Consider the following 57,671-nt stretch of genomic DNA (forward strand, 5'->3'; position numbering starts at 1 on the left):
CAATTCACCTATTTCCAACAAGTCGGCGGCATCGACTGCTCACCCGTACTCGGCGAAATCACCTACGGCATCGAACGCTTGGCCATGTATTTGCAGGGTGTAGAAAACGTATACGACCTCGTATGGTCGAAAACCCCCGACGGCCAAACCGTTACCTACGGCGATGTATACCATCAAAACGAAGTCGAACAATCCACCTACAATTTCGAATACAGCGATGCCGATTGGCTGCTGCAACAATTCAACGACTACGAAGCCCAAGCCAAACGCCTGCTTGCCGTTGAAGACACCAGCCTAGCACTACCCGCCTACGAATTGGTGCTCAAAGCCGGCCACACTTTCAACCTATTGGACGCACGCGGTGCCATTTCCGTGACCGAACGGGCAACCTATATCGGCCGTATCCGCACCTTAAGCCGCATCGTGGCACAAAAATTCGTTGAAAGCCGTGAGAAACTAGGCTTCCCATTGATTAAAAATCAAGCTGCTTAAATTGATTTTCAGACGGCCTATTCAATAAAACAGGCCGTCTGAAAACACATAAATGTATACAGAAAGTCTTAACAATGACCTCAACCCTATTAATCGAACTCCGCACCGAAGAGTTGCCGCCCAAAGCACTCAACACACTGGGCAACCACCTAGCCGCTTCCGTTGCCGAAGGCTTGGCCAAAGCGCAATTAATCGACGGTGAAACCGAATATACCGCTTATGCCTCACCGCGCCGTTTGGCCGTACAAGTGAAAAATGTTAAAGCGGTTCAGGCCGACCAACATATTGTGAAAAAAGGCCCTGCCGTTGCCAATGCCATGAAAGACGGTGCGCCGACCAAAGCCCTTGAAGGCTTCGCCCGCTCTTGCGGCGCCGATATTGCCGACCTAAAAATCATTCACGACGGTAAACAAGATGTTTATGCGCATGAGTTTACCCAACAAGGTAAAGCGCTGGCCGAATTATTGGCCGACATCTTAAACCAAGCCATTAAAAAACTGCCTATTCCTAAAGTGATGCGCTGGGGCAGCAGCACCCATACTTTTGTGCGCCCTGTTCACGGTTTAGTAGTGATGCATGGCGCCGACACGGTTCCGGCCGAAGTATTGGGTTTAACCAGCGGCAACACCACCCTCGGCCACCGTTTCCTTTCAGACGGCCTCATCACCTTAACCAATGCCGATAACTATGCCAAACAAATGCGCGATGCAGGCAAAGTGATTGCTTCGTTTGCCGAACGCAAAGCCGCGATTCAGACGGCCTTAACCGAACAAGCAGGCCGTCTGAATGCCCAAGTAGCCGCCGATGAAGCCTTATTAGACGAAGTAACCGCTTTGGTTGAATGGCCGGTTGTACTTGAAGCCGGGTTTGAAGGCCACTTCTTAGCCGTGCCGCAAGAGTGCCTGATTCTCACCATGCAGCAAAACCAAAAATACTTCCCGCTGCTGGATCAAAACGGCAAACTGATTAACCGCTTCTTATTGGTTTCCAACTTAGAAGCCGATGATCCTTCGCATATTATCCAAGGCAATGAGCGTGTATTGCGCGCCCGTTTGGCCGATGCGGAATTTTTCTACAAGCAAGACCAAAAAGCCACCTTAGAAAGCCGCCTGCCCAAACTGGCCAATGTGGTTTATCACAATAAAATCGGTTCGCAAGCCGAGCGTATCGAACGCCTACAAAGCATTGCCGCCTATATTGCCAAAGGCTTGGGAGCGGATGCCGCCGTAGCCGAGCGTGCCGCCCGCTTGGCCAAGGCCGATTTGGTCACCGAAATGGTTGGCGAGTTCCCCGAACTGCAAGGCACGATGGGCAAATATTATGCCCGCTTAGATGGCGAAACCGATGAAATCGCCGATGCTATCGAACAGCACTACCAACCGCGCTTTGCCGGCGATGCTTTGCCCGCAAGCCCTACCGCTACCGCCGTGGCATTGGCCGACAAATTGGAAACACTAATCGGCATTTGGGGCATTGGCCTGATTCCTACCGGCGATAAAGACCCCTACGCCCTACGCCGTGCCGCATTGGGTGTATTGCGTATGCTGATGGACAACAATCTGGATATCAACGAACTATTAGAAGTGGTATATCAAAGCTTCCCGCAAGGCAAACTTTCGGAAAACACCACCGCAGAAGTGGCAGACTTTATGCAGGCACGTTTGGCCGTATTGCTGCAAAACGATTATCCGCACGATATTGTAGCGGCCATCTTAGCGAAAAAGCCAAGCCGTTTAAACGACTTAACCGCCAAATTGCAAGCCGTTGCCGCTTTCAAACAGCTACCCGAAGCCGCCGCTCTGGCTGCCGCCAATAAACGCGTGCAAAACTTATTGAAAAAAGCCGACGGCGCACTGGGCGCGGTCAATGCCGATCTGTTGGCGCAAGACGAAGAAAAAGCCTTGTTTACCGCCGCAACCGCTTTACAGCCGAAGATTGAAGCGGCATTAGGTAATCAAGACTTTCAGACGGCCTTAACCGAGCTGGCCGCCATCAAGCCGCAGGTGGATGCATTTTTCGATAATGTTATGGTGATGGCAGACGATGCGGCAGTGAAACAAAACCGTCTCAATCTGCTCAACCAACTGGCGCAGCTGATGAACGCAGTGGCCGATATTGCATTATTAAGCGAATAGTTAATTTCATCTCTTTGATTTAAAAAAATTAATGCAAACCCAATCTATAGAAATCGGTGCAGAATCCATCTGCTCCGATTTTTTATTTTATTATTTTTTTCTTATAACCACCCTATTCCTTTGGAAATGAAATTTTTTCATTTTTAGTAAACCACACTCCCCCATCTCTATATGCAGCCCACCTACCCCTATATGCTCAGAAACAGATAACATTCATATTTGAATGAAAATAAATTGTTTTAAAATAAGTATCGAAAATATATTTTTATTTTAAAAAATAAATTAAATTTCATAAATAAATGATTATATAAAATATTATTATAATCATGCCGTCTGAATTGGCATATTAAAACCCAAGCTGTTTCATAGTTTTTGACACTCAAAAACACGGAAATGAATTGAAAAACTCAATGTTTATACTTGAATAATCACTCGAAATTCTGTAATCTTATAGAATAAACAACCAACTAGAATTTTGAAATGTCTGAACAATCTACCCAAGCCAAGCTTACGGTTAAAAATCTTTATAAGATTTTCGGCCCGAACCCCAAAGCAGCACTCAAACTGCATAGCAAAGGATTGGAAAAAGAAGAAATCTTTGCCGAAACCGGCAGTACCGTCGCCGTTGCCGATGTCAACCTTGAAATTTACGAAGGTGAAATTTTTGTCATTATGGGCTTATCCGGCTCAGGAAAATCCACATTAGTCAGACTATTTAACCGTTTGATTGAGCCTAGCCAAGGGCAGGTATTGATTGACGGTGAAGATGTCGTTGCCATGAGCGATGCACGGTTAAGGCAAGTGCGCCGTGAAAAAATCAGTATGGTTTTTCAATCTTTCGCACTCATGCCGCATTTAACCAACCGCCAAAATGTTGCCTTTGGCCTTGAACTTGCCGGCGTGCCGGAAGCCGAACGAAACGAGCGCGCCCAAGTTGCCTTGGATCAGGTCGGCTTGGGGGCATACGGGGAAAGTTATCCGGACGAATTATCCGGCGGTATGCGCCAACGTGTCGGCTTGGCACGCGCCTTAGCCAATGATCCCGCTATTTTATTAATGGATGAAGCTTTTTCCGCACTAGACCCGCTGATTCGTACCGAAATGCAAGACGAGCTGATTCACTTGCAAGCTCGCGACAAACGCACCATCATTTTTATTTCACATGATTTAGACGAAGCCATGCGCATCGGCAACCGTATTGCCATTATGCAAAACGGCTCTGTCGTACAAGTCGGCACCCCCGATGAAATTCTCAGACAACCGGCCAATGATTATGTCCGTTCGTTTTTCAAAGAAGTCAATGTTTCCCAAGTTTATACCGCCGGTGATTTGGCACGCCGTACCCAACTGACTTTCCCGCACCGTGCCGGCCAAGCCAATATGCGCAGTTTTTTAAAACGCATGAGCGAAAACGACCGCGACTACGGCTTCCTGCTGGATGAAGACAAACATTTTATGGGCGTTATTTCCGTTGAATCGCTTAAAGAAGCCATCACCAAAGAAAAACCGATTCAATCGGCCGTTTTGCCGGATTTGGAAGCAGTGCCTGCTGATACACCGATACGCGATATGTTTAACACTGCCGCCCGTTTCCCCTGCCCCGTTCCGATTGTCGATGCCGATGGACGGCATGTCGGCTCCATCAGCAAAGCGGTACTACTCGAAACATTAAGCCCACCTGAAGAACCGGAAACCGAAGAAGCCAAAGCAACCGAAGCATAAAAAACTTTTTCAGACGGCCTCTTTTTCAGACGGCCCGCCGATAATCCGCATAACAGATATTCAATACTTTCTGTCCGCCACAATATTAAGAAAGGACAAACAATAATGGCCAGTAATCCTTGGGGAAGTGCTTCCCCCGCCGACGCAGACAATGCCGCTTCAGCAGTAAGCACCGCATCACAGGCAACCGATACCTCTTCCATACTTTCCGCCGGCGATGCCGTCGAACAACCGTTTTCTTTACTACACCCTTTCGACCACGCACAAATCCCGTTAGACAAATGGGTAGAGCAAATTGTCGGCTGGATCGTACAAAATTTCCGCGGCTTTTTTTCGGCCATCAAAACCCCTGTCGATTGGACGCTATCCTCTATCGAAAGTGCTTTACAATCCCTGCCTGCATTGGCGCTGGTTGCCATTATGGTGCTTCTGGCTTGGCAGTTATCCGGCAAAAAACTGGCTTTAGGCACACTCATCGGCATGCTGTTTATCGGCTTTATCGGCGCATGGTCGGAAATGGTCACCACCTTATCGCTGGTGATTACCACCGTGCTTTTCTGTATGTTAATCGGCATTCCCACCGGCATTGCCATGGCCAGCAGTGAAAAACTGGCCAAAGTCTTACGCCCTATTTTAGATGCCATGCAGACCACACCCGCTTTCGTTTATTTGGTGCCGATTGTGATGTTGTTCGGTATCGGTAATGTACCCGGTGTGGTGGTCACCATTATTTTTGCCGTTCCGCCCGTTATCCGCCTAACCAACTTAGGTATCCGCCAAGTGCCGGAAGACTTAATCGAAGCCGCCCATTCATTCGGCGCAGACAATAAACAAATGCTGTTTAAAGTCCAACTGCCATTGGCCATGCCAACCATAATGGCCGGCGTAAACCAAACCCTGATGCTCAGCCTTTCTATGGTGGTAATTGCTTCCATGATTTCAGTAGGCGGCTTGGGCTTAATGGTATTGCGCGGTATCGGCCGCTTGGATATCGGCTTGGCTTCTATCGGCGGCTTGAGTATTGTGATTATGGCCATCGTGCTCGACCGCATGACCCAATCACTCGGCCAAAGCAACCGCAGCCGTGTAAACCGCTGGTATCACACCGGCCCCGTCGGCTTGCTGACACGCCCGTTTAGAAGCAAAAGCACCAACTAATTTTAAACAACACTATTTCTCATTAAATACATTCAATAAACCTACAAAGGAGTAAGAATATGAATAAAACTTTATCATTAACCCTAATGGCTACCGCCTTTGCTTTCGGTTTATCCGCCTGTGGAAACCAACCGCAAGAGGCCGCCCAGTCTTCCAACGACACGGCCACCGAACAAAGCCAACCCGGTAAAGGTGTGAGCGTACAGGCATTGCACAGCCCGATTTCCGAAGAAAGTTTCCAAACACTGGTGATTAACAACCTGCTGAAAGAGTTGGGCTATGATGTTCAGCCGGTTAAAGAAGTAGATTACAGCGCCGCCTATACCGCCATTGCCAATGGCGATGCCACTTATCACACTGTTAACTGGGATCCGCTGCACAACGAAATGTATAAAAATGCCGGTGGTGATGACAAATTCTACCGCGAAGGCAACTATATCAGCGGTGCTGCACAAGGCTACCTCATCGATAAAAAAACTGCCGACCAATACAATATTACTAATATCGAACAATTTAAAGATCCTGCAATCGCCAAATTATTCGACACCGACGGCGATGGCAAGGCCGATTTAACCGGCTGCCAAGCAGGCTGGGGATGTGAGGCCGTTATCGAATATCAGCTTGACGCTTTTAAACTGCGCGACAATATTACCCACAAACAAGGCCAATATGCTGCGATTATTTCCGATACCATCACCCGCTATAACGACGGCCAACCGGTGTTTTACTATACTTGGACACCCTATTGGGTATCCGGCAAATTAGTACCGGGTAAAGATGTCGTATGGCTGCAAGTGCCTTCAAGCGCCAACCCCAGAAATGAAGACACCACCGCACCCGATGGCAAAAACTATGGCTTTGCCGTGAATAGCGAGCGCATCGTTGCCAATAAAGCCTTTGCAGCCGAAAACCCGGCGGCAGCCAAATTATTTGCCATTGCCGAGCTTCCCCTTGAAGACGTAAATGCTGAAAATACCCTGATTGCCGATGGCGAAAGCAGCCCCGAGCAAATTCAGCAACATGCCGACAACTGGATTAAAGCCCACCGTGATACCGTAGATAAATGGTTGGCAGAAGCACGCGCGGCAACGAAATAATCTCTGCTTGAGAAAAAAGCATTGCAAATTTTAAGCCCGACTGAAAAAATTTTTCAGTCGGGCTTTTGCTATTGGCAACAATGTTATAATCACCCCTACAAAATGTCTGAAAGCCGTGTGCCATGTATGACCATATTTCTTTTCATACCGAAGAAAACTACCCTGCCGACCTACCTGAAACCAATGCCGCCCACCATATCGGCTATTACTACGCTTGGGCCGTATCGCAAGACCTACACAGCCCCGAAGCCGAAAGCCTGCCGCAATTCGAAGCACTGCAACGCGGCGCTATTTCAGGTGCCGAATTCGTACTCAACCAATTAAAAGGCGGCATAGATGAAACCTGCTTCAACGACTTAGGCAACCGCTTCACACAATACTATTACAACGACGATGAAGAAGGCTACGGCAGCTTTTTAACCGACTACTTCCTCACACTCGGCATCGAAGATGAAAACGGCTTTTACCATACTGCAAACACACCTGCCATCCAACAACGTCTGAATCCGGTGTTTCAGACGGCCTTCGAGCAATGGCTGCATAGCTTGAGGCCATAAACAACCCCAATAATTATATTTAAAACAATCCAACCAATAACAATACCCATACCTCACATAAAATTAATCAATGGGAACCGGCCTACGTTATTTTGAAAAACCGTTTCAAGCACTAATATTCATTCCAAAAATTTATATGGCGACAAAAACAATTTTACTAGGCATGCCCGAAGTATCCGAACTTTACAAGCTCATTGAAGCAAACCTACGGTTTAAAGGTTTCCATGTTATCAATATAATAGAAGACAGCTTATCTTTCCGTTATCCGTCTTTTCATAGTCACTTATATGTCAAATACCGCAAACTGATATGCAAAGACACCTACGCAAAAAAACAACTTCAATGGCAAGTTCTTCAGAAAAATATTGCCCGAAAAATCGAACAAGCAGGCGGGTTGGATTATGCCCTATTTATCAGCGGCGATATTTACAGTAAAACATTTTTAGAATTTATACGCGGCCAGAGCCGCAACGGCATTGTGAATTACCAATTCGACGGGTTACACCGTTGCCCCGCCATATACCCTTTAATCGATGCCTTTGATCGGTTTTATGTGTTCGACCCCGATGATTTGGCCAAAAATAAACACCTCTTTTTACCGGCCACCAATTTCTATTTCGACCATAAACTAACCGAACCCCTGCCCCAAACCGAAAATGATTTCTATTTTATCGGCGTTCATGTACCTTCCCGCCAAGCATTTATCAACCGCTTCGCCCAAATAGCCGAACAACACAATTGGAAAATAGATTTTAATATTGCGTGGAAAAGAAACCCCAAAAAGGGCAGACAACTTTATCCGCAACACAATATCAATCTAATCAAACAACCGCTAAGTTTTGCCGCCAATCAACAACGCGCCTTACAAAGCAAAGTACTGGTAGACTTTGTGGTTAGCGAACACAAAGGGCTTTCGTTTCGGGTATTTGAAGCCTTAGGTTTCAATAAAAAACTGATTACCACCAACGCCGACGTTGCACACTATGATTTTTACCACCCCGACAATATATTGATATTAAATAATCAAAACTGGCATGAAATCCATCACTTCCTCAACACGCCCATGCACCCCGTACCGGAAGAAATCCGCACTAAATACAGCTTTTCCAATTGGATAAACTATATTTTAGATATCGAACCCCATTCCAAAATAAGCCTGCCGCTATGAGCAAAACAATTATTCTCGCCATGCCTCCCGTGATGGGAATCGAACAAGCCATTATCAGAAACCTTAAATTTCATGGCTTTGAAGTGATTGAGATTATTTATCAAGAGCCGAAATACCGCTATCCGTCGCTTTGGGCTATGCTGAAGAAGTTTTTTCATTACACATTATTGAAAAATAAAAATTACCGCAAAGAATTACGGTTTAGCGTTGTCAAACCTGAATTTGAAGACAAATTAAACCGAATCGACAAAAAAGCCGACTATTGCTTATGCCTTTGGCCCGCACACTTTCCCAACTCCCTTATGCAAATGATGAGGGATAAAGCGGAAGTGATGGTTCACTACAATTGGGAAAGCTTGGATTTTTTTAAAGAAGATTTCGACAAACTGCCCTACTTTGACCATTTCTACTTTTTTGATCCGAAAGATATGGGCCGCTATCCCGAATACGGTTTCAAACCCATCACCAGCTTTTATTTTGATGACGATACCGAAACCGAATCAAATAACAGCTTATTTTTCCTCGGTTCATACTCGCCCAACAGGGTTGAAGATATACGCAGCTTTCATGCTGCCGCAGAAAAAACAGGCTTACCGATAGATTTCCAATTAGCATGCCCGAATCCCGAAACAGTGCAGCAAGAGTTGAATCTCACCGGCGTTCACTGCTTTTCCTCGCACCATGCCGTTCCCTATCCTAAGTATTTGGAAATGGCCAAACAGGCCGGCGTTTTAATAGACTTTCTAAATACCAAGCATTACGGCTTATCGCTTAGAACTTTTGAGGCCATTGGTTTTCGGAAAAAGCTGATTACAACCAACCCTACGGTGGTACATTATGATTTTTACCATCCCGATAATATCTTGGTATGGACGGGTAATAACCATCAACAATTAATTGATTTTTTAAATACCCCTTATGTAGAATTACCAGAACATATCCGTAAAAAATACGGTTTTAAGAATTGGTTGGATTTTGTTTTTGACCGGCCGCCTTATCAAGCTATTCATTTACCGTCTATTAATACTTAAAATCTTTTAAGGTTTTTATGAAAATAAAATTATTGTCCTTGCAAAGCCATGGAGACGAAAGAGGCTCGCTTATTGCTTTAGAGCAAGATAAAAATATTCCTTTTATAATCAAAAGGGTTTATTACCTTTATGGAACAAAACCGGGTATTTCCCGTGGCTTTCATGCTCATAAGCATTTATCGCAAGTAGCCATAGCAGTGAGGGGCTCTTGCCGTTTTGTATTAGATGACGGTAAAGAAAAAATCAATGTGGTTTTAGATAACCCTGCCCAAGGCTTATTAATAGAGTCTAATATTTGGCGGGAAATGCATGATTTCTCGGAAGATTGCGTTTTAATGGTACTGGCTAGCGAACTATACGACGAATCAGATTATATTAGAAATTATGATGATTTTTTAAATGCGGTTAATAAAACGGAAGTCTGACCATGATTCATCCTTTAAGTGATGTACACACTCAATCTATAGGTGAAAATACAAAAATATGGCAATTCTCGGTAGTGTTAAAAGGCGCCCGAATTGGCGATAATTGCAATATTTGCGCACATACATTTATAGAAAACGATGTTACTATCGGCAATAATGTTACCTTAAAATCAGGTGTCTATTTATGGGACGGCACGATTATCCATGATAATGTTTTTATCGGACCCAATGCGACTTTTACCAATGACAAACATCCGCGCTCAAAACAATATCCGGACAACTTTCCTGTTATCACTATTGAAGAAGGCGCCTCTATCGGCGCCAATGCAACCATTCTTCCCGGCATTACTATCGGGCGTTTTGCTATGGTGGGCGCGGGCGCGGTGGTAACTAAGAATGTACCGGAGTTTAGTATTGTTGTCGGAAATCCGGCCAAAGTGATTGGGAAAGTGGAAGAATATGATCAAATTTCTTGATTTAAAAAAGATTAATGAACAATATCAACAAGAATTAAAAGAAGCCTGTTCCCGTGTGATTGATTCCGGCTGGTATCTTTTAGGCCGAGAGTTAGAAAATTTTGAAGCCGAATTCGCCCGATTTTGCGGTACCCAATATGCGGTTGGCGTAGCTAATGGTTTAGATGCGCTTACCTTAGTACTTCAAGCGTGGAAAGAGCTCGGTTATATCGAAGACAGCGATGAAGTTATTGTGCCTGCCAATACCTATATTGCCAGCATTTTAGCTATTACAGCAAACAACTTAACCCCTGTTTTGGTAGAACCGGATATTCATACTTACAATATTGACCCTCAAAAAATCCCCGAAGCCATTACGCCCAAAACCAAAGCGATATTACCTGTTCATTTATACGGGCAATTGGCAGATATGCCTGCTATTATGCAAATCGCCCAAGAATATAACTTATTGGTTTTAGAGGATTGCGCCCAATCTCATGGCGCACACATCTACAATAAAAAAGCCGGCAGTTGGGGGCATGCCGGTGCTTTTAGTTTTTATCCCGGAAAAAATCTGGGGGCTTTAGGTGATAGCGGTGCAATTACAACAGATAATAAAGAACTTGATGAAGTATTGAGAGCCTTAAGAAACTATGGTTCTCACGAGAAATATAAAAATATTTATCGCGGCACCAACAGCAGATTGGACGAAATTCAGGCCGCCATGCTGCTTGTGAAATTAAAATATTTGCAAAACGAAATTCAACTCAGACAATCCGTGGCCGATAAATATATCCAAGGCATCCGCAATCCCCATATTGTTTTGCCTCATATATTTGAAAAAACCGCCCATGTGTGGCATTTATTTGTGATTAGAAGCGCTAAACGCGATGCATTGCAGCAATACCTGAATCAACATGGCATACAAACCATTATTCATTATCCCATTCCGCCGCACAAACAAGTATGTTATGAATATTTGGACACATTAAGTTTACCGATTACCGAATCCATTCATAAGGAAGTTATTTCCCTACCCATCAGCCCGGTTATAACAGAGGAAGAAATCAATCGGGTTATCGGGATTTGCAACCAATTTAATCATTAATGAAAAAGCATTATTATAATGAATAGCCCCCTATTATCTATTTGCTGCTTAGGCTACAACCACGCACATTTTCTTAAAGAAAATTTAGCGTCTATTGCTAAAATTGATTACCCCAATATTGAAGTAATCGCCATTGATGACGGTTCATCGGATAACAGCTCGGAATTATTGCATGAACTGAGTAAAACCACCCCGTTCCCTTTAACCGTTATCGCCCAAGAAAACACAGGGAATATCGGTAAAAATTTTAATAGGGCTTTAGCTAAAGCTTCCGGTGATTTGGTAACTTTTATTGCTTTAGACGATGTTTTTAACCCTAAAGTCGTGTTATCAGAAATCCATCAAATGATTCAAAGTGAAAACTTGGCATTTATTGCATCCACTGATGCTTATCCGATTAATGATGATGGTTTTTTAATAAATACATCTATTCACCTACCTCTAAAAAATAAAACCGATGTTTCCATCCAAGATCTTTTAAATATTGAATATTCCCATTTTGGCGGTTTTTATATTCAAGGCAGTATTTTTAGAGCTAACCTAGTTCATGAAATCGGTGGTTTTGATGAAGATATGACAGGTGACGATATTGTTTTACGCACCAAATTATTTAAATATTTACTCAATCATAAAGGCTGGTCTTTTAAACTTATTCAAGAGCCAAGTGTTTTTTACAGACTACATGACAATAACGTACATAAAAATACAGTTCGACAAATTAAAATCGTAACTGAATATTTAAATAAATATTGGCCTGACAGTGCATCTCCTCCAATTTTATTAAACTGGGTTGAATCTGTTATAAAAGATAAACCCCTAAATGAATCTATACCAATATTTTCTATGAATCGTCGCGCCGGCCTTCTATCAAAGGAACCGCGCATTATTTCAGCTATCGAAAAGAAAGTTTTAAAAGATAATAATAAATTTAGAAAAATAAAAAAATTCTTTTATAAAAAAGAAAAAATCAGTGAATCGATAAGGAAAATTACTTTGTTAAACCATTTCAGTTTTCAGTACGATAATAAAAAATCAAATAGCGCGACAAAACATTATTCAGAATATTTTTAACGACCGAACAAACATGAAAATTTTAATAACAGGCGGTGCCGGCTTTATCGGTTCGGCAGTAATCCGCCATATTATCAACCACACCCAAGACAGTGTGGTCAATCTTGATAAGCTCACTTACGCCGGTAATTTGGCATCGTTAGCCACAATTGCCGACAGCCCTCGTTATGTATTCGAGCAAGCGGATATTGGCGACCGTGCTGTACTCGACCGTATTTTCAAACAATACCAACCGGATGCCGTGATGCATCTGGCGGCGGAAAGCCACGTTGACCGCTCCATCGACGGCCCGGCAGCTTTTATCGAAACCAATATTGTCGGCACTTATACTTTATTGGAAGCGGCTAGGGCTTACTGGCAGCAGATGCCGTCTGAAAAACAATCGACATTCCGCTTTCATCATATTTCCACCGATGAAGTTTATGGTGATTTGCACGGCTCGGATGCGTTGTTTACCGAAACCACACCCTATGCCCCCAGCAGCCCTTATTCCGCATCGAAAGCCTCCAGCGATCATCTGGTTCGGGCTTGGCAACGTACTTACGGGCTGCCTACCATTATCACCAATTGCTCCAATAACTACGGCCCTTATCATTTTCCGGAAAAACTGATTCCGTTGATGATACTTAATGCCTTAGCCGGCAAGCCCTTGCCCGTATATGGCGACGGTTTGCAAATCAGGGATTGGCTGTTTGTCGAAGATCATGCCCGCGCCCTTTATACCGTGATAACAGAAAGTGCCCCTGCCGAAACCTATAATATCGGCGGTTATAATGAAAAAACCAATCTCGAAGTGGTGCAAACCATTTGCACCTTGCTGGAAGAGTTGGCACCTGAAAAACCCAAAGGTGTTACAGCGTATCGGGATTTAATCACTTTTGTTGCCGACCGGCCCGGCCATGATATGCGCTACGCCATAGATGCCGCTAAAATCGGCCGCGAACTTGGCTGGAAACCGCAGGAAACCTTTGAATCCGGCATGCGCAAAACCGTTATCTGGTATTTGCAAAACCGTGAATGGTGGCAAAACATCCTCAACGGTTCTTACCGATTAACACGTTTGGGTACGCAAACAGGAGCACAAAAATGAAAGGCATTATTTTAGCCGGCGGTTCGGGCACAAGGTTATACCCGATTACGCGCGGCGTATCCAAACAACTGTTGCCGGTATATAACAAACCGATGATTTATTATCCGCTATCGGTATTGATGTTGGCAGGCATACAGGATATTTTGGTGATTACCACACCCGAAGATAACGCAGCATTCAAGCGTTTATTGGGTGACGGTAGTGATTTCGGCATCCGCCTCAGCTATGCCGAGCAGCCCAGCCCCGATGGTTTGGCGCAAGCTTTTATTATCGGCGAAGAATTTATCGGCGATGATAATGTTTGTCTGGTATTGGGCGATAATATTTTTTACGGTCAGTCGTTTACCCAAACCTTACAGCAAGCCGCCGCACGCCAAAACGGTGCAACTGTTTTTGCCTATCAGGTTAAAGATCCGGAGCGTTTCGGCGTTGTGGAATTTGATGAAACCTTCAAAGCCCTTTCCATTGAAGAGAAACCCAAGCAGCCGAAATCGGATTGGGCGGTAACCGGCCTTTATTTCTATGATAACCGTGTGGCGGAATTTGCCAAACAGGTGAAACCATCCGCACGCGGCGAATTGGAAATTACCAGCATCAACCAAATGTATCTTGAAGACGGTTCGTTGAACGTTCAGCTTTTAGGCCGCGGCTTCGCATGGCTGGATACCGGCACACATGAAAGCCTGAATGAAGCGGCGGCTTTTGTGAAAACCATAGAGCACCTGCAAAATCTTCAAGTGGCCTGTTTGGAAGAAATCGCTTGGCGCAACGGCTGGCTTTCAGACGGCCTTTTGAAAACCCTAGCCGAACCGATGTGTAAAAACGAATACGGGCAATATTTAATGCGCTTATTGAAAAGCCGCAACCATTCTTAAAAATTATACCGTCTGTTTTATCCGCTTTATTTACCATCAGCATAAACAATAGGTTTTTGATACCGGATATATAACAGCATGTACCTATTACCATCAAACCATACAGTCTATTATTATGAATATCATCCACACCGATATTGCCGATGTCAAAATTCTCGAACCTAAAGTATTTGGCGATGAGCGCGGTTTTTTTATGGAAACTTTTCGCGACGAATGGTTTAAAGCGAATGTCTGTAATCGGACGTTCGTCCAAGAAAACCAGTCTAAATCGGCTGCCGGTGTTTTACGCGGCCTGCACTACCAAACTGCGAATACACAAGGCAAGCTGGTTCGCGTGGTTGCCGGCAGTATCTTCGATGTTGCCGTGGATTTGCGCCGCACTTCGCCGACATTTAAACATTGGGTAGGGGTAGAGCTTTCCGCCGAGAACAAACGGCAGCTTTGGGTTCCCGAAGGTTTTGCCCACGGCTTTTACGTTTTGGGTGAAAGTGCCGAATTGGTTTATAAATGTACCGATTACTACAACCCGCAAGCCGAACATTCGTTATTATGGAACGACCCCGCCATTAACATCAGTTGGCCGCTTAAAAATCAACCGATACTGTCAAATAAAGATGCCGATGGTAAAACATTGGCAGACGCCGTTTTATTTGATTAAATTAAAATAAAGCCATCTATTTCAGACGGCCTGTTAAGTTATCAGGCCGTCTGAAAACATACAGAGCACCATACTCATGACCGAAAACATTGCCATCAGCATTAACCGTTTCAGCCGCGGCGGCGGTATGGAAAGCTATACTTTCGATTTGGTGCGTGCCTTTTCCGCCCAAAACCATCGTATCCGTATTTATGCAACAAAATTCGACACCACACTACCGGAATACGCGCAAATTGATCCGCAACTGATTAATCAGAAACACACTCCGAAAAAGTTACGGCCGTTTTTCTTTACACACCAGCTTCAAAAATGCCGACTGGCAAACGAGCGACTTATTGCCTGCAACCCTAGCGACCATGCCGATATTTTTATCTGCGGCGGCACCCATTTAGGCCATGTAAACAATATGGCACCACAAACCAACCTTATGAAGAGGTTGCTGGATCGATTCATTATCCACCGCAACCGCACCAACTACCGCACCGCAAAATCCATTATGGCGCATTCGGCACTCATGGCACGCGAATTAAACGAACTTTATGGCGTGCCGTCTGAAAAAATCCATGTAGTGTATCCACCTGCCGATACCGAACGTTTCTCACCTGCTTCGCCGGAAGAAATTGCCGCCATTCGCGCACGATACGGATTCAAAGATTACGAAACCGTTTTTCTGTTTCCCTCTACCGGGCATAAGCGAAAAGGTTTTGATATGTTGGCCGATTTTTTCACGCAAACCGATCTGCCGGTGAAACTTGCCGTAGCCGGCTCACCGCTGCCCCGGCCAATGAAAAACATTATCGAACTCGGTTTCTGTAAAAATATGCCCGAACTTTACCGCGCCGCCGACTACACCATTATGGCCTCGCTATACGAGCCTTTCGGTTTGGTCGGCGTAGAATCGCTGTTAAGCGGCACCCGTGTTGTATTGGCAGATAATATCGGTAGTGTTGAAGTAATGAACGATAAGGCCGGATTCTTTTTCTCGCGTACCAACCCTGAAACTTTGGCCGATGCCATACAAAAAGCAGTCGCACTGAAAGAAAGTGACAAGCACAAACTAACCAACCCTACCGAAGCGTTAACCTACAACCCTTCGTTACAAGCACATTTTATCGCGCTTCAAGCCATGCTTGAGGCCGTCTGAAAGGCATACGATGAAACTGATTATTCTCGACCGCGACGGTGTTATCAACCAAGACCGCGACGATTTTGTAAAATCCGTTGATGAGTGGGTACCGCTAAACGGCAGCATGGATGCCATCGCCTTTCTCACCGAAGCCGGTTATACCGTTGCCGTGGCCACCAACCAATCGGGCATAGGCCGCAAACTGTTTACCATGCAGGATTTAACCGAAATGCACAATAAAATGCACCGCTTGGTTTTACAGGCCGGCGGCAGAATAGAAGGCATTTGGTTTTGCCCGCATATGGCCGATGATCATTGCGAATGCCGCAAGCCTAAACCCGGCATGATTATCGATATTTTAGACCGCTTTAAGGCGGATGCCGCTTCAACTTGGTTAGTCGGCGATAGTTTGCGCGATTTACAAGCCATTGCCGCAGTGGGCGGCAAGCCCGCATTGGTATTAACCGGAAAAGGCAAAAAAACCTTGGCTCAACATGGCGACGATCTGCCGGAAAATACACAAATTTTTAATGACTTGCTCGATTTTTCCCAATACCTGATGCGTCAAGAAACACAACAGACTGCTGCCGATGAAACAGAGGCCGTCTGAAACCCTGATTTAAGAAAGATTTTTTATGCTTTATATCCGTAATCTGATTTACTGGCTGGTATTGGTGCTTATCACCCCGCCGATGTTTCTGCTGATTCTGCCCGCCGCCCTAATACCCAAAGGGGCCAACCGTGTCGGACGGGCATGGGCTTTGATTTTAATGTGGCTGCTTAAAAATGTTATCGGTCTGAAATACCGCGTTATCGGGCGTGAAAACATCCCTGCGCAACCATCGATTATTTGCAGCAAACACCAATCCGGTTGGGAAACATTGGCATTGCAGGAAGTGTTTCCATTGCAAGTTTATGTAGCCAAAAAAGAATTATTCAAACTGCCGTTTTTCGGTTGGGGTTTGAAAATTGCCAAAACCATCGGTATCGACCGCAAAAATACCGCTCAAGCCAACCGCCAACTGATTGAACAAGGCTTGGCGCGTAAAAAAGAAGGCTTTTGGATTACGATTTTCCCCGAAGGCACACGCATCCCCCCCGGACAACGCGGCCGATACAAACTTGGTGCCGCCCGTATGGCCAAAATGTTTGAAATGGATTTGGTTCCGGTCGCCCTCAACAGCGGCGAATTTTGGCCGCGTAACGCCTTTCTGAAATACCCCGGCGAAATCACTATGGTGATTGGCAAACCCGTTGCCCACGATAGCGATAGTGCCGATAAACTGATGGCAGAATGTGAAAACTGGATTGAAAGCCAACAAAGGCAAATTGAAGGCGCAGGCCCTTTCGCAGCATCCCGCACAAATAACTAACCATGCGCTTTACCCATACCCTTTCAGACGGCCTGAATATACTTATCGAGCTGAAACGCAGCGCTAAGAAAAACATTATCTTACGCCCGCTTTCAACAAACAGTATCCGCCTTAATATTCCCCCGTATGTCAACTCGAAACAGCTTCAATCATGGCTGCGGCAAAACGAAGCCATACTCCGCAAAACCCTCAGCCGTGCACCAACTGCTACCGTGTCGGCTGAGCAAATGCCCGAACATATTCTCTACCGTGGGGCATATCACAAGCTAAACATTCACAACCTGCCCGATATCTATCACGCCCCGCCCAATATCCTATTGCCAGATATACCTTGGCCGCAACAAAAAACACAGCTCAGGCATTACCTAACCGAACGCGCTGCCGAAATTTTGCTGCCGCGCCTGCACTACCATGCCGAAAACTTATCGCTCACGCCTGCCGCTATGGCGTTGAGCAATGCCAAAACCTTTTGGGGCGTATGCCGCAGCCGAACCGGCATACGCCTGAATTGGCGATTAATTGGTGCACCCGATTTTGTGATTGATTATATTTGCATTCATGAATTGTGCCATCTACCCCACCCCAACCACAGCAAACAATTCTGGGCGATGGTAAACCATCATACCCCACACACCCATAATGCCAAACAATGGTTAAAGCAATATGGATCGGAATTATTTTTATTGGATAACACAAACAATCAGGCCGTCTGAAAAATATTCAGACGGCCTAAGCTTTAACACCATGCAAACTTAGGCTTGTTTCAAAGCCTCTTCCAATTCACCAGCTTCATACATTTCCATCATAATATCGGAACCGCCTAAGAATTCACCGTTCACATACAATTGCGGAATGGTCGGCCAATTGCTGTATTCTTTAATGCCTTGGCGCACATCATCGTTTTCCAATACATTAACGGTTACAAAATCATTGCAACCGGCAGCTTGCAAAAGCTGTACCGCACGAGATGAAAAACCGCATTGCGGAAACTGTTTGGTGCCTTTCATAAATAAAACGACACGGTGTGTGTTCACCACTTCTTTGATTTGTTCTTGAATGCTCATATTAATCGACTTCCTGAATAAAAATAAAAAATCAGCCGCTATTATAACGTGCTTTAACCGGCCGACGGTATTTTCCTGCTCCTTTTATTACTTAATATAATGCCACCGAAGATGGTTGCAATACCGATTAAGTGATAAAAATAAAATTTTTCGTTTAATAATGTGACCGCGGCCAACACCCCGAAAACAGGAATCAGATAAATGGTCAGCCCGGCACTCAACGCCCCCACGCGCACGATTAACGCGGTATAGCAGCAATACGCCACCAAAGAGGGGAAAATACCCACATAAGCCAACCCGATAACGGTATGCGAATTCCACACAATCGTTCCGCCACCCGATAATTCCCATAAAGAGAATCCCAACAATATCGGCAAAGCCAACATCATCTGCACGGCCATCAAACCGAAACGGTTGATTTCCAAAGGCATATCACGCATCCATAAGGTATAAAACGCCCAACACACCACCGCTAGAAACATCCATAAATCACCGTCATTCGGATGTAAAGCTAAAATATTGCCCCAATGCCCCTGCACAATAATGGTGACCACCCCAACCAACGACAGCAATAAACCAACTATCTGAAAACGGTTTAATTTTTGGCCGTAAAACAGAGAGCCAATCAGCATAATCAATATTGGGGAACATGAATTCAGCAACAAGAGATTGGTGCCCGAAGTGGTTTGCGCGCCGATATAAACCAACGTATTGAAAGCCGCGATGCCGGTAAGCGCGGTGCCGACCACCCGAACCACATTTTTCCGATAAAGTGCCTTGTCGTGACGGATAATTTTCCACACAAACGGCAATAAAATCATCAGCGAAATCAGCCAACGCCCAAACGATAAAGTCAACGGCGGGAAATCGCCGCGCAAGCTCCTTGCCGCAATCACATTACCCGCCCACAACAGGGGCGGGATGACCAACAACGGCAGATTTTTAAAAATAGAAGTTTGCGCCGTCATGCCTCTTCACTCTCTCTATCAACCTACTATGGCAGCAACGGCACATTACCCAATCCGGCCTGCTCTTCAAAACCAAACATAATATTCATATTTTGAACCGCCTGCCCGGCCGCACCTTTCACCAGATTATCAAGCACGGATAACACAATCCAAACATCTTGCTCCGGCGCGCGCTGCACACTGATACGGCAAAGGTTCGCACCGCGCACACTGCGTGTTTCCGGCGCACTGCCCGACGGCATCACATCGACAAACGGGCTGTTTTCATAAAAACGGCTCAAAATATTGTGCGGATCGGTATCGGGTTGCAAATGCAGATAAATAGTGGCGTGCATACCGCGTATCATCGGCGTTAAATGGGGAACGAAAATAAAATTGTCGGCAATATTGTTTTGCAAACTGTTGATGATTTGTTTGAATTCCGGCAAATGGCGGTGTCCGCCCACGCCGTATGCTTTAAAATTATCGCCCACTTCGCAAAACAAGCTGCCGATATTGCCCTTACGCCCCGAACCTGAAACCCCTGTTTTACAATCGGCAATCAGCGGATAATTCTCTTTCAGACGGCCTTCTTTCAACAATGGCAGCAACGGCAGGGAAACACAAGTCGGATAGCAGCCGGGCACGGCCACCAAGCGTGCATCTTTAATGGCATCATGATTCATTTCACACAAACCATATACCGCATCGGCCACCTCTTTCGGGCTGGTATGGGTGGTGCCATACCATTTTTCCCAAGTCGGAATATCTTTCAAGCGGTAGTCGGCAGATAAGTCGATAACGCGCACACCTTTTTCCAATAAGGCCGGCACGTCTTTCATCGCAACCGCATGCGGAGTGGCAAAAAAGACCACGTCACATTGTTCCAAAGCAGCCTCTTCCGGCGCTTGGAAAGCCAAGTCATACACACCGCGCAGGCTGGGGAAATAATCTGCCACGGCTACGCCCGCTTCACCACGGCTGGTAACGGCGGTGACTTCAACATTGGGATGCGCCGCCAATAAGCGCAATAATTCGACACCGGTATAACCTGTTGCACCGACAATGCCGACTTTGATACGGTTTGTCATTTTAAGCTCCTCAAGATATCAATATCATTATGTAGTACAGTGAAATTGTTAGTATAAGTGCAAACAGGCCGTCTGAAAAGCAACAATCTTTCAGACGGCCTATTCTCTTTAACTTATTCATATTCGGTATGCTTAACCCGGCTTACCATCGGCACGCGGCACCACCAACCACGGGATATAGCGGCAGGCATACAATAATAAAGATAAGGCAAATAAAACCGCCGAGAAACGGATACTATGCGTATAGGCCGTTCCCCCGACAAACACCGCCAAAGTACGCACTAAAGTAGCAGCAACCATCAGCCAAAACGCCAGCGGCATCGGTTTCGGCGCAGGATAAATCGAATGGCCGGTATGCCCCAAGGCTGTACGCGCCATCATGCCGACCGTGAGCAAACCGATACCGCCGACACCGATAAAATGTACGCCCAAACTCAGATAAGCCGGTTTCCATTGTGCCACGCCGACGGTTGCCAAACCCAAAGCCGTAAACAGATAACCGACAAACAAAACCCACAACATCGGTTCACGCAATACCGCTTTATGCCACCAACGGAACACCTGCACAAAATTAATCACACCGGCCGCCAATGCAAACAACGCTGCCAACGGCAACGCCGTCTGAAACAACATCAAAACCGCGGCCAACATCGGCAGAACCAAAGCCGATAAAGCCACCCACATCGGCGTTTGCACTTGCTGAATGCCTAACCGTTTCGAGGTGAAAAACGGCATAATCCGCATACCCACCAAACCGATAAAGCCTGCCATCATAATCAGCCCGGATAATAAACCGTTCAACAACGCCCCTGCCTGAAAAGGCTGCAAATAAAGATGAAAAACCGCATGCGTCAGCCCGAAAACAAACAGTGCCACTACGGCAATATAATTACGCGAATTGCGGCTGCGGATAACCGGCAAAGCCATGCACACCGCCGCATACCAGAAAAATAAAGTGCCGAATACCCCGCTAACCGCCGTACCATACGGAAAATACAATGCAATCCGCGCCACCAGCCAGCAAGCGGCCAATCCGAACAAAGCGGCGCCACGGGTCGGCGGCTGTTTGGTCCAAGTTGCCACCGCCGTTAATAAAAACCCCACCACAACCGCACCGGAATAGCCCCAAATCATTTCATGGGCATGCCAATAAAAACCGGGCATCTCTACCGTACCCAAATAGCCGAAACCCCACAACAACACCGAAATCATCCCGAAAAGTGCGGCCAATATATAAAACGGGCGAAATGCCATCGCCCATACCGGATGAGAAAATAAAGTGTTCATGGTTAAGGTTCCTTATTATCTAATTATCTTCTGATAATGATCATCATACGGGCAGCCTATTTTAAATATTCATATCCCCCAAACAGCCGTCTGAAATACTGAATACTGTTTATTTTGAACCGCTACAATATTATGATTGATTACACTGCTTAGGCCGTCTGAAAAACCATTGCCTAATTCAAAAAAGGCTCGATTGCCGGAAACAATTCCCGCTCTTCAAAACGGGCATGTGCCCGCAAGGTTTGTGCAAATTCGATATTCCAATCGGCATTATCATATTTAGGCTCGGCCATCATTTTTCTTAACACGGCATGATCGGTTTCAAAGCGGCTTTTTAATGCGGCATCGATTTGCGGCCAATGCGGTGCAAATTGCCGCTCCTCAGATAAAAAATGCGCCAATAATTCCGGAATCTGCGCTTCTATTTCGGCCTGATGGCTGATATGGGGTTCGCGCAAAATCCTCAAACACAACACCAGCGCATGATGATGCTCACGGGAAAGTAAAACCAAATCAGGATGGCGTTTTAAAGGCTTCACGGCGGTATCCGCTGGATTATTTTATAAGTTTCATATATTATGAAACTTATATACAGATGAAGTCAAATAAGCTTATATGTACCTAACACAACACACGGATTACGGATTACGCGTTTTGATTTATACCGCCATCAATGATGACGCATTGGTCAATATCGGCACCATCGCCGATACCTACGCTATTTCCAAAAGCCATTTAATGAAAGTGGTTACCGCTTTAGTCAAAGGCGGTTTTCTTGACAGCATACGCGGCAAAGGCGGCGGCCTGAAACTTGCCTGCCCTGCTGAAGAAATCAATATCGGTGCCGTGGTACGGCATTTGGAACCCATGCAACTGGTCGAATGCATGGGGCCGAACAACGAATGCCTGATTACCCCCAACTGCCGTCTTGCCGGCATATTGGGCGGCGGTATCAAAGCTTTTCTCAATTATCTCGACGGCTTCACCTTGGCCGATTTATTAAACAAACCGACGTATAACCTGCTATATTTCCCCAAAATACATACCGTATCAGAACAAACTCTAAATAGCTGACCCGTCTCTCTAGATATCAAAACCTGCTAAGTGATAATTTTTAGCAGCATTACAGTTGTTTATTCATGCTTTTTTAAGCTTTCACATTGCCTTATAAAAGTTATTCGTCATAATACAATCTAGCAAATTCCCCTGAGCATACCCGCATCTTCTTCACTCACTTGATAGTCCTACTATCAACCTAAAAATAATAAGTTATTTTAATAACTTATAAATATCCTTTCAAAACATAACACAATGTAAAAACATGCTTTTTTATTCCATAAAATCTTAAAAAAACGTTGCAAACAAGAATAATTGCTATTACCATAATCGATTATGAAAAATGAACGCATTCTCCCCCCTACCGCACTTGTGCTGGTTACTTTTCTGCATATGGGTGTTATCGCACTGGCATGGCAGATAAGGCAACCGGCACAAGTTGGTATGGAACAAATAGAATTTATCGATTTAGGTGATTTCGGTGGTGGCGACGGCACCCCTGAAGGCGCCGGTTCGCCTGCGCCTGAAGAATCTCCTCCCGCCCCGCCTCAACCGGAACCGCCCAAGCCTAAGGTTCAACCTAAGCCCAAACCGAAACCGGTTGTGAAACGTAAAGACACGATTAAACCTGTCATTACTAAAAAGGCGAAGGCTGATATCCGCAAACCGAAACCCGAGCCTGATCCGAAGCCCGAACCTAAACCCGATCCCAAACCTAAAACGCCTGAGAAATCTACCGAAGATGCAGCGAAAAAAGAGGAGCCTCAAAAAGCTACCGGTAATCAGGTTACTGCACAAAATGGTACCGGCAACGGTGCCGGCCGCTCTGAGACTCAAGGCAAAGGCAGTGGTTCGAACGGTACAGGCACAGGCCGCGGTCTGGGCCGTGGTGAAGGTAGCGGTAGTAAAACCGGCTCAGGACACGGTAGCGGTTCCGGTGGCGGCACAGGAGCAGGCAGCAGCCGCGGCAATCCGAACAGAGCCACCGGCAGCATACCCCGCCCGCCCTATCCTCCTTTATCCCGCGAAATGGAAGAAGAAGGTACGGTTCGATTGGCTGTATTGGTTTCACCCGATGGCAAAGTGGCTAATGTCAGAATAGCCAAAAGCAGCGGCCATGTACGTTTGGATAGAGCCGCTCAAAAAGCTGCACAATCAGGCAGATTCAGACCGAACGGTTGGACGGAATATAGCGTATCCGTACAATTTGCCCTGCGTGACTAACCTTATCTTTCAGACGGCCTATCCTATTTTATAGGCTGCCTGAATAAACCGGTTCAAACCTATAAACACTTTGTTTTAACTGCTATTTAATACAACACATCAACTGTATTTGATTATTTAACCATCTGGAAATTATTATGAATTTAGGACTCGTTTTTCAATCTGGTGATTTTGTACTCATCAGTGTTTTCGTATTGCTGGTATTGATGAGCATTGTTACTTGGACAGTAATCATTATCCGCGTTATCAGACTTTCACAAGCCAAAAGCGGCAACCGTACTGTTAAGCCTTTAATCTGGAATGCCAAAACGTTGGAAGAAGCCATACAAAAAGCCAAAAGCGTAGATGCGCCGATGAGTGCCTTAACATTGGAAGCCGTTCGTGCCCATCAGAATTACAACAAACACAAAGATACACAAATTGCCGCATCCGTACCGCTGAATGAATATTTGGTAAGCCAAATCCGCAACAGCATGAGTCAAATCCTGCGCCGCTTCGACGGCGGCCTGACCGCATTGGCTTCTATCGGTGCAACCGCACCGTTTATCGGATTATTCGGTACGGTTTGGGGGATTTATCACGCCCTGATCAATATTAGTCAAAGCGGCCAAATGAGTATTGCCGCCGTTGCCGGCCCGATTGGTGAAGCCTTGGTGGCTACCGCAGCCGGTTTGTTTGTCGCGATTCCCGCCGTATTGGCTTATAACTTTATCGTACGCGGCAACAAAACCCTTGCCCAAGACATGGATGCTTTCGCACACGACTTCCATGTTCAATTACTGAACAATAAGGACTAAGATTATGGCATTCGGATCAATGAATTCCGGTGAAGATTCACCGATGGCCGACATCAACGTTACCCCGTTGGTCGACGTGATGCTGGTATTGCTGATTGTATTTATGATTACCATGCCGGTATTAACACACTCTATTCCTTTACAGCTGCCGACAGCTTCGGAAGATGCTCCGGAAACCGTACAGCCTAAAGACCCGCTACGTCTGACCATCTCGGCAGAAGGGGCTTATATGATTGGTGCGGAATCCACTACGGAAAGAAGCTTGGAAGAAATTACTGCCGAGCTCAAGCAGGCAAAAGCAGAAAACGAAGAGCTGATTGTGGCCATTGCCGCCGATAAAACCGTTGAATACGATTTTGTCGCCCAAGCCCTTCAAGCAGCCCGTGAAGCCGGCGTTAGCAAAATCGGTTTTGTAACGGAAACCCGAGCCGAAAACTAATCATCTGTTAGATATTAGCCCTCAACCCGAGAGGCCGTCTGAAACATTTCAGACGGCCTCTCGGGTTTTTATTTTATCCATTAAATATAAAGTCATGCCATTATTCGGAATGTGTAGCCTTCAGCCATTCCAGGGCAGAAGCCGCATCATCAAAATATTTCGGATGTTGTTGGGTAATCAGACTGGATAAACGTGCACCCAACTTAATCCACACATCATCCACCACAATGGCAATCCGACCGAAATCGTTTTCATGTTCGCGCATGAATTTCAGCTGTTCAACCGCCATATCAATCGTAAAATCCCGCAGCATGCTTAAATCGAGCAACATATCGGGGCGGTGGATTTTTTGCGTACATTCCAAAGCGGCATTTTCAAATTCATAAAAATCTTCTAACGTAAATTCATTATACAAAGCCACATTCAAACCATAAGCCTGCTCACGGATAGAAATCATGATGTACTCCTAATTTATTGTTATTTGAATAATTTTAACTTATTCAGCCAAGACGGATTTAAACTGCTTAAAATCCCGCTTACCACAATAATACCCATTCCCAACACTTCCTGCCAGCTGATTTTATCGCCGAAAAGCCATACCCCGCCAAGTGATGAAAAAACCACCGTTAAATAAGAAAGCGAAGCCACGGTAAATTTCTGCCCTACTTTATAGGCATAAGTCATGCACAATTGCGCTACCAATGCCGAAGCCCCGACACCGAGCAGATAAGGCAATGTATCCCAGTTAAACGAATGCCATCCGTTAATGGTTGTCCATATTCCAGCCAAAACCATACCCACCAGCGACAGATAGAAAACCACCCGCCAGCCCGGTTCGCCGAGCAGGGAAAGTTCGCGTACCTGCAAATAAGCCCAACCGGCCAATAATCCGCCGCACAAACCCACCAATGCCGCCCCTTCCTGCCCGCTTTGAAAAGAAGGGTTCAACAATAAAACCACACCGATAAAGCCCAATATCAAAACCGCAAACGTATATAACGATATTTTTTCCCTTAATACGACAAAAGACAAAATAGCCAGAAAAATAGAAGAGGTATAACCGAGCGTCACCCCGGTTGCCAACGGCAAATGCATAATGGCATAAAAAATACAAAACATGCCGAGTGTGCCCGAAACGCTGCGGCTCAAATGGGCTTTCCAATAAGGCGTCCGAAACGTTTTACCCTGCATCTTAGCCATTGTGCCGAGAAAAACAGCTGAAAATCCCATACGCCAAAACACCATCTCACTCGAACTGAAGCCGAATTTCACCGAAGCGGCTTTAATCCCGAAATTCATTATCGTAAAACAAACGGCGGCAATCACCATCCAACCCGAACCAAGCGGATCACGAGTTTCTTGAACATTCATCATTAAATACGGATATCAAACAAAAATAAGTGCCATCATACTTAGGTCGGCAAAAACTGTACATAAAAGGCAACCAAAGCCGAATAGAATATATCTGCCAACCCGTTTATTCACTATAATCGGGGCTTTGCAAACCAACATATGGAAACCTCATGCAAACAGAAGTAGAACTCAAAATTCTCAATCCCAAAATGGCCGACCAACTGCCCGCTTACGCCACACCCGGTTCCGCCGGCTTAGATTTACGCGCCTGTATCGACGAAGCCGTGGTCTTGCAACCCGGCGAAACCTTTTTAGTGCCGACCGGTTTGGCTATCCATTTGGATAACCCCGCCTATGCCGCCGTTTTACTGCCACGCTCAGGCTTGGGGCATAAACACGGTATCGTATTAGGCAATCTGGTCGGCCTGATTGATTCGGATTACCAAGGCGAACTGAAAGTATCGGTATGGAACCGCAGCCAAGAAGCATTTACCATCCAACCATTGGAACGGATTGCGCAAATGGTGATTGTGCCCGTGATTCAGGCGGCCTTTAAAGTGGTCGATGAATTTGCCGCCAGCGAACGCGGCGAAGGCGGATTTGGCAGTACTGGTAAGGCTTAATCATCTGATTTATATTTGAATGTTTAAGCCGTCTGAAATAGATAAAGCCGTCTGAAAAGGTTTCAGACGGCCTTATTTTATTAAACACCATTCAAAACAATATCCATTTACGAAACCATACCATTGAAAACCTTAGCCCTATTCATTCACACAAAAGGCCGTCTGAAATTATTTCTGACAATGCGCACAATAAAACGTCCCGCGCTGGCCGATGGTTTCTTTCCGAATCAGGCTACCGCACTTAACACAAGGTTGGTTATGCCTGCCGTAAACCGTGTATTCCTGTTGGAAATAACCGCTATTGCCCTCGCTATCGACAAAATCGCGCAAAGTACTGCCCCCTGCGGCAATGGCACGCTTTAAAACCGCCCGTATGATTTCCACCAATTCGGCGCACTCTTTGCGGGTGATCTGATTGGCGGGCCGTTTGGGGGAAATACCGGCTTGAAACAGGCTTTCATTGGCATAAATATTACCCACGCCGACCACCACCGCATTGTCCATCAAAGCCGTTTTAATCGCCCGTTTTTGCTTATGCAGCTTATCGTATAAATAATCGGCATTAAACTCGGCTTCCAGTGGTTCCGGCCCGAGCGAAGCCAATAGCGGATGATGTTCCGCCGCGCCGGCAAACCACAATATCATGCCGAAACGGCGCGGGTCGTGATAGCGCAATAAGGTGCCGTCTTCAAACACAATATCGGCATGGTCGTGTTTGTCCGGATGGGCGGCCTTAGGATGATCCGGATGGAAAATACGCAGGCTGCCCGACATACCCAGATGAATCAGCAACACGCCCGTTTTAAAATGAATCAACAGATATTTGGCACGGCGTGCACAGCTTAACACCCGCTCCCCCCGCAAGGTTTCCGCCAAATCCGACGGCACGGGAAAGCGCAATTTAGGCTGGCGGACAACCACTTCCGCCACGGTTTTCCCCTCTATATGCGGGCTGATACCGCGCAGGGTCGTTTCAACTTCGGGCAATTCGGGCATAACGGGCTTTCGATAAACAGACAAACAGCGTTTATTGTATAACAAAGCCCGATATCAAACCCAATGGTTCGATGCTAACCATCAGGCTTTTATGGACAAATAGGCCGTCTGAAATTTCAGACGGCCTGTTATGAATATCAAACTTTATTGCCAAACCAATAAAGCATGATTGCGTTTACCACGGCGGATAATGGTGTATTTACCAAAACGTTTGAAATCATCGGTAATCAAATAGGCATCATCCGGTTTCTCTGGCGCATGGTCCGCATTGTTTTTCACGGCCGCTTTGCCGTTTAACATAACCGCACCGCTATTCAGAAAACCGCGGGCTTCTTTATTCGATGCAGCCAAACCCGCGCGCACCAAAGTTTCCACCACATTCGGATTGCCCGACACTTCAAAAGCCGGCAAACCGTCTAACGCCAACTGGCCGAAATCGGCTTCGGTTAGGCTGCTTTGGTCTTCTGCAAACAGGTTTTCCGAAATCCGTTGCGCCGCTTCCAATGCCGCTTCACCGTGAATCAGGCGGGTCATTTCTTCGGCAAGGATACGCTGCGCCTCCGGTTTGGTGCCGCTGGCTTTGTCTTTCGCCTCAATGGCATCAATGTCTTCCACGCTCAGAAAGGTGAAATATTTCATAAACTTATATACATCGGCATCGGCCACTTTCAGCCAGAACTGATAAAACTGATAAGGCGATGTTTTCTCGGCACTCAGCCAAACCGCCCCGCCTTCGGTTTTGCCGAACTTAGTGCCGTCCGCTTTGGTTACCAACGGCAAAGTCAGACCGTAAGCCGTTACCTTATTCAGACGGCGGCATAAATCGATACCGCCGGTAATATTGCCCCATTGGTCGGAACCGCCGATTTGCAAAACCGTATTGTGGCGTTTATTCAGCTCGGCAAAGTCATAGCCTTGTAATAAGGCATAAGCGAACTCGGTAAACGAAATGCCGACATCGTCGCGCTCGATACGCTGTTTGACCGATTCTTTGTTTAACATCGCATTCACTGAAAAATGCTTACCGATGTCGCGCAGGAAATCCAAGCAGTTCATACCGCCGAACCAATCATAGTTATTCGCCATAATAGCGGCATTTTCGCCCTCGAAACTTAAAAAAGGCTTCAACTGATTGCGGATTTTTTCCACCCATCCGGCAACGGTTTCCGCCGTATTCAGGCTGCGCTCCACCGCTTTAAAACTCGGATCGCCAATCATACCCGTGGCGCCGCCCACCAAAGCCACCGGCGTATGCCCTGCCAGCTGAAAGCGGCGCAAAGCCAATACGGGCAGCAGATGGCCGATGTGTAAACTGTCGGCAGTGGGGTCGAAACCGCAATAAAGAGAGATTTTCTGTTCGTTGAGTAAGGCGTCTAAGGCTTCGGCATCGGTTGTTTGCGCAATAAGCCCGCGGGATTGTAGATCTTGAATGACTGATTTCATTGAATGTCCGTTGTATTTTGTCGGCCTTTTAAGTGGCTCAACAGGTATTTAAATCATGCTGAAAATATAGGGTAATGTATCAAAACTATCTATATTTGTGTATCCAAAATCAATCAGATACTGTAATAGATTGGTTCCCAAATGTTTGAACCGGCTGGTATGGCCGGTTCAAACATTGATATTTATACTTTTCTATAAAACAAAAGCGGTTGAAGCGGTTATTTTAATAAAGACTGCTTGGCTGTGTAAAGCTGTGCCAACACTTTACCACCATAAGGATTGAGGTGGTCTAGATCAGAATACATTGGTTTATTATCGTAAATAAAATTTTTCGGTAATACTCCCACGGTATCGACCACATGTACATTATCATACCGAGTGGCTATTTCTTTTATTTTATCGTTCCCTGCCTGATAAGTAACATCCTTTGCCTGAAAACGAATTGGCTCCATCCCAAAACGTGTCTGACGGATATAATTTTGCAACCCCGGATATTGGATATTCGGCGTATCGGTAAATAAATATACGGCTTCTTTATCAGAAAGTTGCTTTAATGTATTTTCCAGTTTATTAAAAAAATTAGGGTCATATGCCTTACTCAAAGGGACAACGGGAATTTGTGAACCCCATCTCATTGCCAACATTACAATTGGATATTCTTTAATATGATCATGACCATATTGATTTTGTAAACGGCATGACTTATTGTTTCGATAAACTTCAGAATCATAATTATCCACATAAGCGCATGTATCGGCCGTAATCAAAGTTGCAGACCACCCTTCTTTCTTACCAATATAATCAATAAATGTTTTGTAATGATCTGCATGAGAATCACCCAGCATTAATGCTTTTGGTTTTTGCGTCTCATCGCCCCAAACACACTGCTGATTAAAATTGTTATGACATGAAGTAAATGAACGTGAAAGCCCTTCTTTGTAATAACTTTGTATTAATTCGCTTTTATTTAAATATGTGAATGTTGTCAGTACGATTGCAGCAGGAGCGGCATAAAAAAACAGAATATTCTTAGAAAAAGAAAATTGTTTTTTACGGAAAGGCCGTTCGATCAAGTGATAACTGATAAAAGATAGAGCCAACATTAATACTACTAATCCCGCAACCCAATTATTGGGTATGCCCCTATCACCACTTATATAACGGGTAAAAACCAAAACAGGCCAATGCCATAAATATAATGAGTACGAAATCAAACCAATATAAATAACCGGCTTGTAAGAAAAATATTTTTTAAAGTGATGATCAAAGTTATTAAAGTAAAGCAAACAAGCTGTTGCCATACAGGGTAGCAATGCAGCAAGTCCCGGAAAGAAAGGTGTCTCAGGTGTATAAAATACAAAACAACACCCCAAAACAATGATAGAAATCAGGCTAATCTTAGCTGCATGGCGAGCTCCTGGAAAATATCCTTTTTCATGACAGTAACTGAAATAAACAGCCGTCACCGACCCTACAATCATTTCAAATGCTCTCAAATGAGGCAAATAATATTTATCCAACCCGAATGACGGTAGAAAAGATGCAACTAAACTTAATCCGATTAAAAGCCATAAAAAAATAAATTGGGTACGCCATGTTCTACGAACCAGTAATAATAAAAATAATGGAAATAAAAAATAATATTGTTCTTCGACAGATAAAGACCAAATATGTAACAAAGGCTTTTCTTCTTGTGCAGGGTCAAAATACCCTTGTGAAATTGCTTGGTAAAGATTGGCTGAAAATAAAATCGAAGCAAAAGTTGTTTTACCTAATACATAATATGCATCCGGAGAAAATAAAAAAGCAGCGGCAATAACCACGCTCAATAACACCACAAAAAACACAGGCAAAATACGTTTTATTCTGCGTATATAGAATTTTTTAAAAGTGAATATACCTGCATTCATTTCACGATGCATGATTAGTGTAATCAAAAAACCGGAAATAACAAAAAAGATATCAACACCTAAGAAGCCACCAGACAACCAACTTTTATTAAAATGAAAAGTAATGACAGATACCACAGCAATAGCACGCAATGTATCTATATCAGAGCGGTATTGTAAAGATTTACTCATTATTATCAAACAGATGAAAGTTATTCATAATAAAGATAAGGTATGAAATTAAATTTTACTAGATAATCACTAAAAAGTTTAAAAAAAATAATAGAAATCTTATAAAAAAAATATAAACAACTGATTTACTTAATAAAGTTAATAAATACTTAACTGAATTTAACTATCTGTTAAACATTACATAAATACCATTACAAAATGGCTAACGATATTATACAAATCATTACCAATATAAAGGCCGTCTGAAAATATTTTCAGACGGCCTTATTTACGCAGTAATAATTTAACGGCGTACTAACCGGTAGTAAACCTCACCTTCTCGAATATAACCTAAATCGACCCGTGCAATCTCGGCAATAGCGTCTTCACCTTCTGCCAAATCATCGACTTCGGCCTGCAAAGCATTATTGCGTAAGGTAAGCGATTGGTTTTTTTCTTCCTGTTCCGCCACTTGATCTTCCAGGCGCCACATATCGCGCCAACCGCCTTTAGAAAGCCAGAGGCTGTATTGAAACCATGCGATTGCAGCAATTAAAACCAAAGTGACCCACTTCATCAGTTTTACCTACCTTATTTACCTAATTGATAGAAAGCGGCTTTACCGGGGTAATAAGCGGCTTCGGCCAATTCTTCTTCAATCCGCAGCAATTGGTTGTATTTGGCCATGCGGTCTGAACGGCTCAACGAACCGGTTTTAATCTGCATGCAATTGGTGGCAACGGCTAAGTCGGCAATGGTGCTGTCTTCCGTTTCACCGGAACGGTGGCTCATAATGCTGGTATAGCGGTTGCGTTTGGCCAACTCAACGGCTTTCAATGTTTCGCTTAAGGTACCGATTTGATTCACTTTAACCAATAAAGCATTGGCAATACCCTGCTCGATGCCTTCTGCCAAAATTTTAGGATTGGTTACAAACAAATCATCGCCGACCAATTGCACTTTACCGCCCAGTTTTTCAGTGAGGTGTTTCCAACCGGCCAAATCGTTTTCATCCATACCGTCTTCAATAGAGATAATCGGATAAGCATCCACCAATTTAGCCAGATAATCGGCAAATTCTTCGCTGGTTAAAGCCAAGCCTTCCGCACTCAGATGATATTTGCCGTCTTTATAAAATTCGCTGGAAGCGCAATCCAAAGCAAATACGACATCTTCGCCAACCGTATAGCCTGCAGCGGCAACGGCTTCCTGCATCAATTGCAAAGCTTCTTCATGGCTGTTGAGGTTGGGCGCAAAACCACCTTCATCACCCACGGTGGTCGGAAAGCCTTTGCTGTCGCATAATTTTTTCAAAGCGTGAAATACTTCGGCACCACAACGCAATGCTTCGCGAAAGCTTTTTGCGCCAACAGGCATAATCATAAATTCTTGGATATCCAAGCTGTTGTTGGCATGTGCGCCGCCGTTAATCACGTTCATCATCGGCACCGGCATCGCCATCGGGCCGGCGCCGCCCAGATAACGGTAAAGCGGCAAACCTGCATCTTCGGCAGCGGCACGGGCAACAGCCATAGAAACAGCCAAAGTCGCATTCGCACCTAAGCGGCCTTTATTATCCGTGCCGTCCAGCTCAATCATCACTTGGTCAATATAACTTTGTTCGGAGGCATCCAAGCCGATCAACGCTTGGGCGATTTCATTGTTGACATGTTCCACCGCCTGCAAAACACCTTTGCCCAAATAGCGGCTTTTATCACCGTCGCGCAGTTCCAACGCTTCTTTTTGGCCGGTGGAAGCACCGGAAGGTACGGCGGCACGCCCCATCACGCCGGACTCTAACAACACATCGCACTCAACGGTGGGATTGCCGCGTGAATCCAGAATTTCTCGGGCAAAAATGTCAACAATCGCGCTCATGGAAATCTCCTGATTTTTCTTAATAAATAAACTAAATGAACAATAATATTCAGACGGCCTAATAAGTCCAAATGAATACTATCTATATAAAACAGCCTGTCGAGGCGGATTATATCGTTTCAGGCCGTCTGAAACGAGTATTTTCCCGACAAATCATGAAAAGTTTGCCAAAATAAAATAAGGCTTACAAAATGACAATAGCAATAAACAACCCTACTTTAACCATTATCATACTTTTTAAACTGTATTTTAGCGTCTATAAACAGAATCTTATTATTCGCTTGAAAAGGCCGTCTGAAAATACAATACTTTCAGACGGCCTTCTTGATGATTTAACGGTGGTAATTCGGTGCTTCTTTGGTAATCTGCACGTCGTGAACATGTGATTCGCTCATACCAGCCGATGTAATTTCCACGAATTCGGCTTTCTCATGCATTTCCGCAATAGTCGCGCAGCCCAGATAACCCATGCTTGAGCGTAAACCGCCCATTAATTGGTGGATAATCTGAACAATCGGCCCTTTATACGGCACACGGCCTTCAATACCTTCGGGTACATATTTATCGGCATTGTCTTCTTTGTCTTGGAAATAACGGTCGGACGAACCTTGACTCATCGCGCCCAACGAACCCATGCCGCGATAAGATTTATACGAACGGCCTTGATAGAGTTCGATTTCACCCGGTGCTTCTTCCGTACCGGCAAACATACCGCCCAACATCACACAAGAAGCGCCGGCTGCCAGAGCTTTGGCAATATCGCCTGAAAAACGGATACCGCCGTCGGCAATCATCGGCACACCCGTACCTTTCAAGGCTTCCGATACATTGTGAATCGCCGTCAGTTGCGGCACACCGACACCGGCCACAATACGGGTTGTACAAATAGAGCCCGGGCCGATACCCACTTTCACCGCATCCGCACCGGCCGCTACCAAATCACGCGCAGCCTGTGCCGTGGCAATATTACCGCCAATTACTTGAACTTCCGGGAAGTTTTGTTTTACCCAACGTACGCGGTCAAGCACACCTTGGCTATGACCGTGTGCGGTATCCACCACCAACACATCCACACCGGCTTCAACCAATGCTTTAACACGCTCATCAGTATCCGCACCGACACCGACGGCGGCACCAACGCGCAAACGGCCGTCTGAATCTTTATTGGCATTCGGGAATTCTGTGGTTTTTAGAATATCTTTAACGGTAATCAGGCCTTTCAATTCCCAAGCATCGTTAACCACCAATACACGTTCGACTTTATGCTCGTGCATCACATCGCGGGCATCGTCGATACTGGTACCTTCCGGCACGGTCACCAAGCGGTCGCGGGGGGTCATAATGGCGGAAACCGGCTGATCCAAGCGTTTTTCAAAACGCAAATCGCGGTTGGTGACCAAGCCGACCACTTTACCATTGTCCACCACTGGCAAACCGGACATTTTGCGTTTGCGCTTCGACAGCATTTCCACCAGTTCGCGAATCAACATTTCCGGCGCAATGGTTACGGGATCTTTCACGATACCGCTCTCATGACGCTTCACTTTCGCTACGGCATTGGCTTGTTTCTCTACCGACATATTCTTATGAATAATACCGATACCGCCTTCCTGAGCCATTGAAATGGCCAGTTTGGCTTCGGTTACAGTGTCCATAGCGGCAGAAAGAAGGGGGATATTTAATGTGATTTCGCGTGTCAGCGGGGTTTGGAGTTTAACGTCTCGCGGCAGCACTTGGGAATGTGCAGGAACCAGCAAAACATCGTCAAAAGTATAAGCTTTTTCTACAATACGCATGATGCTCAGGCTTTCAATTTGTGCAAGATGCACGGCATTGTATCAAAATCAGTTGCAGCTTAATAGCTATTGATGCCCTATTCCGTGTATTTTTTTGTGGGCATCAATGTAAAAAATCCATCCTTGGGAAATAAGCCATCCGCTGCAAATCAATTTGATCTACACCCTCCTTTGCCATTTGATTTAACGCATCCACACACCTTCACTCATAAAAGGTTATATTCTGAAATTTATCTGAAAGCTATCTTTCAGCTATTCCTCTTAACTTAATCTGTAAATAACCACTAACTGCCGGTTATGCATAATATGCTAATACTGTTGGTTCATTGTTTGAATTTAATCTCACCAATATTCTCTGCCGTTCTTATCGACATAACCTTTTTTGCCATTTAATTCTACTTTCGCTTTACCGTTTAAAAAGATAAAAACTTTATCATATTTGATAGGTATGATTACTTTTCCTGTTTTATCGATAAAGCCAAATTTATCATTAAGTTTAACCGATGACAGCCCCTCAAAAAAACCTGAAGCACCATCATATTTGAAAGGAATAACAACTTGATCGGCTTTATTGATAAATCCATATTTGTTATTTAATTTAACATCCGCCAATCCCTCCCTAAACGCCCAAGCATAATCATACTTGAAAGGAATAATGACTTGATTGGCTTTATCAATAAATCCATATTTGTTATTGAGTTCGACTGCCGCCAACCCATCAGTAAATTCCCAAGCATCATCGTACTTCAAAGGAATAACTTCCTTACCATTTTTATCAATAAACCCCCATTTATCATCAAGCATAACCTTTGAAAGACCTTCGATAAAACCATCCAAAAAATCATACTTAATTAAAGTAATTTGCCGGCCATTTTTGTCAAAATAGCCATATTTTCCATTTAATCTAACTCTTGCCAAACCATCATCAAAGAATATTGAAACACTATCATATTCAGCAGGTACTACCACATTGCCATCAGCATCTTTAACGCCCCATTTATCTCCTACTTGATAAGCATCGAATAAATGTTCTGCACTTATATTTTCCTGTTTAGGTATTGATTCACACCCCCACAACAAGCTGATTAAAGCCGTTAAAAAAAAGTAATATCCTATTTTCTTCATCATAATCTGGTTTATCTAACATAAATTGTCATATGTTTATGGTCATCTCTGCTTGATTCTTTTACATCAGTAGCAAACTCCCAAAACTCTTTACCTGTTTTATCTATGTATAAACTTTTTCCATTTAATTCCACATTTGCTAAGCCTTTAGAAAAATCATAAACCTTATCATATTTAATAGGAATTACTTCTTCTCCTTTATTATCTATAAAGCCCCATTTTCCTTTAACTCTTACAGCGGCTAATCCTTCGTAAAAATCTGAAGCATCATCGTATTTTAAAGATGTAATTTCTTTCCCTGTTTTATCTATAAATCCCCATTTCCCATTTAATTCCACTCTTGCAAAGCCTTCATAAAAACTATAACCAAAGTCATACTTGAAAGGAATAATCACTTTTCCTGTTCTATCGATATAGCCTCTTTTCAGATTGGATTCAACCATCGCCAACCCGTCTGAAAAATCCCAAGCACTATATTTTAAGGGAATCACTTCTTTCCCGGTTTCATCAATAAATCCATATTGTCCATTTAACTTAACTCTTGCCAAACCTTCAACAAAATCTTCAATCTCATCATATTTATTTATAGGAATAATTTCCTTACCCGTTCTATCAATAAAACCATGTTTCCAATTTAAAGAAACTCTTGCCAAGCCTTTGGAAAAGTCCGAAACATGATCATATTTTAAAGGCGTTATTTCTTTTCCTGTTTTATCTATAACCCCCCATTTATCGTTTAATTCAACTCTTGCAAGACCTTCAGAAAAATCAGAACCATCATCATATTTAATCGGAATGATTTCTTGTCCTGTGTTATCGATAAAACCTAACTTTCCATTTAATTTAACACCCGCTACACCATTGCTAAAGTCCCGAACATGATCATATTTAATCGGTGTAACTTCTTTTCCGGTTTGATCTATAAACCCCCACTTATCATTTAACGATACACCTGCGAATCCTTCTTTAAAATCCCAATATCTATCATATTTAATAGGCGTAATTTCTTTTCCTGTTTTATCTATAAATCCTTTTTTTCCTTTTAATTGAACACCGGCTACACCTCCAGCAAAATCTTCAACACTTTCATAGGATTTAAAAGGAATCACCAGTTCTCCTTCTTTATTGATAAACCCCCATTTTCCATTTAATTTAACCCTTGCCAAACCTTCATGAAAGTCTAAAGCAATATCATATTTAAAAGGAATGACTACTTTTCCTGTTCTATCCAAAAAACCATATTTTCCTTTTAATTCGGCCGCAATCAATCCTTCTTTAAAGGTCATAAATCTATTTTCATATTTAACAGGAATAACCTCTTTTCCTGTTTTATCGATAAAACCATATCTTCCTTTTAATTTAACGTTTGCTAAACCTTCTGAAAAATTTTCAACAGAATCATATTTAATAGGTGTGATTTCTTTTCCTGTTTCATCAACAAAACCCCATTTATTATTTAATCTCACTGTTGCGAAACCTTCTGAAAACTTAGAAGCAATATCATATTTAAAAGGTGTGATTTCTTTCCCTGTTTTATCAACAAATCTCCATTTATCTCCAATTTTTTGACGAATGATAGATTCGTTTTTTTCTGTTGTTTGGCTCTGTGAATAGCCATTTATACCGATTACCAATAACGCACTTAATAAGATTTTTTTTACCATTTTTTTATTTCTCAACTATTTAACTTTTTAAATTTAATTTACCCAATATCTATTGCTATTTTATCCACATAATCCCGCATTACGTTTCATAAAACTTTAGCTAGTCTATCTAAATAATCTTTAATCTTAATCATACACGAAAAAAGGCCTTGCCCAGCATTCGTTGCAACAATGCAAAAGCAGTAAGGTTCAAATCATAAAAATTCTATCTGCATCATGACACTTACTTAATTTAACAGTACAATACAAACCATCCGAATATATAAATCGAAAGAATAATATTATGCACATTACCCGCTTTGCCCAAGTAGCGCTACTCATATCAGGCATGTTCATATCTGCAAGTTTTGCAACCGCTCAGGTTTATACATGGAAAGGGCAAAACGGCAGCAACAATTATTCCGATGTGCCTTTGAATTTAAAACCCAACAATTCGGGTGTCGTCAATATACGCACCCGTACCGTTACCCAACCCACCATCGCACATGCACAACAAGAAGCCGAGCCTGGCTCTTTGGCCGATAAGCAAAAACAGCTCAACGATGCCATTTCGGCAGAAAATAAAAAAGTTGAAGAACAAAATAAAAAAGTCGAAGAACAAAACCGCCAGCAAAAAGTAGAAAACTGTAAAATCGCCCGTATGAACCGACAATTCGCCGAAACCGCGCGAATCGGTAACCGTGAGGCCTTTATTGCACGATACGACGCTGATGTTGCCAAATTCTGTAATTAACCCTTATTCAACTACAATACTTTCTATATTAGAATCAATACCTAAATTAATTTAATAAAGGGCGGATTTTATGCCGTCCTTATTTTTTATCTTGCCGTCACTGTATTTAAATTGTTATATCAATTATCAGCCTTACAAAAAAACCAATAAGCCCATCCTGACTTTATTTATTCTTTTCATTATATATATCATTTTCAGACGGCCTATGCTTGATTAGCCTTCATGCAAAATCCCCGAATAGTTCAAACTATTCGGGGATTGAGTAATGGCTACAACCTAAATCAAATTAAGCATGCTTGCCTTTAAACGCAGACATCAGGGCAAAGAATACCAACGGGAAGGCAACGGCCACAATCCACCAACCGATGGCACCGGTAATCAACGCTTGTGCCAAGAAACCGGCCTGAATCACATAGTAGGTCATCGGAATCAGCGTTTTACGGAGTACTTCACCCTCACGGTTCAATAAACCGACCACGGCGGCAGCCGCTACCACGTTATGTACGGAAATCATATTACCGGCCGCACCACCAATAGCCTGAGCAGCCACAACAATAGAAGATAAATCTGCATTCAATCCGATTTGTTGTGCAGTTGAGAACTGGAAGTAAGAGAACATCATATTACTAATGGTATTCGAACCGGCAATAAACGCACCCAAAGCACCAATCCACGGCGACACATTCGGCCAAAAGCTTTCAAAGGCTAAAGCAGCATTTTGTGCCAGAACCATAGGCATAGACGGCAAGGCGTTCAATGCTTCCATATCGGCAGATTGCGAGTTAATAAACACTTGAACCATCGGCACGGCGAAGAACAATGCCGGTGCGGCGGCAATCAATGTTTTACCGGCATCACCCCAACCGCGTTTGAAGTTTTTCATATCCATTTTGAAAATGAAAATACAGGCGATGGAAACCAAAATCAGAATCGTACCGGGCGAATAGCCGAATTGGATTTTGCTGGATATTTGCGTACCGAACAGATTCACCAATTTAATGGTAGTCATATCGCCAACCAAGAACGCTTTCAGCGGGGCGATAATACGGGTTAACACCAACAATACAATCACGATCACATAGGGTGAAAACGCGCGGACTACTGAGAAAGTCGGCTGATTTTCATCATTGCTGTTATCAGCTTGTAAGGTACCGGTCCACAGCGGATCCCATTTATTGCTTGCAGGGAAATCAAAAACCTCTTTCGGCATAAACAAACCGCGTCTGGCAGCAGGAACCACCAACAGCAGACCGATAAAGCCACCTACCAAAGAAGGGAATTCAGGGCCTAAGAAACGGGCAACCAAGAAATAAGGCACGGTGAATGCAATACCCGCAAACAAAGCGAATTTCCATGCTTTCAAACCTTCGGCAAACGAACGTTTTTCACCAAAGAATCGGGTCAACATACCGCTAAGAATCAACGGAATCAAGAAACCGATTAAAGCATGCAGCAAACCGACATTACCGGTAATCTGCAACAGATATTGTTCTACCGAAGCAGGGGCAATGGCATTGGCCACGAAAGCTTTATTGCTAATACCGGAATTCACGCCCAATAGTAACGGCGTACCTACCGCACCGAACGATACGGGCGTAGATTGAATCACCAATACCGACATCACCGCAGCCATCGCAGGGAAACCCAATGCCAAAAGCAATGGCGCCACAACCGCAGACGGCGTGCCGAAACCGGACGAACCTTCAATCAACGAACCGAACAACCATGCGGCAATAATCACTTGCACACGGCGGTCGGGTGAGATATCGGTAAAGCCCCGACGGATAGATTTCAAGGCACCACTTTCCTTCAAGGTATTCAGCATCAAAATCGCGCCGAATACAATATACAAAATGGTTAATGCAACAATTACACCATTAACCGTAGCCGCAGCCACGGTAGGTAATGCCGCATGCCAGGCGAACAAAGCCAGCAATGCCGTAACCACATAGGCGGCCAACATCGAAACTTTGGCGGGTAAACGCATGACGACCAACAGTATAAATACCGTCAGAATCGGCAACAGCGCCAAAAAAGTGTTAAGTAAACTCATTAAATCGCTCCTAAGTAAGATGAGTTATTTGGTTGGCCGACGAAAGGCGGAAAAGCTTCCTACCCGCTGTACCGTTATCCGGTGGCAGCCGTATTACGAAGAAAACGGATACCAACGGAATAACGTTGAAAATACAGGTAAAAGATAGCGTAACAGCCCTATCTCTGCCGTTTCTTATCAAATGCTCCGTTCTATTTTTTCGAAACAGTATGATGTTTTCAGACGGCCTCTAAATCCGGCCGAAGCCATCTGAAAAATGCGGTTAGTGCCTTTGCTGTCTTTACCGCAACCAATTGGTACAGTGTTTTTGCAGCAGGCTTAAATGGAATGTAGTTTGTGACCGACCCCAATTATTTTGTAATGCACGGTATTTTGTTATAGCCCGACCAAACATATTGCCGTCGAAAATACCGTTCAACACACACCACACGACACAAACAAAGAGGTGATCGGTAAAGTAATGGTTGTGTTTCTTGTATTTTTATACTATTTTCCGGTTAATTGGTCAGACCAATTTTGTTAAGATACTTTACTTTACGTAATGACGTGTAGACGGTCAAGTATTGTTAATAAAATAAATCGGCTGTATAGCACATTAATTTTCATTCGAGCGAAAAAAATATTACGGTAGAATGGCTTGGCATCTATTTTCACCACTTTGCCAAGAAAAAATTTAATAATAAATAAATATTTCAAAAAAATTGTGCTGTTATCAAATATTTCCGTTATTTTTACGGGCTATACAACAGGATATAATTAAAGTATGAATATCAACCAACCCGCTACCACCAATATCAGAGTGCCCGGAATCGGCATGCAAATCGCTTCTATTTTGGAAGAAAGAATTTTACAAAATGTGTATCCGATTGGCAGCAAATTACCGCCCGAACGGATGTTGGCAGCAGAATTTGATGTTTCCCGCCAATCGGTTCGTTCCGCATTGCGCATTTTGGCCGTACGCGGCATGCTGCATACGCGCCAAGGTGACGGACACTATGTTTCCGGCAGTGTTGAAAAAAATTTTCACTATGGTTGGGAAGACTTGATTGACGAACATCAAGGTATGGAAAACGAAGTGCTGGATTTCCGTCGCGGCATCGAAGGTATGTTAGCCGCCCTAGCCGCCCAAAGACGCACCGAAGCAGACTTGGAACGGATGAAAATGTGGTTGGATAAATTAAAAGAAGCCTATGCCCATAACGATCTCGACCAACAATCGGCAGCAGATGTGGCCTTTCACCAAACCGTTGCCGAAGCGGCACACAATATTTTGTTTACCCGCCTTTCAGACGGCCTGTTACGTTTACTGACCAGCCAAACCAAACGCAATCTGGGCAATATGTTCGGTGTATCCGACATCCATATGCAGCTTACTACGCAGCATGAAGCGATTTTTGCCGCCATCCGCCAACAAAATGCCGAAGCAGCCATGCAGGCGGCTTATAAACACTTGGATTATGTGCAAAGCAGCCTGTTACTCCAACGCGAACAACAAGACCGAGAAGCGGTTTCACATGCACTGGCTGCCGGCGATAGAAATAAACCCGGCTTTAAATAACCTTGCATACTCATATCATCATGGCCGTCTGAAACAAACTTTCAGGCGGCCTAGCCCCCGATACACTATGAAAAACAATGATTAGGCCATATGGAAATGTAAAGATTTCGTTTTCATCCCCCATTTCCACGCTAATCGTTTAGAATCAAATCTTTTCAAGAATAAAATTGAAGGCTGTCATTATGACGTTGCAACGCACGCTCAACTATACCCTTTCCGCCCTAACCATCGCAGTTTTAGCCGCCTGTTCTTCACAACAAGAACAGCCCGTAGAACCGATTAAACGCAGCGACGGCGCACACCTTTCCACCCAAGTGGCCGAAACACCTGCCAAAGTTTTATCCGATTACAATTTTTATCAAAGCGCACTGGCCGCAGCCAAACAAAACGACGATATGCTGCCGGCACAATTCCTCGGTCAAACCGCCGACAGCGCTATGGTGGAAAACGTTCGTAACGAATGGCTGAAAAGCTTAGGTAGACGGGGACAGTGGCAGCAATTCAACCAACAATACGCCAAACTCGATAAAGACGGCCGCGCACAAGAAGTACAATGCTATGCCGAAGCAGGTGGCAACGGCAGCGGATTAGCACAAAAATTGGTGAGAGAAATCGGACGTTTGCCGCAAGGTTGTACCCGGCTTATCGAAAATGCCGCCGCATCCGGCCGTCTGAATAGCCAAGACGCATGGCGCCGCGTACGCGGATTAATCAGCAACAACCAAATCACCGATGCCCGCAACTTGGCCGCTGCACTTGGCAGCCCCTTTAACGGCGGCGGACAAGGCGCACAGGAATATAGCCTGATCAATGTGATCGGCAATAAATCTAAAAAACAAACCAGCTCTGCAGGCCGATTAGAAAGCATGGCAGGCGACCTGACACGCGAACAAATCGGCTTCGCATGGGGCGTATTAGGGCATGCGCAAGCGCTGCAACAAAATATGTCGACCGCTTTCCAATATTACAGCCGTGCCGACCGCAGTCAGCTGAGCGATGAGCAGTTCGAGTGGTATGCACGCTCTGCTTTGCGTTTGCAACGCTGGAATGATTTGGCCGATATTATCGAAAGCATGCCCGCCGACTTAAAAAACAGCCCCACTTGGCAATATTGGCTGGCTCGCAGCTATACCGCACAAGGCAACCGTTCCAAAGCACGCGGCCTGTATGAAAAAGCCGCCGCTTCCGGCCGTAATTTTTATGCCTTACTTTCTACCGAAGAATTAGGCAAACGGGTCAGCACCCGCAACAATGTCGGTAATGCTTCTAAAAACGAAGTTGCCCGCCTTGCCCAAAACGGCATGATTTCCCGTGCGTTATCTTTATTTAAAGCCAGCCAAAACAGCGGTGATTGGCAAATGCGCCGCCAGGCACAAGCCGAATGGCGTTATGCCACCCGCGGCGCAAATGAAGATTTATTACTAACCGCCGCCCAACTGGCTTTCGACAATCAATTCTATGAAATGGCCGTTAACAGTGCAGAGCGTACCGACAATAAACTGAACTACAATCTGCGCTATATTTCGCCCTTCAAAGACCTGACTGTCCGTCATGCCAACCAAGTCGGCATCGATCCCGCATGGGTATACGGCTTAATCCGCCAAGAAAGCCGCTTTATGCTCGGTGCGAAATCCAGCGCCGGCGCCCAAGGTCTAATGCAGGTAATGCCGGCTACTGCCCGCGATATCGCACGCAAAATCGGCATGAGCAGCAGTGAGTTATATACGATGGACGGCAATATCCGTATGGGAACATGGTATATGGCCGACGCCAAAAGACGCTTGCAAAATAATGAAGTAATGGCAACGGCAGGCTATAACGCAGGCCCCGGCCGTGCACGCAATTGGCAGGCTTCCGTACCACTTGAAGGCGCAATTTATGCCGAAACCATTCCCTTTGACGAAACCCGCGATTATGTGAAAAAAGTGATGACCAATGCCACTTATTACGCTAGCCTGTTTAACGAACCGCAAACCTCGTTAAAACAACGTATGGGTACCGTACCGGGAAGAAATTAAACCGATTATTTATTCATATATTAGGCCGTCTGAAACTTTTCAGACGGCCTTTTCAATACATTCAAATAAAATATTGTGATGCCGCTAATATTCCACATACTCGAAATATCGTTTGTTTCTATCGCCACAGTGTTACAATAATCCAAATATTCCCCTGATTTCATTATACTATTGTATCCACCGGCAAAAGGATATCGATATGTTAGGCGCTGCAATTGGTGATATTGTCGGTTCCCGTTTTGAAACCGCCAATCATAAAAGCACAGACTTCACACTATTTACCCCCGAAAGCAACTTCACCGACGATACCGTCTGTACCGTTGCGGTTGCCGAGTGGGTGCTATCGGGTTGTCATGCCAATCTTACCGAAATCATGCAAAAATGGTGCCGCCGTTATCCGAATCCTGCCGGAAAATACGGGGAAGCGTTTAACCGCTGGATATGGCAGGAACATCCGCAACCTTATAATAGTTGGGGCAACGGTTCCGCTATGCGGGTATCGGCTGTCGGCTGGATGTTTGACACACTGGAAGCGACACTTGCCTATGCACGGGCTTCGGCGGAAATCACCCATAACCACCCCGAAGGTATTAAGGGTGCACAAGCTGTAGCGGCAGCCATTTTTTGGGCTCGGTCAGGCTATGATAAAGAATGTATCCGGGAAAAAATTATGCGCTCTTTCGGTTATGCTTTAAATTTTACTTGCGATGAAATCCGGCCTTCTTATACCTTTACCACACGTTGCGCCGAATCAGTACCCCAAGCACTAACGGCATTTTTAGAAAGTAGTGGTTTCGAACATGCCATCCGCTTGGCTGTTTCTTTAGGCGGCGACAGCGATACCCTTGCCGCCATTGCCGGTAGCATTGCCGAAGCCTTTTATTACCCTATTCCCAAACCCATCCGGCAACAGGCATTAGCCATACTCCCGACAGATATGGCTGATATTTTATGCCGAATAAACACGGAAATTTTGTTATAAACAAACCATAAAAATAGCCGTCTGCAGATTTCAGACGGCCTATTATCAAAATAGTCGTTAACGGCATATGCCACTCAATCTTTTATTGTTGATACGGCGATAAATCCTGCAAATCTTCTTGTGCCTCTATCGCAAATTTTTCATCCACCCATGCGCCCAAATCAATCAATTTACACCGCTCGCTACAAAACGGCCGAAACGGGTTATCCGGATGCCATTCTGTCTGTTTACGGCAAGTCGGGCAGGTAACTTTCATTTTTTGACGGTCCATTTTCTATTCTAAAATCGGATCAAAACTACACATAATGAGTTGGAACGGCACATCATGCGTTAGCTGTTTACCACGCGCATGTTCCTGAGAAGCTTCCAAAAAACGAATGTGGGTAATGTATTTATTAGCAGAAACTTCCGGCAATGCCTTATATTCGATGCCCACCTCAATTGTTAGCATGTGGATATTCTGAGCCAAGCTGTTTCTTTGATAATTACCCGTTTGTGCCACGCAATCCACTGCACGGGTATTGGCTCTCAAAATATCCAATAATACACGAATCGCCTCACGAGTCGGCAATAAGGTGGCAATCCACCGCTGTAAATCCTGTAATCGATGTTCACATGGCAACTGCTGCCAGAAATAATAGGAAGACAGATCAAACGGGCTGGTTCCGCCCGGCACCATCATTCGCTGCTTAATCGCCATCAGCCAATCGTTTTCGCGCAAATGCTGTCCGAATTTCTGCTGTACCCCCTGCAAATTTTCGGCCACTTCCTGTAACCGCTCTTTTGTAATGACCGGCGATTCACTTTGAAAACGGCTATCGGATAAAAGCTGTTTCTGCCGCTCCAATTCTTGCAAAATATCCAGCTTTAACTCCGCCCGCCCGGCACATTCCATAATTTCAAACAGGGAAAATAAAGCCAGATGGTGCGGCCACGGACTGTTATCCCTCCGCTCGCTTTCGGAATGGAAACGGTTAAACAGATGCTCTATACGCAAAAAACTGCGTACCCGCTCGGAAAGCGGATGCTCGAAACGAATCATGGATTTACTCTGGATAAATATAAAAACCGCGCCTGATAATAACGGTGCAACCTACCGACTTTGTCTACCAACGCTTGAACCGTACCGTTATTCGGCAATACATCATCGGCAACCAATAATCTTTCTTTACGCGATGCCTGTGATGCCATAATACGCCTTATTTCGGTATCTTCAAGACTACTGCGGCGACGCACCCGATCGATTTGGTTTTGCTCCGACGTATCAACAACCGCAACACGGCTGATCAAAGCCATAAATTCAGGCCGTTCAATCAATAACGGTATATCTATCACACCATAAACCGCCTGTGCATACTTTTGCTGTTGTGTTTTTATTTCCGACAAAATCAGAGGAAACATTAAGGCTTCCAACTGCTGTTTGGCTTCAGGCCGTCTGAAAACCAAATCACGCAATTGTGCACGGTTCAGGCGGCCTTCTTGATCAAAAACACCAGCGCCGAACTGTTTTCGGATTTCTGGCAAGGCCTTGCCGTTATCAGCGGTTAAACCACGGCTAATCACATCGGCATCAATAACAGGTACGCCGGCATCGGCAAAAGCCGCCGCAACTTGTGATTTACCGCTGCCTATTCCACCGGTTAACCCTACCCAATATGCCATATTAAAATCCCGAACTGTTCAACCACCACCGAACCAAAGCCGTTACTTCGTTATTAGCAACAAAAACAATCCACCCGGTAATCGCCAAGCTGGGACCGAATGCAAACTGCTGACCTTTAGCCACCTTCATAATCACAGCCATGATTATACCGATAAATGCCGACATAAAAACCAATACCGGCAAAATACCGATGCCGAGCCAGGCACCCAAAGCAGCCAGTAATTTAAAATCACCGCCACCCATACCAATTTTGCCGGTCAAAAGTTTATAGACATAACACAACAGCCATAAAGCCATATAGCCCCAAAACGCACCCAGCACCGCCGAATAAAGTGGTACGAAAGCACCATTTAAGTTAAACAGCAATCCAATCCATATCAACGGCAAAGTTAATTGATCGGGCAAATATTGCGTATCGGCATCAATAAAAGTTAACGCCACCAGCATGGCAGTGAAAAGCAACCCGCCTAATGTCAGCATGCTCCAACCATAACGCCAAGCAACAATGCCGAATAGCAATGCCGTCAATAACTCTATGGCCGGATAACGTTTGCTAATCGGTGTTTTGCATGTTCCACACCGACCGCGCAGCAGCAAATAACTGATAACAGGAATATTCTGCCAAGGCTTTACCGGGCTTTCACATTTCGGGCAACGGGAATCGGGTTTGATTAAATTAAACGGCCGTAGTTCTTCTTCTGTTGCTTGCATACCGAGATGTTCTTTGGCAAATACAGTCCAACTGCGTTCCATCATCACTGGCACACGGTAAATCACCACATTTAAAAAACTGCCGACCAATAAACCGAATAATATAGAAAGTGGCACCGCAAACGGTGCCAGCTCATTAAAAGCTTGTAGCATATATCAACCCACCACATTACCCAAGTTAAACAGCGGCAGATACATGGCAACCAAAATCACCCCGATAATCGAACCGAGCACCACCATAATAATCGGCTCCATCAATGAAGATAACTGTGCAACCGCATTATCTACTTCATCTTCATAAAATTCGGCAGATTTGTTCAACATATCATCCAGAGAGCCGGATTCCTCCCCGATAGATGCCATTTGAAGCACCATATTGGGGAACATTTCCGTACCCTGCATACTGGAAGTAAGCGATAAGCCTTGTGTCACTTTTGCACGGATATCCTGAGTGGCTTCTTCATAAAGAATATTACCCGCCGCACCGGATACCGAATCCAACACCTCAACCAAAGGCACACCGGCGGCAAACAGAGTAGATGTTGTTCTCGCCCAACGCGCAATAGTGGCTTTTTTTACAATCGGCCCGAAAATAGGTAATTTTAACAATACGGCATCGACACGTTTTTGTAATGCCGGTGATTTTTTATACCATTGGAACGCTGCGTAACACAATGCAACCGTACCCACAACAATCACCCAAGCATATTCAACAAAAAAATCCGATATGCTCATGACAATTTGTGTCAATCCCGGTAGTTCAGCGCCCATGCTGCTGTATACCTGACCAAAGGCCGGCAATACAAATACCATCATAATAAATACCAACACAATGGCAACCACAATAATGGCAATCGGATAGGTCAGCGCACTTTTAACTTTCTTCTTAATGGCTTGGGTTTTTTCTTTGTAAACAGCCAATTTATCCAATAAGGTTTCCAGTACACCGCCTGCTTCACCGGCAGCAATCAGATTGCAATAAAAGCGGTCGAAATATTTAGGGTGTTTACCAAAAGCCTTACCCAATGCACTACCCTGCTCCACATCAGCCCGAATTTCCATCAGCATTTGAGTCATAGATGGATTCGAATGCCCTTTGGCCACGATTTCAAATGCCTGCATTAATGGCAAACCGGCTTTCATCATGGTTGCCAATTGGCGGGTAAATACAGTGATATCTTGTTGTGTAATCCGTTTTTTGCGTACCGCTTTGACTTTGCTGACACGCAGCGGTTTGATTCCCCGACGTTGGATCTTCTTGCGTGCTTCTTCTTCGTTTTTGGCTACCACTTCACCGCGTACCATTTGCTCGGTTTCGATATTGCGGCCTTCAAAAGAAAAGCGGACACCCTTATCTTTTTTTATAGATTTGGCAGAACGCCCGCCTGTTGTGATCTTACTCATGTTTACCCCTTAAAAAATATGGTTTGATACAAATTCGTTTTGATTAATCGTTAGTATGTGCCAGAACTTCTTCCAAAGAAGTAATCCCCTGCATCACCTTCAGCAAACCGGCACGGCGCAAATCGACCATGCCTTCTTTATAGGCCATATTCATAATATCTACTTCAGTGCCGTTTTCCATAATGACGCGCTGCATTTCCTCGCTTATCGGCATCACTTCATAAATACCGGCACGGCCTTTATAACCCTTGCCACGGCAACTATCGCAACCGACGGCACGGTACATGGTCCAATCTTTGGCCAAATCTTCATCGGTAAAACCGGCTTTTTTCAACGCATATTCCGGCGGACGCTCCATCGGTGCTTTACAAGTCGGACACAACCTTCGCAATAGCCGTTGCGCCATAATCAGACTGACCGAGCTGGCAATATTAAACGGCGCCACGCCCATATTCAACATACGCGACAAAGTTGCCGGTGCGTTATTGGTATGCAGGGTCGAGAACACCATATGACCGGTTTGTGCCGCTTTAATGGCGATATCGGCAGTTTCCAAATCACGAATCTCACCCACCATGATGATATCGGGATCCTGACGGAGAAAGGATTTCAAAGCGGCGGCAAAGGTCAAGCCCTGCTTATCGTTTACGTTCACCTGATTGATACCGGGCAAATTAATCTCGGCCGGATCTTCCGCAGTGGAAATATTCACACTTTCGGTATTCAGAATATTCAAACAGGTATAAAGCGATACCGTTTTACCCGAACCCGTCGGGCCGGTTACCAATACCATGCCGTAAGGGCGGTGAATCGCTTCCAGCAGCATTTCTTTTTGGAACGGCTCGAATCCGAGTTGGTCGATATTCAACGAACCGGCATCGGAATTCAAAATACGCATCACCACTTTTTCACCGAACAAAGTCGGCAAGGTACTGACACGGAAATCAATCGGCCGGCCGTGTTTATGGAATGCAATTTGGATACGGCCGTCTTGCGGTACCCGTTTTTCGGAAATATCCAAACGCGCCATTACTTTAATCCGCGACGCCAGCTGTCCGCGCACGGCTACGGGCGGTTGAACAACCTCGCGTAATTGTCCGTCAACACGGAAGCGTACGCGTGCCATTTGCTCATAGAATTCAAAGTGGATATCGGAAGCGCCCGCATTGAGTGCGTCTGATAAGGTTTTATGGATAAAACGCGGAATCGGGCCGTCTTCCGCCTCTTCATTATCGATAAACAAAGCTTGGGCGGCTGCCGCAGCCTCATGCTCTTTGCTCATTTCATTCAAAATGGAGGTGGAACGCTGCCCCAACCATTCGAGTAAAGTATTCAACTGGTCTTCACGAACAATCACCAGTTCAATAGAAACACCAGAAGAAAAGCCAATCTTTTGAAAGTTTTGAATTTGAGTAGGATCAGAAACAGCGAAATAAACTTTTTGCCCCCGCTGGAAAATAGGTACACAGCGGCTTTGTAACATTTGTTCTTCAGTAAGCACATCCGGTACGATATTAGTACGTGGATAATGGCTCAAATCCAAAAGAGGATAACTGAATACCTTGGCCAGCAATTCGCCCAAGGCTTTTGGGGTGATCACATTTTCTTCAAACAGCAAAGGAAGAATCGATTTATTAGACTTTAATACATTTTGATAATGCTCGACCTGACTACTGTCGATTAACTTACTTTGCACCAACACTCTTAATATGCCGACACTCATTTTTTAACTCCTGCGTGACAATCCGAACTATGCGGTTGTTGAGTCATTTATTATCAAATTTGCCTCTGAAACGGTATCAACCGTTTAATCAGCAATAATCCCGTAATGTTATATTTTGATAAACAAAAGATAATACTTTTGTAAAAACCATGTCATTATAAGCGAACAGGCCGGGCAAACCTACCCCGGCCTATATGTAAATATAATGTTTAGATATTTTATTCGACTGAAAAACAACAGATAAAAAAAATAACCGCTGTTTAGCGGTTAATTGGTGGCCAGAGGCGGGATCGAACCGCCGACACACGGATTTTCAATCCGTTGCTCTACCGACTGAGCTATCTGGCCTTACTCAAAGAGAGTCGTATTAAATCAGAATCGGCCTACCCATGCAAGCTTTTTTATCAGAAAAACCTATTTTCATTTGCTAACAGACTATTTTTTCAGGCAATAAACATTATGCGGTTTTACCGATGCTTCACCTTGCAATAGAGTTGCTTTGTAATAGAAAACATTTAAATCTAAATATTCAATTCTCTGACTATCGCTTCGATTCGGATAAAAACCGATAGGCCGTCTGAAATGTTTGAACTGCACCCCAAAAGTTGGACACCCCTCCAACCCATTAAGGTGCAGTTTTCTTATGAGCAAATATACATTAGACTTTAAATACCAAGCCGTACAATATTATCAGCGCGTACGCAGCCAACAGCGTACCGCCGATCACTTTAATATTTCCCGTACCCATTTACGCCGTTGGATAGCCGCATACAACCAAGGCGGCATCCGCGCACTGGAGCATCCGCAGGCCATTATGACCATCAAACGTAAAAACCCCTTTATCGTCGATAAACCCGACCACGAAAAAACACAGGCGGAACTGATCGAAGAGTTACGCTATATGCGGGCGGAGAACGACTATCTAAAGGAATTAAAAGCCCTCAGGCAGAAAGAAGCGGCCGCCAAAAAAGCGAAGCCGTCCAAGCACTGAGGGCCAAATATCCGCTTAAATACCTGCTGCACAGTGCTGCACTGCCCAAAAGCAGCTTTTATTACCACCACGGCCGACCCGACCCGGACGAACAGGACAAAGCTACCGTTGCCGAAGTTTATGCCCGCCATCAAGGGCGTTACGGATACAGGCGGATTGCCGCCACTTTGTCATGGAATAAGAAAAAGGTTGCCCGTTTGATGAAACTGTTGCAATTGAAAGCTAAAGTGCGTCCGAAAAAAGCCTACCGTCACCCGGCAATGGGCGAACCGTCGGATAATATTCTGAACCGCCGCTTTGAGGCGCAAAAACCCAATGAGAAATGGCTGACTGATGCCACCGAATTCAAGTGTAGCAACGGTAAACTGTATCTGTCACCGATATTGGATGTATTTAACCGGGAAATCGTCGCTTACTCAATGAGCCGCCGCCCGAACAGCGAGATGGTGGAAAGAATGCTGAATGATGCGGTTTGTAAGCTGACAAAGACAGATAAAGTGCTGCTGCATTCCGATCAAGGTGTGTTGTACCGTACGGAAGCCTACCGCCGTACGTTGGCGGAACACGGTATAGTGAAGAGTATGTCGCGTAAAGGCAATTGTTGGGATAATGCACCGATGGAAAGCTTCTTTGCGATACTGAAGACGGAATGCTTTTATCAGGAAGGCAGACTTTCGACAACAGAGCTGATGCAGACAATAGACGACTATATCCGGTACTACAATCATGACAGATGTAGTTTGAAATTGAAAAAGCTGAGTCCCGTGGCATACAGAACCCAGCTCGAAAAGGCAGCCTGAAAAGGCTTTTATGTTTGTCCAAGATTTGGGGGTCAGATCACTTTTCAGACGGCCTATTGCTTATACATGAACAACACGATAACAATTAATTAACTATCGGCCATCGCCATCAGGCTGGCATTACCGCCTGCCGCCGTAGTATTGACGCTAACGCTAATCTCTTCAAAAATTTGTAAAATATCCAAATGATCAGCCGCATGGATGATTTTAATAATCGCACCATCTTGCAGCGCAGCCTGTTGCTTCAGTTCGACTCCGGGCTGTTCCAATGCAATCCAATAAGCAGTGCTTTCAGGTATTTTACGGTTGCTGACTTCAATCAGGCCGTCTGAATGTTCCTGCCAAATGGCCAACGGATGTTCCGGCACCACGATAACAGACGAGCCTGCAGCGGCAATTTGGATAAGAGCGGCAAAAGCCTGCTCTAAGCGACCGCCATACAAGCGTACTTTTTCCGGTGCACGCCAAACGACGGTATTACGCTCGCCGGTCGGGCCGGGCAATAAAGCTTCGGCACCGCGCAAAGTGTGTATGCGCGCCTGCCCTATCACACCGCCCAAGCGCACTTGTGCATCATGATCAAACCCCATTTGCCGCATCAGTTTGTCTAAAACGGCCAACTTGCTCTCATCGGCCTGCCCCTGTTTGCTTAATTCAGGTATCCGCCATGCGCCCCGACTGAGTTTTTGAAGATACAACGCCCCGCCGGCCTTAGGCCCCGTACCCGACAAGCCATGCCCGCCGAAAGGTTGTACACCGACAACGGCACCGACAATATTACGGTTTACATAAATATTACCCGCTTCGATACGGCTGGAAATATGGCGGATGGTATCGTCGATACGGCTATGAATACCGTGTGTCAGCGCATAGCCTTTACTGTTGATTTGTCGAATCAATCCGTCTAGCTCATGTGCCCGATAGCGGACAACATGCAATACAGGGCCGAACACTTCGCGTTGTAATTCATTGAGATCATTCAGCTCGAATAAAACAGGGGCAACAAAAGTGCCTTTCTTACCGGTTGCAGACGGCCTGATTTCATGATAAGACTTGGCAATCCCTTTCATTTTATTAATGTGTGCCAATAGGTTTTGTTGGGCTTCTTCGTCAATTACCGGGCCGACATCGGTCGCCAATTTAATTGGATCACCAACCACCAATTCATTCATCGCCCCTTTAATCATATCAATCATATGATCGGCCACTTCTTCCTGTACGCACAAAATACGCAAAGCGGAACACCGTTGTCCGGCACTATCAAAAGCCGAATTCAATACATCGACACACACCTGTTCGGCTAGGGCGGTGCTATCGACAATCATGGCGTTCATCCCACCTGTTTCGGCAATCAAAACGGGAGAATCGGTACGTTTGCTTAGAGTCTGATTAATCAGTTTGGCCACTTCGGTAGAACCGGTAAACACCACGCCATTGATGCGCGTATCTTGCGTTAAAGCGGCACCTGCCTCCCCTGCACCCAATACCAACTGCAAAACATTTTCCGGCACACCGGCCTCATGCAATAGGCGTACCGCATAATGGGCGATTAAACTGGTCTGTTCGGCAGGCTTGGCAATCACGGTATTGCCGACTGCCAACGCAGCCGTGATTTCACCCACAAAAATGGCCAACGGAAAATTCCACGGGCTAATCGCCACTACAGTGCCGACCGGTGCTCTAGCGGCGCATGTGGTTTCCGCTTCATCGGCATAATAACGGCAAAAATCCACCGCTTCGCGCACTTCGGCAATAGCGTTATTCAAGGTTTTGCCGGCTTCGCGCACGGCCAACATCATCAACTGCGGCATATGTTCTTCCAACAAATCCGCGAAACGGCGCAAACATTCCGCCCTTTCAGACGGCTGCTTAGCCGCCCATGCCTGTTCGGCCTGCTTGGCTGCCGCAACCACATCGGCAATAGAGGCCGTCTGAATAAAAGCTACCGTCCCGACTACATCATTATGATTGGCCGGACTCAAAACCGGATGCGGCTCATCGCTTTGAATCGTGGCAGCAGTGATTGAGGCCGTCTGAAAGTTTTGCTGAGCGGCGGCGTTCATTTCTTCTTCGAGCTTTTGCAATACCGACTCATTACTCAAATCCAAGCCGTATGAATTCAGACGGCCCGAACCATACAGATGGCGCGGCAGTGGTAAAGCCGCATGCATTTTGCCTTGAGTTTGTGCGGCTGCATCTAGCGGGCATTTGATTAAATCGTCAATACTGACTTTTTCATCCACAATCTGGTTCACAAACGACGAGTTTGCTCCGTTTTCCAATAAACGGCGCACCAAATAAGCCAACAGCGTTTCATGCGTGCCTACCGGTGCATAAATGCGTACACGGCGGCCTAAGTTTTTCGCGCCGACCACTTGGTCGTATAAGGTTTCGCCCATGCCGTGCAAACACTGGAACTCATAATCCTTGCCCTCACCCATTTGGTAAACGGCCGATAAGGTATAGGCGTTATGAGTCGCAAATTGTGGGAAAACCGCATCTTGTGCGGCCAACAGTTTGCGTGCGCAAGCCAGATAGGAAACATCGGTATGCACTTTGCGGGTATAAACGGGATAGCCATCCAAACCGTCTACCTGCGCCCATTTGATTTCACTGTCCCAATACGCCCCTTTAACCAACCGTATCATCAACTTCCGGCCGTTTCGCCGCGCCAAATCAATTAAATAATCAATTACAAACGGGCAGCGTTTCTGATACGCCTGCACCACAAAACCAATGCCGTTAAAACCTGCCAATTCCGGGTCGGATACCAAAGCTTCCATCAAATCCAGCGACAAATCCAAGCGGTTGGCTTCTTCGGCGTCGATATTCAAGCCGATATCGTATTGTTTTGCAAATAAAAATAATGCCTTCAAACGCGGCAATAATTCATCCATCACGCGGCCGCGTTGGGCGCGTGCATAACGCGGATGAATGGCCGACAGTTTCACCGAAATACCGTTACCTTCATAAACGCCCGCACCGCCCGAATCTTGACCGATGGCATGAATCGCCCGCACATAATCCTGATAATAACGGTCGGCATCCGCCTGCGTCATCGCTGCCTCACCCAACATATCGAAAGAAAAACGATAACCCGCTTTTTCGCGCTCTTTGCCGTTTTGCAAGGCCTCTTCAATGGTTTGTCCGGTAACAAACTGCTTGCCCAACAACCGCATTGCATAATCCACGCCTTTGCGAATCACCGGTTCGCCGCCTTTGCCGATAATACGGGTCAACGCCATACCCAAATTCTGTTCATTCGTGGCAGACGTTAATTTACCGGTAACCAACAAACCCCACGCTGCCGCATTCACAAACAACGACGGGCTGTTATTTAAATGGCTCTTCCAATTACCACCGGATAATTTATCCCGAATCAGTTTATTGCGCGTGGCATTATCAGGGATGCGCAATAAAGCTTCGGCCAAACACATTAATGCCACACCCTCTTCACTCGACAAGGCAAACTCATGCATTAAAGCATCTACACCACTGGCCTTAGTGCGCCCTGCACGCACCTGCGCCACCAAGCGCCGCGCCAACACGGCCGCCGCCTCTTTTTCAGATGCACTCATTGCCGCGCGCGCTAATAAGTCGGCAACGGCTTCTTCTTCATCGCGGCGGTAGGCTGCCGTAACGGCACGGCGTAATTCAGATTGGGAATGGGCAAAATGAAACATGGAACTTCTCCGAAACAAAATGATTTTTTAGTGGCAATATTTCACCAATAGCAAACTTAACTACATACGCATACAGTCATCATCAAGAATCAGACTATTTCAATAAAGGCCGTCTGAAATCTTGCTTTCAGACGGCCTCAAACTTATAAAATCGCCATCACCATACGGGCGGAATTAACCGAAGCGGTTTGCAAGAATGTTTCAAAGCTGGTTTCCGCTTCTTCATCCGCCGCATCGGATATGGCACGAACCACCACAAACGGCACTTTCAACTGAAAACACGTTTGCGCAATCGCGGCAGCTTCCATTTCCAACGCCAGCACACCATCGAAATTCGACCGTATAGTAGCGACTTTGTCACGACTATGAACAAACTGATCGCCACTTACAATCAAGCCGCGATAAACGGCTGCGCCATCAAAAGCCGCTGCCGCTTTTTCCGCACGAACCACTAAGTCGGCATCACTTTCAAATACGGCAGGAAGCTGCGGAACCTGTCCCACCTTATAACCGAATGCCGTCACATCGACATCATGATGGGCAACGTGTATACCAATCACCACATCACCGGTTTTCACTCCCTGCCCAACACCGCCGGCGCTGCCCGTATTAATCACACAATCCGGCGCAAAACGGCTCACTACCAAAGCGGTTACCGCCGCCGCATTGGCCTTCCCGATACCGCTCAAAGCCAACACTACCTGTTTACCGTTTAACATACCGCGATGTACGGTAAATTGACCAAAGGTCTCCGTCTGCACATTTTCCATACTGTTTTTCAACAGCTCGATTTCAGGCTCCATTGCGCCGATGACAGCTACGGTTTGATAAGATTGTTGCTCCGGCATCACATTTTCCCATTTAATATAAATGTGCTTATTATACGGGTCACACGACAGATAAACTACTACTGCACACCCTACTTAGGCACTTTCCAACCTATGCACTATCAAACACTTGGATAAAAT

The 57,671-nt window shown here is 45.1% G+C and carries 54 protein-coding genes and 1 tRNA gene (1 of these 55 only partly in view); 30 read left to right on the plus strand and 25 right to left on the minus strand.

What is annotated here, in order from left to right:
• The 19 genes from glyQ to NXS09_RS07560 form a co-directional block, all read left to right on the plus strand.
• A protein-coding gene (gene glyQ, locus NXS09_RS07470) for a glycine--tRNA ligase subunit alpha (protein WP_259291927.1) crosses the window boundary here: on the plus strand, positions 1-492 show its 3' portion. Its footprint begins 414 nt before the window's first position; only the last 492 of its 906 coding nucleotides appear in the window; its start codon lies beyond the left edge, outside the window; its stop codon occupies positions 490-492.
• Positions 493-566: 74 nt separating this feature from the next.
• Positions 567-2,627, plus strand: a complete 2,061-nt coding sequence (gene glyS, locus NXS09_RS07475; protein ID WP_259291928.1) for a glycine--tRNA ligase subunit beta — start codon at positions 567-569, stop codon at positions 2,625-2,627.
• 480 nt (positions 2,628-3,107) lie between these two features.
• A complete protein-coding gene (gene proV / locus NXS09_RS07480; protein ID WP_259291929.1) occupies positions 3,108-4,349 on the plus strand; it encodes a glycine betaine/L-proline ABC transporter ATP-binding protein ProV in 1,242 nt (413 codons plus the stop codon).
• A gap of 105 nt (positions 4,350-4,454) precedes the next feature.
• A complete protein-coding gene (gene proW / locus NXS09_RS07485) occupies positions 4,455-5,507 on the plus strand; it encodes a glycine betaine/L-proline ABC transporter permease ProW (RefSeq protein ID WP_259291930.1) in 1,053 nt (350 codons plus the stop codon).
• Between the two features lie 59 nt (positions 5,508-5,566).
• Complete coding sequence (gene proX / locus NXS09_RS07490; protein ID WP_259291931.1) at positions 5,567-6,604, plus strand: glycine betaine/L-proline ABC transporter substrate-binding protein ProX; 1,038 nt, start codon at positions 5,567-5,569, stop codon at positions 6,602-6,604.
• Positions 6,605-6,726: 122 nt separating this feature from the next.
• A complete protein-coding gene (locus NXS09_RS07495; protein WP_259291932.1) occupies positions 6,727-7,161 on the plus strand; it encodes a DUF7832 domain-containing protein in 435 nt (144 codons plus the stop codon).
• Positions 7,162-7,297: 136 nt separating this feature from the next.
• A complete protein-coding gene (locus tag NXS09_RS07500) occupies positions 7,298-8,329 on the plus strand; it encodes a WaaS/CpsH family glycosyltransferase (RefSeq protein ID WP_259291933.1) in 1,032 nt (343 codons plus the stop codon).
• Positions 8,326-9,360: a WaaS/CpsH family glycosyltransferase gene (locus NXS09_RS07505; protein WP_259291934.1), complete on the plus strand. Its 1,035-nt coding sequence runs from the start codon at positions 8,326-8,328 to the stop codon at positions 9,358-9,360. Before NXS09_RS07500 ends, NXS09_RS07505 begins: the two co-directional genes overlap by 4 nt.
• Before the next feature lie 17 nt (positions 9,361-9,377).
• Positions 9,378-9,785, plus strand: coding sequence for a sugar 3,4-ketoisomerase (locus tag NXS09_RS07510; protein WP_259291935.1), 408 nt, complete (start codon positions 9,378-9,380; stop codon positions 9,783-9,785).
• Between the two features lie 2 nt (positions 9,786-9,787).
• Positions 9,788-10,261: an acyltransferase gene (locus NXS09_RS07515; protein ID WP_259291936.1), complete on the plus strand. Its 474-nt coding sequence runs from the start codon at positions 9,788-9,790 to the stop codon at positions 10,259-10,261.
• Positions 10,245-11,348 (plus strand): DegT/DnrJ/EryC1/StrS family aminotransferase, encoded by a 1,104-nt coding sequence (locus tag NXS09_RS07520; RefSeq protein ID WP_259291937.1) that lies wholly within the window; start codon positions 10,245-10,247, stop codon positions 11,346-11,348. The genes NXS09_RS07515 and NXS09_RS07520 overlap by 17 nt, the downstream gene beginning before the upstream one ends.
• A gap of 18 nt (positions 11,349-11,366) precedes the next feature.
• Positions 11,367-12,419: a glycosyltransferase family 2 protein gene (locus tag NXS09_RS07525; protein ID WP_259291938.1), complete on the plus strand. Its 1,053-nt coding sequence runs from the start codon at positions 11,367-11,369 to the stop codon at positions 12,417-12,419.
• 13 nt (positions 12,420-12,432) lie between these two features.
• The gene (gene rfbB / locus NXS09_RS07530; RefSeq protein ID WP_259291939.1) at positions 12,433-13,509 is read left to right on the plus strand and encodes a dTDP-glucose 4,6-dehydratase; all 1,077 of its coding nucleotides are present in this window, start codon (positions 12,433-12,435) and stop codon (positions 13,507-13,509) included.
• On the plus strand, positions 13,506-14,384 hold the full coding sequence (gene rfbA / locus NXS09_RS07535) for a glucose-1-phosphate thymidylyltransferase RfbA (RefSeq protein WP_259291940.1): 879 nt from the start codon (positions 13,506-13,508) through the stop codon (positions 14,382-14,384). The genes rfbB and rfbA overlap by 4 nt, the downstream gene beginning before the upstream one ends.
• 115 nt (positions 14,385-14,499) lie before the next feature.
• Positions 14,500-15,042 carry a dTDP-4-dehydrorhamnose 3,5-epimerase gene (gene rfbC / locus NXS09_RS07540; RefSeq protein WP_259291941.1) on the plus strand — a complete coding sequence of 181 codons (543 nt, stop codon included), beginning with the start codon at positions 14,500-14,502 and terminating at the stop codon, positions 15,040-15,042.
• Between the two features lie 76 nt (positions 15,043-15,118).
• Positions 15,119-16,186 (plus strand): glycosyltransferase family 4 protein, encoded by a 1,068-nt coding sequence (locus NXS09_RS07545; RefSeq protein ID WP_259291942.1) that lies wholly within the window; start codon positions 15,119-15,121, stop codon positions 16,184-16,186.
• A gap of 10 nt (positions 16,187-16,196) precedes the next feature.
• The gene (gene gmhB, locus NXS09_RS07550) at positions 16,197-16,778 is read left to right on the plus strand and encodes a D-glycero-beta-D-manno-heptose 1,7-bisphosphate 7-phosphatase (protein WP_259291943.1); all 582 of its coding nucleotides are present in this window, start codon (positions 16,197-16,199) and stop codon (positions 16,776-16,778) included.
• 25 nt (positions 16,779-16,803) lie between these two features.
• A complete protein-coding gene (locus NXS09_RS07555; protein ID WP_259291944.1) occupies positions 16,804-17,541 on the plus strand; it encodes a lysophospholipid acyltransferase family protein in 738 nt (245 codons plus the stop codon).
• 2 nt (positions 17,542-17,543) lie between these two features.
• Complete coding sequence (locus NXS09_RS07560; protein ID WP_259291945.1) at positions 17,544-18,254, plus strand: M48 family metallopeptidase; 711 nt, start codon at positions 17,544-17,546, stop codon at positions 18,252-18,254.
• A gap of 39 nt (positions 18,255-18,293) precedes the next feature.
• On the opposite strand, the gene grxD is transcribed toward NXS09_RS07560, so the two are convergent.
• From grxD to NXS09_RS07585, 5 genes are all read right to left on the minus strand, one after another.
• Entirely contained in the window at positions 18,294-18,605 is a 312-nt protein-coding gene (gene grxD / locus NXS09_RS07565) for a Grx4 family monothiol glutaredoxin (RefSeq protein ID WP_259291946.1), read from the minus strand.
• Between the two features lie 53 nt (positions 18,606-18,658).
• On the minus strand, positions 18,659-19,573 hold the full coding sequence (locus NXS09_RS07570) for a DMT family transporter (protein WP_259291947.1): 915 nt from the start codon (positions 19,571-19,573) through the stop codon (positions 18,659-18,661).
• 26 nt (positions 19,574-19,599) lie between these two features.
• The gene (argC, locus tag NXS09_RS07575; RefSeq protein ID WP_259291948.1) at positions 19,600-20,643 is read right to left on the minus strand and encodes an N-acetyl-gamma-glutamyl-phosphate reductase; all 1,044 of its coding nucleotides are present in this window, start codon (positions 20,641-20,643) and stop codon (positions 19,600-19,602) included.
• A 132-nt stretch (positions 20,644-20,775) separates the two neighbouring features.
• Complete coding sequence (locus NXS09_RS07580; protein WP_259291949.1) at positions 20,776-21,930, minus strand: NnrS family protein; 1,155 nt, start codon at positions 21,928-21,930, stop codon at positions 20,776-20,778.
• Between the two features lie 173 nt (positions 21,931-22,103).
• Complete coding sequence (locus NXS09_RS07585; protein ID WP_259291950.1) at positions 22,104-22,469, minus strand: hemerythrin domain-containing protein; 366 nt, start codon at positions 22,467-22,469, stop codon at positions 22,104-22,106.
• 76 nt (positions 22,470-22,545) lie between these two features.
• Here NXS09_RS07585 and NXS09_RS07590 point away from each other — a divergent pair, with 76 nt between their 5' ends.
• The 4 genes from NXS09_RS07590 to NXS09_RS07605 all read left to right on the plus strand — a co-directional run bounded on the left by NXS09_RS07590 (position 22,546) and on the right by NXS09_RS07605 (position 25,446).
• Positions 22,546-23,004 carry an Rrf2 family transcriptional regulator gene (locus tag NXS09_RS07590; RefSeq protein WP_259291951.1) on the plus strand — a complete coding sequence of 153 codons (459 nt, stop codon included), beginning with the start codon at positions 22,546-22,548 and terminating at the stop codon, positions 23,002-23,004.
• A gap of 318 nt (positions 23,005-23,322) precedes the next feature.
• On the plus strand, positions 23,323-24,210 hold the full coding sequence (locus tag NXS09_RS07595) for an energy transducer TonB (protein ID WP_259291952.1): 888 nt from the start codon (positions 23,323-23,325) through the stop codon (positions 24,208-24,210).
• Positions 24,211-24,347: 137 nt separating this feature from the next.
• Positions 24,348-25,007 carry a MotA/TolQ/ExbB proton channel family protein gene (locus tag NXS09_RS07600; RefSeq protein WP_259291953.1) on the plus strand — a complete coding sequence of 220 codons (660 nt, stop codon included), beginning with the start codon at positions 24,348-24,350 and terminating at the stop codon, positions 25,005-25,007.
• A gap of 4 nt (positions 25,008-25,011) precedes the next feature.
• Positions 25,012-25,446 (plus strand): ExbD/TolR family protein, encoded by a 435-nt coding sequence (locus NXS09_RS07605; RefSeq protein ID WP_259291954.1) that lies wholly within the window; start codon positions 25,012-25,014, stop codon positions 25,444-25,446.
• Between the two features lie 100 nt (positions 25,447-25,546).
• Here NXS09_RS07605 and NXS09_RS07610 read toward each other — a convergent pair whose 3' ends face one another.
• Positions 25,547-25,903, minus strand: coding sequence for a SpoIIAA family protein (locus NXS09_RS07610; protein ID WP_259291955.1), 357 nt, complete (start codon positions 25,901-25,903; stop codon positions 25,547-25,549).
• 20 nt (positions 25,904-25,923) lie between these two features.
• Positions 25,924-26,817, minus strand: coding sequence for a DMT family transporter (locus NXS09_RS07615; protein WP_259291985.1), 894 nt, complete (start codon positions 26,815-26,817; stop codon positions 25,924-25,926).
• Between the two features lie 152 nt (positions 26,818-26,969).
• Between NXS09_RS07615 and dut the strand changes: the two genes are divergently transcribed.
• Entirely contained in the window at positions 26,970-27,422 is a 453-nt protein-coding gene (gene dut / locus NXS09_RS07620) for a dUTP diphosphatase (RefSeq protein ID WP_151052888.1), read from the plus strand.
• Positions 27,423-27,590: 168 nt separating this feature from the next.
• Here dut and mutM read toward each other — a convergent pair whose 3' ends face one another.
• The 8 genes from mutM to NXS09_RS07660 all read right to left on the minus strand — a co-directional run bounded on the left by mutM (position 27,591) and on the right by NXS09_RS07660 (position 38,384).
• Entirely contained in the window at positions 27,591-28,418 is an 828-nt protein-coding gene (gene mutM, locus NXS09_RS07625; protein WP_259291956.1) for a bifunctional DNA-formamidopyrimidine glycosylase/DNA-(apurinic or apyrimidinic site) lyase, read from the minus strand.
• A 144-nt stretch (positions 28,419-28,562) separates the two neighbouring features.
• Positions 28,563-29,861: a tyrosine--tRNA ligase gene (gene tyrS, locus NXS09_RS07630; protein ID WP_259291957.1), complete on the minus strand. Its 1,299-nt coding sequence runs from the start codon at positions 29,859-29,861 to the stop codon at positions 28,563-28,565.
• 218 nt (positions 29,862-30,079) lie between these two features.
• Complete coding sequence (locus tag NXS09_RS07635; RefSeq protein ID WP_259291958.1) at positions 30,080-31,942, minus strand: acyltransferase family protein; 1,863 nt, start codon at positions 31,940-31,942, stop codon at positions 30,080-30,082.
• 283 nt (positions 31,943-32,225) lie between these two features.
• Positions 32,226-32,498, minus strand: a complete 273-nt coding sequence (ftsB, locus tag NXS09_RS07640; RefSeq protein ID WP_259291959.1) for a cell division protein FtsB — start codon at positions 32,496-32,498, stop codon at positions 32,226-32,228.
• Between the two features lie 14 nt (positions 32,499-32,512).
• Complete coding sequence (gene eno, locus NXS09_RS07645) at positions 32,513-33,799, minus strand: phosphopyruvate hydratase (protein ID WP_151052894.1); 1,287 nt, start codon at positions 33,797-33,799, stop codon at positions 32,513-32,515.
• A 332-nt stretch (positions 33,800-34,131) separates the two neighbouring features.
• Entirely contained in the window at positions 34,132-35,595 is a 1,464-nt protein-coding gene (guaB, locus tag NXS09_RS07650) for an IMP dehydrogenase (protein WP_259291960.1), read from the minus strand.
• A gap of 342 nt (positions 35,596-35,937) precedes the next feature.
• On the minus strand, positions 35,938-36,723 hold the full coding sequence (locus NXS09_RS07655) for a WG repeat-containing protein (protein ID WP_259291961.1): 786 nt from the start codon (positions 36,721-36,723) through the stop codon (positions 35,938-35,940).
• 8 nt (positions 36,724-36,731) lie between these two features.
• On the minus strand, positions 36,732-38,384 hold the full coding sequence (locus tag NXS09_RS07660; RefSeq protein ID WP_259291962.1) for a WG repeat-containing protein: 1,653 nt from the start codon (positions 38,382-38,384) through the stop codon (positions 36,732-36,734).
• Between the two features lie 283 nt (positions 38,385-38,667).
• On the opposite strand from NXS09_RS07660, the gene NXS09_RS07665 reads away from it, so the two are divergent.
• Positions 38,668-39,117: a DUF4124 domain-containing protein gene (locus tag NXS09_RS07665; RefSeq protein WP_259291963.1), complete on the plus strand. Its 450-nt coding sequence runs from the start codon at positions 38,668-38,670 to the stop codon at positions 39,115-39,117.
• Between the two features lie 286 nt (positions 39,118-39,403).
• On the opposite strand, the gene NXS09_RS07670 is transcribed toward NXS09_RS07665, so the two are convergent.
• A complete protein-coding gene (locus NXS09_RS07670; protein WP_259291964.1) occupies positions 39,404-41,170 on the minus strand; it encodes an L-lactate permease in 1,767 nt (588 codons plus the stop codon).
• Positions 41,171-41,933: 763 nt separating this feature from the next.
• Between NXS09_RS07670 and NXS09_RS07675 the strand changes: the two genes are divergently transcribed.
• From NXS09_RS07675 to NXS09_RS07685, 3 genes are all read left to right on the plus strand, one after another.
• Entirely contained in the window at positions 41,934-42,728 is a 795-nt protein-coding gene (locus tag NXS09_RS07675; protein WP_259291965.1) for a FadR/GntR family transcriptional regulator, read from the plus strand.
• A 182-nt stretch (positions 42,729-42,910) separates the two neighbouring features.
• Entirely contained in the window at positions 42,911-44,746 is a 1,836-nt protein-coding gene (locus NXS09_RS07680) for a lytic transglycosylase domain-containing protein (RefSeq protein WP_259291966.1), read from the plus strand.
• A gap of 199 nt (positions 44,747-44,945) precedes the next feature.
• A complete protein-coding gene (locus tag NXS09_RS07685; protein WP_259291967.1) occupies positions 44,946-45,728 on the plus strand; it encodes an ADP-ribosylglycohydrolase family protein in 783 nt (260 codons plus the stop codon).
• Between the two features lie 82 nt (positions 45,729-45,810).
• Here the strand turns inward: NXS09_RS07685 and yacG are convergent, their stop codons facing one another.
• From yacG to NXS09_RS07720, 7 genes are all read right to left on the minus strand, one after another.
• Complete coding sequence (gene yacG / locus NXS09_RS07690) at positions 45,811-45,999, minus strand: DNA gyrase inhibitor YacG (RefSeq protein WP_259291968.1); 189 nt, start codon at positions 45,997-45,999, stop codon at positions 45,811-45,813.
• Positions 46,000-46,002: 3 nt separating this feature from the next.
• On the minus strand, positions 46,003-46,770 hold the full coding sequence (gene zapD / locus NXS09_RS07695; RefSeq protein ID WP_259291969.1) for a cell division protein ZapD: 768 nt from the start codon (positions 46,768-46,770) through the stop codon (positions 46,003-46,005).
• Positions 46,767-47,390: a dephospho-CoA kinase gene (gene coaE / locus NXS09_RS07700; RefSeq protein WP_259291970.1), complete on the minus strand. Its 624-nt coding sequence runs from the start codon at positions 47,388-47,390 to the stop codon at positions 46,767-46,769. Before coaE ends, zapD begins: the two co-directional genes overlap by 4 nt.
• Position 47,391: 1 nt before the next feature.
• Complete coding sequence (locus tag NXS09_RS07705; RefSeq protein ID WP_259291971.1) at positions 47,392-48,255, minus strand: prepilin peptidase; 864 nt, start codon at positions 48,253-48,255, stop codon at positions 47,392-47,394.
• 3 nt (positions 48,256-48,258) lie between these two features.
• Complete coding sequence (locus NXS09_RS07710; RefSeq protein ID WP_259291972.1) at positions 48,259-49,506, minus strand: type II secretion system F family protein; 1,248 nt, start codon at positions 49,504-49,506, stop codon at positions 48,259-48,261.
• Positions 49,507-49,549: 43 nt separating this feature from the next.
• Complete coding sequence (gene pilB / locus NXS09_RS07715; protein WP_259291973.1) at positions 49,550-51,229, minus strand: type IV-A pilus assembly ATPase PilB; 1,680 nt, start codon at positions 51,227-51,229, stop codon at positions 49,550-49,552.
• A gap of 272 nt (positions 51,230-51,501) precedes the next feature.
• Positions 51,502-51,577: transfer RNA gene (locus NXS09_RS07720), tRNA-Phe, on the minus strand.
• 295 nt (positions 51,578-51,872) lie between these two features.
• Between NXS09_RS07720 and NXS09_RS07725 the strand changes: the two genes are divergently transcribed.
• Both NXS09_RS07725 and NXS09_RS07730 read left to right on the plus strand, forming a co-directional pair.
• Positions 51,873-52,220 (plus strand): helix-turn-helix domain-containing protein, encoded by a 348-nt coding sequence (locus tag NXS09_RS07725; protein ID WP_259291974.1) that lies wholly within the window; start codon positions 51,873-51,875, stop codon positions 52,218-52,220.
• 26 nt (positions 52,221-52,246) lie between these two features.
• Positions 52,247-53,020 (plus strand): IS3 family transposase, encoded by a 774-nt coding sequence (locus NXS09_RS07730; RefSeq protein WP_259291986.1) that lies wholly within the window; start codon positions 52,247-52,249, stop codon positions 53,018-53,020.
• Between the two features lie 89 nt (positions 53,021-53,109).
• On the opposite strand, the gene putA is transcribed toward NXS09_RS07730, so the two are convergent.
• Entirely contained in the window at positions 53,110-56,703 is a 3,594-nt protein-coding gene (gene putA, locus NXS09_RS07735) for a bifunctional proline dehydrogenase/L-glutamate gamma-semialdehyde dehydrogenase PutA (protein ID WP_259291975.1), read from the minus strand.
• A 143-nt stretch (positions 56,704-56,846) separates the two neighbouring features.
• Positions 56,847-57,551, minus strand: a complete 705-nt coding sequence (locus NXS09_RS07740; RefSeq protein WP_259291976.1) for a 5'-methylthioadenosine/adenosylhomocysteine nucleosidase — start codon at positions 57,549-57,551, stop codon at positions 56,847-56,849.
• Positions 57,552-57,671 lie beyond the last annotated feature (120 nt).

Origin of the sequence: Neisseria montereyensis (assembly GCF_024834045.1) — a bacterium.
GTDB lineage: Bacteria > Pseudomonadota > Gammaproteobacteria > Burkholderiales > Neisseriaceae > Neisseria > Neisseria montereyensis.

Excerpts from the sequence above, each read along its gene's own strand:
- NXS09_RS07520 (WP_259291937.1), top strand. The coding sequence starts at position 10,245 with ATGATCAAATTTCTTGATTTAAAAAAGATTAATGAACAATATCAACAA.
- NXS09_RS07525 (WP_259291938.1), top strand. The coding sequence starts at position 11,367 with ATGAATAGCCCCCTATTATCTATTTGCTGCTTAGGCTACAACCACGCA.
- NXS09_RS07655 (WP_259291961.1), bottom strand. The coding sequence starts at position 36,723 with ATGATGAAGAAAATAGGATATTACTTTTTTTTAACGGCTTTAATCAGC.
- rfbA (WP_259291940.1), top strand. The coding sequence starts at position 13,506 with ATGAAAGGCATTATTTTAGCCGGCGGTTCGGGCACAAGGTTATACCCG.
- NXS09_RS07555 (WP_259291944.1), top strand. The coding sequence starts at position 16,804 with ATGCTTTATATCCGTAATCTGATTTACTGGCTGGTATTGGTGCTTATC.
- NXS09_RS07600 (WP_259291953.1), top strand. The coding sequence starts at position 24,348 with ATGAATTTAGGACTCGTTTTTCAATCTGGTGATTTTGTACTCATCAGT.
- NXS09_RS07680 (WP_259291966.1), top strand. The coding sequence starts at position 42,911 with ATGACGTTGCAACGCACGCTCAACTATACCCTTTCCGCCCTAACCATC.
- ftsB (WP_259291959.1), bottom strand. The coding sequence starts at position 32,498 with ATGAAGTGGGTCACTTTGGTTTTAATTGCTGCAATCGCATGGTTTCAA.
- NXS09_RS07510 (WP_259291935.1), top strand. The coding sequence starts at position 9,378 with ATGAAAATAAAATTATTGTCCTTGCAAAGCCATGGAGACGAAAGAGGC.
- NXS09_RS07615 (WP_259291985.1), bottom strand. The coding sequence starts at position 26,817 with ATGAATGTTCAAGAAACTCGTGATCCGCTTGGTTCGGGTTGGATGGTG.
- mutM (WP_259291956.1), bottom strand. The coding sequence starts at position 28,418 with ATGCCCGAATTGCCCGAAGTTGAAACGACCCTGCGCGGTATCAGCCCG.
- argC (WP_259291948.1), bottom strand. The coding sequence starts at position 20,643 with ATGACAAACCGTATCAAAGTCGGCATTGTCGGTGCAACAGGTTATACC.
- NXS09_RS07605 (WP_259291954.1), top strand. The coding sequence starts at position 25,012 with ATGGCATTCGGATCAATGAATTCCGGTGAAGATTCACCGATGGCCGAC.
- NXS09_RS07635 (WP_259291958.1), bottom strand. The coding sequence starts at position 31,942 with ATGAGTAAATCTTTACAATACCGCTCTGATATAGATACATTGCGTGCT.
- gmhB (WP_259291943.1), top strand. The coding sequence starts at position 16,197 with ATGAAACTGATTATTCTCGACCGCGACGGTGTTATCAACCAAGACCGC.
- glyS (WP_259291928.1), top strand. The coding sequence starts at position 567 with ATGACCTCAACCCTATTAATCGAACTCCGCACCGAAGAGTTGCCGCCC.
- zapD (WP_259291969.1), bottom strand. The coding sequence starts at position 46,770 with ATGATTCGTTTCGAGCATCCGCTTTCCGAGCGGGTACGCAGTTTTTTG.
- rfbC (WP_259291941.1), top strand. The coding sequence starts at position 14,500 with ATGAATATCATCCACACCGATATTGCCGATGTCAAAATTCTCGAACCT.
- NXS09_RS07505 (WP_259291934.1), top strand. The coding sequence starts at position 8,326 with ATGAGCAAAACAATTATTCTCGCCATGCCTCCCGTGATGGGAATCGAA.
- tyrS (WP_259291957.1), bottom strand. The coding sequence starts at position 29,861 with ATGAAATCAGTCATTCAAGATCTACAATCCCGCGGGCTTATTGCGCAA.
- proW (WP_259291930.1), top strand. The coding sequence starts at position 4,455 with ATGGCCAGTAATCCTTGGGGAAGTGCTTCCCCCGCCGACGCAGACAAT.
- NXS09_RS07675 (WP_259291965.1), top strand. The coding sequence starts at position 41,934 with ATGAATATCAACCAACCCGCTACCACCAATATCAGAGTGCCCGGAATC.
- NXS09_RS07580 (WP_259291949.1), bottom strand. The coding sequence starts at position 21,930 with ATGAACACTTTATTTTCTCATCCGGTATGGGCGATGGCATTTCGCCCG.
- yacG (WP_259291968.1), bottom strand. The coding sequence starts at position 45,999 with ATGGACCGTCAAAAAATGAAAGTTACCTGCCCGACTTGCCGTAAACAG.
- rfbB (WP_259291939.1), top strand. The coding sequence starts at position 12,433 with ATGAAAATTTTAATAACAGGCGGTGCCGGCTTTATCGGTTCGGCAGTA.
- NXS09_RS07545 (WP_259291942.1), top strand. The coding sequence starts at position 15,119 with ATGACCGAAAACATTGCCATCAGCATTAACCGTTTCAGCCGCGGCGGC.
- NXS09_RS07570 (WP_259291947.1), bottom strand. The coding sequence starts at position 19,573 with ATGACGGCGCAAACTTCTATTTTTAAAAATCTGCCGTTGTTGGTCATC.
- NXS09_RS07665 (WP_259291963.1), top strand. The coding sequence starts at position 38,668 with ATGCACATTACCCGCTTTGCCCAAGTAGCGCTACTCATATCAGGCATG.
- coaE (WP_259291970.1), bottom strand. The coding sequence starts at position 47,390 with ATGGCATATTGGGTAGGGTTAACCGGTGGAATAGGCAGCGGTAAATCA.
- guaB (WP_259291960.1), bottom strand. The coding sequence starts at position 35,595 with ATGCGTATTGTAGAAAAAGCTTATACTTTTGACGATGTTTTGCTGGTT.
- NXS09_RS07610 (WP_259291955.1), bottom strand. The coding sequence starts at position 25,903 with ATGATTTCTATCCGTGAGCAGGCTTATGGTTTGAATGTGGCTTTGTAT.
- dut (WP_151052888.1), top strand. The coding sequence starts at position 26,970 with ATGCAAACAGAAGTAGAACTCAAAATTCTCAATCCCAAAATGGCCGAC.
- NXS09_RS07595 (WP_259291952.1), top strand. The coding sequence starts at position 23,323 with ATGAAAAATGAACGCATTCTCCCCCCTACCGCACTTGTGCTGGTTACT.
- NXS09_RS07710 (WP_259291972.1), bottom strand. The coding sequence starts at position 49,506 with ATGAGTAAGATCACAACAGGCGGGCGTTCTGCCAAATCTATAAAAAAA.
- NXS09_RS07740 (WP_259291976.1), bottom strand. The coding sequence starts at position 57,551 with ATGCCGGAGCAACAATCTTATCAAACCGTAGCTGTCATCGGCGCAATG.
- NXS09_RS07515 (WP_259291936.1), top strand. The coding sequence starts at position 9,788 with ATGATTCATCCTTTAAGTGATGTACACACTCAATCTATAGGTGAAAAT.
- pilB (WP_259291973.1), bottom strand. The coding sequence starts at position 51,229 with ATGAGTGTCGGCATATTAAGAGTGTTGGTGCAAAGTAAGTTAATCGAC.
- NXS09_RS07495 (WP_259291932.1), top strand. The coding sequence starts at position 6,727 with ATGTATGACCATATTTCTTTTCATACCGAAGAAAACTACCCTGCCGAC.
- NXS09_RS07590 (WP_259291951.1), top strand. The coding sequence starts at position 22,546 with ATGTACCTAACACAACACACGGATTACGGATTACGCGTTTTGATTTAT.
- putA (WP_259291975.1), bottom strand. The coding sequence starts at position 56,703 with ATGTTTCATTTTGCCCATTCCCAATCTGAATTACGCCGTGCCGTTACG.
- grxD (WP_259291946.1), bottom strand. The coding sequence starts at position 18,605 with ATGAGCATTCAAGAACAAATCAAAGAAGTGGTGAACACACACCGTGTC.
- NXS09_RS07500 (WP_259291933.1), top strand. The coding sequence starts at position 7,298 with ATGGCGACAAAAACAATTTTACTAGGCATGCCCGAAGTATCCGAACTT.
- NXS09_RS07725 (WP_259291974.1), top strand. The coding sequence starts at position 51,873 with ATGAGCAAATATACATTAGACTTTAAATACCAAGCCGTACAATATTAT.
- NXS09_RS07685 (WP_259291967.1), top strand. The coding sequence starts at position 44,946 with ATGTTAGGCGCTGCAATTGGTGATATTGTCGGTTCCCGTTTTGAAACC.
- proV (WP_259291929.1), top strand. The coding sequence starts at position 3,108 with ATGTCTGAACAATCTACCCAAGCCAAGCTTACGGTTAAAAATCTTTAT.
- NXS09_RS07670 (WP_259291964.1), bottom strand. The coding sequence starts at position 41,170 with ATGAGTTTACTTAACACTTTTTTGGCGCTGTTGCCGATTCTGACGGTA.
- proX (WP_259291931.1), top strand. The coding sequence starts at position 5,567 with ATGAATAAAACTTTATCATTAACCCTAATGGCTACCGCCTTTGCTTTC.
- NXS09_RS07705 (WP_259291971.1), bottom strand. The coding sequence starts at position 48,255 with ATGCTACAAGCTTTTAATGAGCTGGCACCGTTTGCGGTGCCACTTTCT.
- eno (WP_151052894.1), bottom strand. The coding sequence starts at position 33,799 with ATGAGCGCGATTGTTGACATTTTTGCCCGAGAAATTCTGGATTCACGC.
- NXS09_RS07660 (WP_259291962.1), bottom strand. The coding sequence starts at position 38,384 with ATGGTAAAAAAAATCTTATTAAGTGCGTTATTGGTAATCGGTATAAAT.
- NXS09_RS07560 (WP_259291945.1), top strand. The coding sequence starts at position 17,544 with ATGCGCTTTACCCATACCCTTTCAGACGGCCTGAATATACTTATCGAG.